This window comes from Aureivirga marina, assembly GCF_015767265.1.
GTDB lineage: Bacteria > Bacteroidota > Bacteroidia > Flavobacteriales > Flavobacteriaceae > Aureivirga > Aureivirga marina.
Map to the genome: position 1 here is coordinate 288,358 of NZ_JADPIB010000005.1, position 57,671 is coordinate 346,028.

Below are 57,671 nucleotides of genomic sequence, written 5' to 3' on the forward strand. Positions count from 1 at the left end.
CTTTAATTAATTCTAATTCTTTATCGTTTACTGGACGATATAATGTTATTGTATTCATTTTCTATTTTTTTAAAATTAAAAGCAATGAAGATTTTATTAGAAGTAAAAATCATTCCTAGCAATTCGCTCAAAAATAGAAGAAACTTAAGAATCCTCAAAAATAATTTTAAAACAATTCTTCGTATCTTCGCAACATGATTAAAATAGTTATTCTTGGCGCTGGAAATGTAGCTTCTCATCTAATTCAAAAATTTCATAAGATCGCAGAAGTTCAAATTATACAACTTTACAATAGAACCATTGAAAAATTGGAAGAATTCAATCATGTTGCTCCAATTACAAATAATTCAGAAGAAATTTTAGATGCTGATGTTTATATTATTTCTGTAAGTGATGATTTTATTGAAGAAGTTGCTCAAAATTTAATTTCTAAAAAAGGAATTGTGGTACATACTTCAGGAAGTGCAAGTATAAAACGACTTTTACCAAATGAAAATATTGGTGTTTTTTATCCTTTGCAAACATTTTCTAAGAATAAAGAAATTGATTTTTCAAGAATTCCTTTTTGTTTAGAAGCAAAAGAAACTAGTTCTTATCAAGTTTTAGAAAAATTGGCTAATTATATCACAGATTCTGTATATCCAATTGATTCTGAACAAAGAAAAATATTACATGTTGCAGCAGTTTTTGTAAATAATTTCACGAATTATATTTACCAAATGGGAAGTGAAATTTGTGAAACTTATGACATTCCTTTTGAGATTTTAATTCCATTAATTCAAGAAACTTCTAATAAAATAGAATCTTTACACCCAAAAGAAGCACAAACTGGACCAGCAAAAAGAAATGATAAAACAACTATTGCAAATCATTTAAAATTATTAAACGAAAAACAACAACATATATATAGTTTACTAACGAAAGCTATTCAAGAATCACATGGAGAAAAGTTATAAAGAATTAATGCCATATATCGATACATTTATTTTTGATGTAGATGGTGTTTTAACGGATGGAATTGTAAATGTTTTTACAAATGGAGAATTGGTAAGAAACATGAACATTAAAGATGGTTATGCTTTAAAAACAGCTGTGGATGCTGGATATAGAGTTTGTATCATTTCTGGAGGAAAAAACGAAGGAGTTCGTGAACGCTTGAAAGGTTTAGGCGTAACCGATATATATTTAGGAGCGCATAATAAAATTGAGCAATTTGAAGAATATTGTGATATTTATGACATCAACAAACAAGGAATTCTTTATATGGGAGATGATATTCCTGATTATTGGGTAATGAAAGAAGTTGGACTTCCAGCTTGTCCGAAAGATGCAGCTCCTGAAATTCAAGATGTTTCAAAATATATTTCACAGAAAAAAGGAGGAAAAGGTTGTGTTCGTGATGTTATTGAACAAGTGATGAAAGTCCAAGGAAAATGGCATCAAAATTACAGTGCAAAATTTGACTAAAAAATAAATGAAAATCCAAGTAATAAATACTTGGATTTTTTGTTTTTAGTAATAGTTTAATTCATATAGAAATTAGCTTAAAAATAATTTATAACATTAACCAAATTACTATGAATTTTAAAAAAATTACTATTGGAGCTTTATTGGTTTCTACGACTTTTTATGCACAAGAACCAGAGAAAAAAACAGAAAATGAAGAAGAAATTGAAATAGAATTTAACCAAGAAGATCTTTTAAAATCATCTGGAGATTCTGCTTGTGAATGTGTAGAAGAAATAATTACGATTAACAAAAATCAGAAAGAAATCAAAGAAAACATCAATTACTGTATTGATAAACAAGTTTCAGCATATCAATTGATGGCTGAATTATCAAATGCAATGAATCAATCAGAAAATTCAGAAAAAAACAGTGATGATAAAAAAAATGTTGAAGTCAATATTTCTACGGATAAAGATTCTCAACAGTATAAAAATTATTATTATGATATTGAAAGTTATTTGATGCAAAATTGCCAAGCTGCGAGGGATTTAATTGCTAGAAATACAGAAAGTACTACACAACTTAGTTCAGATCCTTTAGCTTTGGAATTATACTATGAAGCACTAGATTTTACAAAAGAAGAAAAATATGAAAAGGCAATCGAAAATTATAAAAAGGCTGTAACATTAGATCCAAAATTTACTTGGGCTTGGGATAATATGGGAATTTGCTACAGAAGATTAAAAGAGTATAAAAAAGCAATTAATGCTTATAAGCAATCTTTAAAAGTAAATCCAAATGGAAAATTACCGCTTCAAAATATGGGTGTTGCATATACATATTTAGGAAAATATAAAAAAGCAATTAAAGCCTATGAAAAATTAGCAAAGATTGATGATACAAATCCAGAAGTTTTTTATGGATTAGGACACGTATATTATAGTTTTTTAAAAGAAGATGAAAAAGCTTTAGACAATATGTGCAAAGCATATAAGTTGTATATTGCTCAAAATTCACCTTATCGTTCGGATGCTGAAAAAATGATAGGCTTCATATATCAAAGTATGAAGAAAGAAAATAATTTATCAAAATTTGATGAAATACTAAAAAAGAATAAAATTCAAATGCAATAACAAATCAGCTCCATTTTTATAATGGAGCTTTTTTTAAACAATAATTTAAAACTATGCTCCAATATTTTAAAATAAATAATAAAGAAATTCAAGATTTAGTTATAAAACCATTTGCGCCAAGGCAAAGAAATTATCATGAAATCATGTGGATTCAAGAAGGAGCAGCAAAATTTATTATCGATGGAGAGATTAGTTATATAGAATCGAATTCATTTTTTGTTTTACCTAAAGGAAGATTACATCAATTTTTACCAAACAAACTTGTCGAAGGACAAGTAATTCGTTTTACTGAAGATTTATTAGATTGCTTCCCTAGATTACTTTTTAGTAAATTTAACAGTATTTCTCATGTAAAAATTTCAATGGAAGATAATCAAAGTTTAGATTTTTTATACAAAGCGTTCACAATTGAATATCAAGAACAAAATGAGTTCTCTCCTATCATTACAAATCTATTAAAAACAATTATTCATAAATTAAATGATATCAAGCAAAGTCAATTTCCAAATAATACAATTTTATTGGAAAATATCGATTTATTTGATCAGTTTCAACATTTAATGGATAAACATATTACAGAACATAAATTGACTGATTTTTATGCGAGTAAATTAAATATTACTTCTCGAAAACTAAACTCAATTGTAAAAAGTATTTTAAACAAATCTACCATAAATACCATTTCAGAAAGACTTTTAATCGAAGCTAAAAGAAGCCTAATCTACACAGATAAAAACATTAGTAATATCGCTTATTCTCTTGGTTTTGAAGACAATTCTTACTTCACAAAATTCTTTAAAAAACACACCGAACTTACACCAAAACAGTTTCGAAAATTGAATGGTAAGTAATTACAAAAAATACCATTTTTTAGCAGTTTTATACCAAAATATAAAATTCCTTTCCTACATATTTGCAAATGAGGGTATTTCATAAAACGTCCTGTTAAAATGTTCGTATTTGTTTTATGAAATCATTCAGAATATTTTGAGTTTGATTTTCTTTTTAGGATAAATTTAAATGGTGAATAATTAAAAATATTCAAAAATATCCTAAGATAAGTTAGCGTATGGGTTAAAACTACATGATTTCCTGTTTTGTACTTTAACCATACGCTTTTTATAAAAATAGCTAAAAAAACAACGAAACTAAACTTACCAAATAAAAGGTTTTTACCTTATAATTAATCTTTTAAAATTAAACAATGAATAAAATTATTTATATCATGGATCCACATTGTGGTTGGTGTTATGGAAATAGCGAAAATATAACTTCTATTTTTACAGAACTTCAAAACGATTTTGAATTTGAATTTCTTGTTGGAGGAATGTGGTTAGGAGAAAATGCACCAAAAGGTGGAGAAAGTTTGCATAAATTCATCGAAGCAAATGCGCCAAGAATGTGTGAATATACAGGTGTGGAAGTTTCAGATAAATTTTATAATCTAACAAAAGATATTTCTTATTCATTTAGTAGTTTAGAACCTTGTGCTGCAATTGTTGTAATTAAAAAAATTGCACCAACATTTACTTTTCAAGCTGCGAAAGAAATTCAAAAAGCTATTTTTATTGATGGAAAAAAATTGGACGAATTAGAAACTTATATTCCAATTCTTGAAACTTTTTCTATTAAAATTTCTGATTTTGAAAATGAATGGCTTTCAGAAGAAAATATTACTGAAACTTTAAAAGAATTTGAAACTGCAAAATCTTTTGCAAACGGATTTCCTACTATGATTTTAAAAGATGAAAAAGATGCTTATTATTTGTTAGCAAATGGTTATTTTCATAAGGATGAAATGTTTGAAAAATTAAAGCAATTAAAATGAATTGGGAAAACAAAAAAATTCTGATTACTGGCGGAAGTTCAGGAATTGGAAAACAACTTGTAAAAGATTTTTCTGTAAAAGGTGCTGAAATCGTTTTTTGTGGTTTAGAACAAGAATTAATTTCAGAAGTAGAAAATTCAACGACTGCGACTGGTTTTTTAGTAGATTTAACCAAAGAAAACGAATTACTTTCCTTTTTTTCTAAAGCAATAAAAATTCTTGGAAACATTGATATTTTAATCAACAATGCCGGATTTGTTATTGCAGAACCATTTGAAAGTTTAAAAAGAGCTGATTTTGAAAAAATGTTTGCTTTAAATACGATTGCTCCAGCGCAACTTTCACAACTTGTAATTCCATATTTTAAAAAAAATGGTTTCGGTGATATTGTAAATATTGGAGCAACAGGCGGATATTATGCTTTTAATAAAGGAACAGCTTATTCTTGTAGTAAAGCTGCTTTAAATATTATTTCAAAAAATCTAAGTTTAGAATTTAGAAAAGACAATATTCGTGTTTTTCATGTAGATCCAAGTTGGTGCACAGACACAAATAATAATGCTTATGGAACAGCAATTCCAAAAGACGAAAATCTATTAAATCCTGTAGATATTTCAACAAGTATTATACATTCCTTAGAGATGAATCGCCGTGCTTTTATTCCACAAATGAGTATTTGGGCGACAAATCCATAAAAAAAGAGTGTTTTTCATGAAACACTCTTCCTTTTATTAAAATATAATAAAAACCCCTAAGCCAACTTTGCAGAATCACTGTCAATAGTTGGATTATTTAAAAGTTCAGCATTTGCAATAACTTCCTCATGTGTATAAACATTTTCATACCATAAAGAATTTAAGAATTTTTCTTCATTTTTGGACATATAAGGATTTTGCATTCCTAAATAATATGGCGGAAGTGTTGTTGTAATCGGAACTTTTAATTCTTCAGAAAATATTCTTCCACACCAATAATCTTTTGTAGATTCAATTCTTCTACATTTATCTAAATCTACCATTTTGGAAACTGGAGAAAATTTATCAAATCGCAAGCTATTTTCAGCTCCTAAAATATCTTTTTCAGAAATATATTCTACTATTTTATCTTGTTTTCTGTTTAAATTGCCTCTTTTAAAGTAAGTACTAATCAGCATTGGAATTGCAATTCCTCCGCAATTTCTATAATGATGAATAAAATCAAAACGTTGACGTAATTGTTCTTTTTTATCAAAAGCACTTACAGAAACACGTATTTCAGCTTTAATATTAGCAAATTTTTGCATCATTTCTTCAGAAGGAAATTTGTAAACTTTTGTCATCAAAATTGGAAGTCTTCCAGATTTTCGAATCAATTTTGCCATTTCAAAAGCTTTTTCCCAATTCCAAGAAGGATCACTATTCCATCCATTCGTCAAAAATCCTTGCGTACTTGGAATATTTTTCAAGTCCTTAATAAAAACTTCTTTATCTAATATATTTTCCACTTTAATACCAAAATCAAATCCTGATAAAAAAGACAATTTTGCAGCATTACAATTTCCATAGCAAACACTTGATGCAGGTAAACATCCTAAATATAAATCCGTTGTTATCGATTCAAGAGGATGTCCTCCTATTTTCCCTGCTCTAATTTTTTGTGGATTTGGTACTTTTAAATTTTTGGCTTTTGCGTATTCTTCATAACTTTTTGACACATATTTATCCAATTCAGAAAAATCTGTATCTGTACGATCGAAAATATAATCTATCCAATCGTTTAAATCATTATTTATTACCTTAGTTTTCATGGTTTGTAGTTTTGTTGTGATTTTCAAAGTGTGGTTGTCATCTTTGGCAATAAATTCTAGCAGCAATTTATCATGTCATGTTTCTAGCCATTTTTTTAAAAAGATTCTGAAGTTTGAATCTTTAGTAATCATTAATTGTTGTTTTTTCATTTCCTCTATTTGTTATTTAAATTATTTTTTCAATTAATTAGAACTGAATTATTTAAAAAATTTCTAGAATATGAATGGCTGCTGTATGTAATTTTTAAATTATGACCACAAAGTTACAGATTTTTAAAATGCAATAATTTTTAAGCAAATAATTTAATAAACAATTAACTGTTTATGAAAAATATTATTTTTGACACAAAATTAAAAATACATGAATATAACTGGACTAATTGAAACGATTTTTAAAAAATATTTACCTTCTCCTTTTACAATCGCAATATTTTTAACCTTATTAACAATTGTTTTAGCCTATTTCTTCACACCAATTGTTTCAAAAGAAAATCATTTTATTCAAATTTTATCCTATTGGGAATCTGGAATTTGGTCTAACGGCTTGTTAGTTTTCGCTTATCAAATGATGTTGATTTTAGTTTTAGGTCATGTTTTAGTTTTGACGAAACCTGTCAATAAATTGATTTTAAAATTGACAAGTTTTGCAACTTCTACTTCAAAAGCAGTTATTTTAGTAAGCTTTACAACAATAATTGTTGCATTTTTTAATTGGGGATTAGGATTGATTTTCGGAGCAATTTTAGCAAGAAAAGTAGGAGAATTCGCACAAAAAAATCAGATTCCAATCAATTATCCATTAGTTGGAGCAGCAGGTTATGTTGGATTGATGGTTTGGCACGGAGGATTAAGTGGTTCTGCACCATTGAAAGTTGCAGAAGCTGGGCATTTAGAAAAATTATTAAAAGGAACTTCTTTACAAAGTATTCCTGAATATATTCCAACAAACACAACAATTTTCAGTGTTTCTAATATGGTTATTTTTGCTGCATTATTAATAATTGTTCCTTTATTTCTAAGTTTTTTAGCAAAAAATGTAAAACCCACAAAAATTGATTTACCAACTTACAAAATGGAAGAATCTAACAGATTAAGTAAATTAATTGGAGCCGAAAAATTAGATCATTCAAGAATTTTAGCAACTATTTTTGGTTTTGTTTTATTAGCTGCATTTATTATAAAATATGGAAAACAAGTATTAGAATTGAAATTTACTTTAAATGGAATTAATTTTTTAATGCTTGGATTAGGAATTTTATTACATCAAAATTTCAAAAACTTTTTAAATGCAATTGAAGAAGCAATCAAAGGAACTTCTGGAATTTTGATTCAATTTCCACTTTATTTTGGAATAATGGGAATTATGAAATCAACTGGAATGGTTGCACAAGTTTCTGATTTCTTTGCAGAAATTGCTACACAAACAACATTACCAATTTTTACATTTTTCAGTGCTGGATTGGTGAATATATTTGTTCCAAGTGGCGGTGGACAATGGGCAATTCAAGGACCAATTATTGTTGAAACTGCAATGAAATTGAACGTTCCACTTTCGAAAGCAATTATGGCTTTAGCTTATGGAGATCAAATCACGAACATGTTACAACCTTTTTGGGCTTTACCACTTTTAGGAATTACAAAATTAAAAGCAAAAGAAATTCTCCCATACACACTTTTACTTATGTTGGTTGGAATTGTAATTTATATTGGTGGATTGTTGATTTTTTAAGAAAAATAGATGTAAATGTCGTAAAAATGTCCAATGAATGACGTTATCATAAAATGCTAATTTCTATAATTTTGTCATGAAATAAAATTATAATTTCATGAATAAAGAAAAAGAAAATTCAACATTAAAAATAGTTTTTCAATTAGTAAAAATTCCACTTTTAATTGCAATTTTTATCACACCAATTCGATTTACTTTAGAATATATTGGTATTCCTGAAAAATATATTTTTCTCATTGGATTACTTTGGATTTCCTTGTTTTTCTCAATTTATTGGTCATTTCGAATTTATAAAAGAAAAGATTCTTTTTTGATTCTTTTTTATTTTTTATTAATTCTTTCTCCAATCTCAAGAATTCCTGTTGCAATTTTTTGGTGGATTGATGTAAACTGGAACTTAAAAACACATTATGGTGCTTATTTCAAAACTTTTTATGAAGCATTATTTAACCACATTTTTTATGGTTCTTTAATTCAACTAATTTTAGGTTTTCTTTTGGGATTTTTGGTCATTCTATTTTTAAAATTCAAATCGAAATAACTTCTATTCAACACATTTTTTGACTAAATAAATGTAATTTTTCGTCTAATTTAATTGCATCTAAATGAAATTGTTTTTCAAAATTTTTATATTCTTTAGTTGACTTAAATACATTCATACACATATTTTCACACTTTATTTTTTTCCATTTATTTTGTGCAATTTGAATAGTTTTAGATAATTCATTTAATTCAAAATTTCTTTCTAGAATTAATTTATATTCATTTAATTCATCAAATAAAAAAATAGAAGCCAAATCATATTCATTTTCTATAAATTCCATCTTTTCTATTATTTCAATTGATTTTTCTGTAAATCCTTTTAGTTTAGAAATATCAAAATTCTTTAGTCGATTTTGGTTTTCAAAAAAGGAAAGAGTTTTTACAAAATCATATTTATTTTCTTCATATTTCTGTTGAATAACATTAATTTCAAAGAAAGTTTTCTGAGCTATTTCATTAATTTTTTCTCTTTTAAATTTTTTAATTATTTTTTCAACATCTCCATCAAATTCAATTAGTAATTTCTTTGCTTCAACTATTGGAATTGGAATTCTTCTTCTCAATTTTAACAACTTCTCTTTCATTTAAAAATTTTTAATTATTCTTTTAACTTTTATATTTTACTACAAAATTTCTATTTTCTTAAAACAGCATATTTTATATATAAACATCTCTCTCTTTCCCCACAAATAAAAGCTTTTTTTATGAAATTTTATATTTTTTACAACTTTTAGATCACTCTTAAATTTTCTTAAAATTTTGTTAAAATATTCGTTAACAAAAATCTAGCTGTAAGCATAAAAAAAAATCTCGTTCTAATTAAGCAATGAAATTATTTGCTAACATTTAAAATAATTAACGAAATGAGAAAACTGATTTATGGTTCTTTACTATCACTAGGTCTTGTAGCTGCTTCTTGTAGCAATGATGATGATTCAACTTCTACTCCAATTGTAGAAAAATCAACTCTAAAATTAAACTTATCAGGTTTAGAAGATTTAGGTGATAATTATGTTTACGAAGGATGGATTATTGTAAACGGAAACGCTATTAGCACAGGTGTATTCAATGTAGATGGAACAGGAAATTTATCTAAAGTTGATTTTGAATTAAACAAAACGGATTTAGATGCTGCTACAAAGTTCGTACTTACAATTGAGCCTGCAAACGATACAGATCCAGCACCTTCAAATACAAAATATTTAGTAGGTGATTTCAATGGAAATTCTGCATCAGTGAACACAGGAATTATTGGAGATTTTTCTAATTCTTCAGGACAATTTATTCTAGCTAGTCCTACAGATGATGTGGCTGATAATGATCAATATGGTATTTGGTTCGTAAATCCAACAGGGGCAAATCCAGTTGCTTCTTTAAATTTACCAATGTTAGAAGAAGGTTGGAAATACGAAGGATGGGTTGTTACAGAAGATGGAACTCCATTAACTACAGGAACTTTCAGAAATGTTTCTGCTTCAGATGATGCTGCTCCATACAGTGGACCAGTTGCACTTCCTATGCCAAATGGTGAAGATGGATTCTTCCCAGGAGAAGATTACTTAGTAAACGCTCCTGATGGTGTAACTTTCCCATTAGATGTTAGAGGAAAAACAGTTGTAATTACTGTTGAACCATACCCAGATAATGATGCAAAACCTTTTACTTTAAAACCTTTAGTTGGAACAGCTGGAGATATGTTAGGTGAAGCAAATTTACATGACATGAATTTACAAAACAATTTCCCAATGGGAACTGTAACTAGATAATTAGAAAATTAGATTTTTTTAATTTTATTTGGATTTGAATTTAAAGAGGCTATTGTTTTAGCCTCTTTTTATTTTAAAATATCTTTTTTTATCGAATAACTTGTTTACTTTTGTAAGTATAAATTAATCAAATGGAAAATCAACCAAATAACCCATCACATGGTGTGAAATTAAAGCAAATGATTGTTGAACTTGTAGATTATTACGGTTGGGAACATCTTGGTTATAAAATTCCTATTGGTTGTTTTAAAAATAATCCTTCCATTGGTTCTAGTATCACTTTTTTAAGAAGACATTCTTGGGCTAAAAATCAAGTTCAAAATCTTTATATAGAAATGAAGAGAAAGCAATAATTAAACTTTCACAAACCCATTACGATCAGATACAAATTTAATTAATTGAGAAAAAATCGGGTTTTGGCTTAAAACCTCTTTATTTCCAATCATAATCATCTGTTCTTTCGCTCTTGTCAAAGCAACATTTAATTTTCTATCTACCGTTTTATCATCATTGTAATTTTCAATTGCTTTTAATTGAAATTCTTCATTTACAGTAAAAGAATAAATAATAATATCTCGCTGACTTCCTTGATAGCGTTCTACAGTATCTACTGTAATTTCTTGATAATTTGGAATATTTGCTTGTTCTAATTTTTGTTTAATTGTCGCCAATTGACTTCGAAAAGGTGCAATAATTCCAATCGTTTTCTTAGCGTCTATTTTTTTTCCATTAAAAGCATATAATTCATGAATTTTTTGCACAACTGAAACTACAAAATCAGCTTCTTTTTCATTTTGCTTTCCTGTTTTATTCTTTTCATTTTTACAAGAAAAAAACAACATTCTTTTCGATGCTAAATTTTCCTCTAAAACTGAATTTGTTTTTGTTTTTAAGTCTATAATTACAACTTGTCTTTTTAAATTTTCTTTTGCTTCTTTTGTTAATGTAGAAATATGAAAAGCTTCTTTTAACTTTCCATCATAAAAAACTTTATTTGGAAATTCAGCAATTTCTTCATGCATTCTTCCTTGAAAAGTCAATTGATCAAATGCAAAATCAAATTTATTTTTTTCACAATAAATATATAATCTTTCAAAAAGCGAGTTTTTCTTATTTTTCAAACCAATTTCCTCTAATAAAAGATTTTTAGTTTTCGATTGCTCTTCATTTTGCAAAACAATTGCAGGAAGTTGTTTATGATCACCAATCATGATAAACCTTTCAAATTCTGGCAATAATCCAACAATTTGTGGCTCTAAAATTTGCGATGCTTCATCAATAATTACAGTGTCAAACTTCTTTAATTTGAATAAATCTAATTTTCCAGAAATTGATGCAACTGTTGAAACATAAATTCGATGTGCTTTTAATTTCGATTCAATTTCTTCTCTTTTCTTCGAATTTTCTGTAATATTTTTCAATAAACTTCCACGAAAATTTTCTTGACAAGAAAGTTCATTTCCAATTCGAACAAAAGTATTTTCTAGTTCTCCTAATTCATTTAAAGCTGTATTTATCGTTTCACATAATTCATCGACTGCTCGATTTGTATACGCTAATAACAGAATATTTGAATTCGGTTCTTTATAAAATGCTTCTACTAATTCTTTAATAATTATCGAAGTTTTTCCAGTTCCTGGAGGTCCATTTAACAAGAAATAATCTTTAGAATTTATCGCTTTCTGTAAAATTCTATTTTGTTCTGTTGATAAATATGTTTTATGAAACTTTTTTTCATTCGATTCTTCTGGAGGTGATAAAGTCAAAATTTTTCGACGTTTATTTGTTCTTTTCGCTACTTTTTCCAAAGTATCATCAGAATTTTTATGCAAAAACATATATAAATTTTTATACATATTTTTAAAAGAACTATCCATCGAATCTTTTTCTAAAGCCCATTTTTTATGTGCGTCAAAAAACTTTGTATTATGTTGTGTGTAACGAAATCCTAAAACAACTTTTTCACTTGAAATTGACTTTACATTACATTTAAAAATTTGATTTTCAGTAGCAATTTCATTTTCGTTTCTTGGATATAAAATACAAGTATCTCCTTCTCTAAAATTTGCATATTTATTCTCTGAATTTGTTCTTTTTAAAACAATTTCTTTTTGTGAATTCGCAACATTATTTTCACTAATTTCTAAATCATACAGAATTTCAAATTTGGCATTTTTTTCATCAAAAGAACTTAACCAAACAGAAGCCAAACCTCGATTTGATTCTATTTCTCCATTTCCAATTTTTGCTAAATATTGCTCTTTTGCTATAAAACTTACAAACGAATAAAAATATGCTTTTTCCGTTTCAGAAAGCTTTTCAATTGGTTGTTGAAATTCACGAATTTGAGTAACTAAAATATCTCGAAATCTTGGATTTAAATCTTTCTTTTGAATTAAATTTTTGACATTAATTTTTTTGATTAATTTCTCTGTAAATTCTAAAGAATTATTTGCTAAATAATGTTCATTTACAATAATTTCATTTCGAAGATTAAAAATTCGTTGCATTACATCCAACGTTGGTTCTTCTGAACGAATATTGTTCAAATTCGATTTAGAATATAATATATAACCATTGATTTTTGAAGTAATTTCGTTAAAACGCAACTTATTTAAAACTCCAACAATTTGATAATATAAAAACAATTGTACAACATGATTTCGTTTAATTGTTCTTCCATCATCAGGATAAGGCGTTCCACCAGATTTTAATTCAACAATTTTTGCATTGTTTTTTTCATCCAAATCTAAAAGATCCAAACGTCCTTGAATTCCATATAAATCTGAAAAAAAAGATGGCTCTAATGTTACTCTACTTCTATTGATTTCCAGTTTTTGAAAATCATCTTGAATCACTTTTTTTATCGTATGAAAATGTCGTTTCGCTGTTTCAAAATACGTTTTAAAATCATCTCTTTCCTTAATATCTTCACTTGTCGTATATTCAAATGGATAATTGGTAAAATCTTTATAAAAAATATCATTGAATTTCTTTTCAACTCCATTTTCTGTAATTAATTCATCTACAATTAAATTGGCAAAATTTCCTAATCGAATATGTTTATTATTCGGAATTTCTTCAAATTTCGATTTTAAAAATTGCATTGCAGAAAAGCCATAATCTTGAAAGCATTCAGCAATTGCAGAAATATCTAAAAGATAATCTGGTTCTAAAATCACAAAACGAGGAAAATAATTTTGCTCTTTATCAACACGAATATTTACCAAATAAACTTGCGCTCCTTTCCAAAAATCTTTTGTAGAAAAAATAGCATTTGGAAAAACTTTTACTAATGATTTTTCTTCATTTTCAATTTCGATTTCACACCAAAGAAAATGTTCATTTCGTTCGATAATTATTGCTCTAATTTTAGAAATAAATTCCGAAATATCTTCTTTTTTTGGAGCTTTTTTAAATTCATTTTTCGGAAGAATGGTAATAAGAAAATCTGGAATATCGGCATTAAAAACTTCCGAAATAAATTTTGCAAAATGATGAATATGTGAAATAAATAATTCTTCTGAAGGTTTCTGCTGTTTTCTTGAAATCTGAGAAATTGTATAGCGTACATCATTTATTTCTTTTGAAACTTTATATTTTTTCGTTACAAAAACAAGCTTTGAAAAAAGATTCGAAAATTCTACAGGTTCTTCATGAAGTAACTGATTACAAATTCGCTCTAAAGTTTCTTTTAAACGAAAATATTTTGCTCTTAAACTAATAGAATCTTTAAAAATTGCTTCTAAATGTTTAAAATGAATTTCTGCAAAATGTTTCTTATTTTCTTGTTTCATTTGTGTGATTTATCGGAATTACAAAAGTAGAAAAAAGGAAAGTTTTTCAATTGAAAAAAAACGAATCAATCAAAAATAAATGTTGTATTAAAAACACTTTTATCAATTTCGTTTAAATAATAACAGTTTAAAACCTGTATATCAACTTTTAAGAAATTTCACTTTGTTTTCCATTCTATTAATGAATTTAAATAAAAATATTTAACCTTAATTAACAGAAAATTAAAAGTTTACGGTAAAACCGTAATTCTTATGTAGTTTTTTTCCTTAAAATTGTAAAGTAATGAATTACAAATATTTAATATAATTCAAGATTACGCAAGATAAAGAGTATTCCAAGTTTGCGAAAAAAAGCGAAAGCTTTAATTTCAGGTTAAAATCAAGGCTCTAAGGAAGAAGATTCCTTAGAGTTTTTTTATTATTAAATTTTGAGATTTTTAATAGATATTCACTTCCATTTCTAAGGAAATTGCAAACTTTTCGAAAACAGTTTTTTGGATTTTTTGTGCTAATTCAAAAATCTCTTTTCCAGATGCATTTCCATAATTTACCAGAACTAAAGCTTGTTTTGTATGCACTCCAGCATCTCCAAATCGCTTACCTTTAAATTCAGCTGTTTCAATTAACCATCCAGCAGGAATTTTAGTTTCAGATTCCGAAACTTCATAAAATGGCATTGTTGGAAATTGTTCTTGAATTTTTAAAAACACATCTTTGGAAACAACTGGATTTTTAAAGAAACTACCACTATTTCCAATTTCTTTTGGGTCTGGTAATTTACTTTGACGAATTGCAATTACAGCATCTGAAACATCTTTAATTGATGGATTTTCAGTTTTGTTATTTTTTTCTAATTCTTGCTGAATTGCTCCATAACTTATTTTAGTTTGATGTGTATTTCTAGTAAGTTTAAAAGTTACATTGGTGATAATAAATTGGTTTTTGAATTCATTTTTAAAAACAGAATTTCTGTAGCCAAAATTGCAATCTTCATTTGAAAAAACACGAATTTCTCCATTTTTAATAGCAACAGCTTCCACTTCAGTAATTACATCTTTCACTTCCACACCATAAGCTCCAATATTCTGAATTGGACACGTTCCAACATTTCCAGGAATCAATGAAAGATTTTCAATTCCACCAAAATCATTTTCGATACACCAAAGAACAAATTCATGCCAATTTTCTCCAGCTGCAACTTTTACAAGAACATCTTTTTCATTTTTAGCAATAGTTTCTTTTCCTTTTATGTTTAAATGTATCACCAATTTCTCCACATCTTTTGTCAAAAGCATATTACTTCCTCCACTTAAAATAAATTTTTCATCAAATTCATTTAAAGAAAGAACTTGTTTTAATTCTTCTACATTTTGAACAGAAATATAATTTTTTGCTTTCACATCAATACCAAAAGTATTAAATGCTTTTAAAGAAATGTTTTGTTGAATTTTCATTAAAATTGGTAGATTTAAACTAAAAAAAAGACGTATCAGAAAACGTTCCAATACGTCTATATATTTTCAAAAAAATTATTTTTTATATACTTCTAAAGCATGTTTTAAAACAGTAACAGCAGAAATCAAATCTTCTTTCTTAAGAACATAAGCAATACGAATTTGATTTTTTCCTAAACCTTTAGTAGAATAGAATCCAGCTGCTGGCGCAACCATTACAGTTTGATTATTATGCTCGAATTTCTCTAAAATCCATTGTGCAAAATCATCCGCATCTTCTACAGGTAATTCAGCAATACAATAGAAAGCTCCTTTTGGCGCAGAAACTTTTACACCATCAATTTTATTTAATTCAGTGATTAAAGTATCTCTTCTTTCTTTGTATTCTGCAATAACTTCATCAAAATAAGTTTGTGGCGTATCTAAAGCAGCTTCACTTGCAATTTGTGCTAAAGTTGGTGGACTTAATCTTGCTTGTGCAAATTTCATCGCAGTAGCAATTAAGTTTTTGTTTTTAGAAACTAAACATCCAACTCTTGCTCCACACATGCTATAACGTTTCGAAACAGAATCGATGATAATCGCATGATCGTCTAATCCGAAATCGCTTAACACAGAATAATGTTTTACACCTTCATCATAAATAAATTCTCTATAAACCTCATCAGCAATTAAGAATAAATCGTGTTTCTTTACGATATCAGCTAATTCTTGAATTTCTTCTTTAGAATATAAATAACCTGTTGGATTTCCAGGATTACAAATTAAAATTGCTTTTGTTTTTGGAGTAATTAATTTTTCAAACTCTTCAATTTTTGGTAAAGCAAAACCATCTTCAATTGTCGAAACGATTGGACGAATTGTAACTCCAGAAGCTACTGAAAATCCATTATAATTTGCATAAAATGGCTCTGGAATAATAATTTCATCACCTGGGTCTGTAATACTTCCAATCGCAAATAATAATGCTTCTGAACCACCTTTAGTTACAATAATATCTTCTGCTCCAACGTGAATATCATTTTGTTTATAATAATTCGCAATTTTTCTTCTATATTCATCAGAACCTTCCGATTTACTATAAGAAATAATATCCATTGAAATATTTCTAATTGCATCCAGTGCAACTTCTGGTGTTTTAATATCTGGTTGCCCGATATTCAAGTGAAAAACTGTTCTACCTAATTTCTTAGCATTGTCAGCATAAGGAACCAATTTACGAATCGGAGATTCTGGCATATTTGTTCCTTTTAATGATATTTTTGGCATTTGTATTTACTTTTTAATTGATAAGCAAAATTGCAAAAAAAATTAAAATAAATCGACGTTTTTGTAAATCTTTTCTATTGAGTTAAAGTTTTATTAATCATTGTGAAAAGAACGTAAGCTTTAGTAACTTGTATGAAAATCCCATTCCTTTGAAACAGAATTACTTACATATCATTTTAACTTGTGTTTTTTTGGTTATTTACAACACTTCTTTCGCTCAAAATGAGTTCGAATTGTCGTATCCTAAAGAAAAACAAAAAGTTAGTTTTGAAATGTATGAAAATTTAATCATCATTCCAGTAAAAGTAAATGGTCATAAACTTCATTTTTTATTAGATTCAGATTTAAATTACACTACAGTTTTTCATTCAAAAAAGACAAAATTTCTTATAAATAATATTAAGAATAAAAACCATCTTTCTTCAGCAACACCAACAAATTTCGTTTCAAAAAACAATCAAATTGAATTGAAGAAAATTGTTGCAAATAATCAAAATATTTTAGTCGTTGAAAAGAATAAAGAGAATCCGATTTTATCGAAAATTGACGGAATTATTGGTTATGATTTATTGAAAAATTTTGTGATTGAAATAAATTATACAACACAAAAAATGGTGTTTTACAATCCAGATTATTATCGGTACAAATTCTGTCGAAAATGTAGTTCTTTTAAGTTGAATTTTATCGATAAAAAACCATATATGGCTGGAAATATTAAATCGTATGAAATGACTCGAAATTCTAGTATTGAATTGAGTTTATTAGTAGATATTGGAAATAATTCTTCGCTTTGGTTGCATGAGAATGAAAACAATTATCTTTTTAATCGAAAAATAGCTTATGAAGATAAAAATTTCACTATTGATCATTTATTAATTGGGGATATTAAAATTAAACATCCGACAACTGTAATTCATCATTCTGTAAATCAATTAAAGCAAAAAAATGGGCGAATTGGTGGAAAAATGTTACGGCAATTTCATATAATTTTAGATTATCCAAATAAGATGATTACATTACGAAAAAACAATGTTTCTTTACCAGAAAATGATTTAGTCATTTCCAATAAAAATCAATTACATTTTAAAAATCAAATGAATGAAATTGTAGTTCTTGCAAACGAAAATGAAGAAATCATTGATGAAAAAGAAACCATTTCTAATTTTGAAGAAAAGTTTTATTATCCAAATGAAATTCAACAATTAAAATCTTCTAAAAAGAATAAAAAAATCAAACTAATCGTTGAAAAAGACGGAAAACAACAAGAAATTGAAGTTACTTTAAAAGATATTCGATAATTTTTTTATTCAGTTTCTGATTGTCCTTTTTTAATTTCATTCAAAATTTCATATTCTTTTTCGATTTCATTTTGCAATTTATTCACCATTGAAATTCTACTGTTACTAGAAGAATCTTTTCTATATTTTTGAACAGCTTGCTCTAATTCTTCTAGAACTGATAATCTCTTATCTAAATCAGATGTTTTATGGTATTTTTCAATTGCATTATCCACCGGAATAATTGTTTTTCTCTTATTCATTGTGAAAACACCTTTTGTTGTAGAATATTTCTCCCATTCAGCTCTCGTCATAATTAAAGATGATGTTCCATTATATTTACTTCTGCTTTGCATGAATTGCAGCTTTTCATGTATAGTTTGTTTTACATAATCAGGTTTTTTAGCAATTTGTATAATTTTAGTATAAAAACCTGATTGTTTTTCTTCAGAAATTCCATTTCCAATATCTGCAATATCATAAACTAAACGCAATAATAATCTTTGATCACTTATCTTATCTCCTTTTGTTGCTGCATTTTCTATTAACTCAACAGCGGAAATTTCTTTATAACTAGCTATAGGTAATCTAGGTTTGTCCTTACCATTAAAAGTAGTTTTCTTTGGTTTTATTTTCGAATCACCTGAGTCAGATGAATATAAAACTCCTGTTGATTTCCACTCTCCTAGTTTCCATTGTTTAAATTTATATTCATATAATTTCTTCTCAAAGAAATAAAATGCTCTAGCTTTTATTCGAGCTCCTACTTCCGAAGTTAATTGCGCTTTAACTTCATAATCTGCTTTTGTTTCATGTTCTGGATTATCACTTCTTTTAATATGATACGAATCTTCATTGTAAAGAATAAATCCTTCTAAATTTGCTAGGAAACTTAAATCCGCCTGTGCTTTTCCATAAAGTTCTGCTCCGAGGGAAGCAATAAAACTTGAACCAACTGCTGCTCCAACATTTGCTTCTACACCTCCACTTCCTGTTATACTTACATTTCCGCCAAGTTTCCAAGGAACAATATTCGAATCTTCTTTAGATTTTGGCATTTTAGCAACACTTCCTTCAAGTCCTGCATCAATATCTAAGAAAGAAGCAATTCCTAATGAAACTTCAATTCCCGGAACAGGTACATAAATCAATTTTAACGAAGGCATTGGAGGACTAATTTTTTTATGTCCTTGAATAGATCCTTTTCCTTTTTCACCATCAAAACTTGCTTTTACACCAAATAATTTAGCAGAGAATTTATCTAAACTTTTCGTAACATCTTTTTTCGCAAAACCATCAGAACCAATTCGAACAGAAGAAACAGTTCCTGAGATAACTAAAGTTTCTAATCCTGTATTTTTAATCCATCCTAAATTAAATCCAGGAAGTAAACTGGTAATTTGACTTTTTTCTAAAGTATTTTTTCCTGGTTTTGGTTCTTCTTTATCTGATTGTTCTTCTTCAGAAACTGGTTCATATGCATAAATAAGTTTAATCAATCCTGCTTCAAAACCTTTTTTATCAACTTTTCCATCATGTATTTCAAACACTACTTTAGAATCTTTGCTTAAATCAAAAACTGTTCGAAGTAAAGCAACAGAACCTACAAATCCTTCTTCTGAATAGTTAATACTAACTTTTTCAGAATCTATCGTTAAATTATCTAAAATCTTAAGTTGAAGATCTCCTGTTAAATTTAAATTTGGTGTTTTTCCTTTTATAAAAGTTCCTGAAAATTGAGGATTTACAATTTTCAATCTATTATTGAACATATTTATAGTTCCAACTTTTGTGACTTCTAAAGAACCATTTGTAAATTGTCCTCCTGTTGTCATTCCAATTCCCATTTTAGATTGGAAGGATGTTGAAAAAATATTTATCGTTGCATTTGTATTTAGTTTTAATAAATCATTTCCTTTTGACCAATAAAAAGTGGTAGTCGACGCATCAATTATATCATTTCCAAACTTGATACTATCTACCTCTATTCCAACGAACTGTAATCCTTGTTTATTAAATCGTATTTTAGTTAATCTAATTCCTTGCCCTGTTAATCCTCCATTTATTCCAATTTTTTTATCTGTTAAAGTAATATTATGTAGAATTGTTTCCCAATCTCCATCATAAGGTATTCTGAATTTTAAATTATCTGTTCCCATTACATTTCCAAACAATTTAAATCCAAATCTAGCATTCATTTCCATTCCTGCTCTTTCTTCTTTATCTCGAACACCTTTCCATTTTTTCAATTCAGGATTTTCGGCAGTTATCCAAAAGAATCCTAAATTTTTATCAATCATTGGTTTTTTAGTTGGTTCAGAATCTACTGAAGTTTCATCTTGTGTATAGGTTGAAGATTCTTCTTTCTTTTCATCTCCAAATAAATAAGAAGAAACTGTATTATAAGTCGACCCTAAAGCTCCTGATTCGTACAATTTGTATAAAGCTCCCGAAGGACTAACAATAACTTTGTCCATAAACTGGACAATATTTGCTAAAGTTCTTACAAAATTACTTCCTCCAGCTAAAAGTGTATGAATATGTGATTCTGTGATTGCTCCTTTTAAACAAGTAGTACTAAATTTTCTTATTCCAAATCCTGTTACATATAAAATAGTAGTTCTAACCGATTCTGGAATGGAATCTACAATTTCAATTGCTGTATTTACAATTTTAATCCAAGGTGCAATTTTATTTAAATAATCTTTAATACTAACAGGAATAACTACTTGATCAACTAGATACAAACAAAGTTCTCTAACAATTTTTTGAACTGTTTTTGTTACTTCAAATTTTTGTAATTGTTTATAAATAAAATCCCAGGTTAAATCACCTCCTACTTTTTTTAAAGCATCTAAAGCAACATTTCCTCCTTGTAACTGAGCAATATTATTATTTGGAGAAGCAGCTAAAAAACTATAATCAAAATTTCCTCCGCTAAATTGCATCGCTTTAGCTCCCATCACATCTGCTTCTTTTTCTAAAGAGCTATCATCATTTATATGTATGCTTTTATATTGTTTTGTTGGCTGAACTCTTCCTTGTTTTTGCTGAACAACATGCCAAGCTTCATGTGGTAAGTGTTTTTCTTGACCAGATGCAACATGAATTTGATTTCCTTGTGCGTATGCATGTGCTTTTAATTGCGCTGGTTTATCAGAATTATAATGAACTTTTACATCATCCATAGAATAACCTGACAAATTTTCAATTCCAGATTTTAAATTATCTGGTAAACCTGTTTTATTAGCTTTTTTTTGAATTGGAAGTAAAGAAGTGTTTGTAGAATTTTGTTGAAATTGAAATGGATTTTTAGTTCCAGAATTTATCAAATCTTGTTTTTTCTTTTGTAAAACTGTTTCTGGTCTATTATCCTTAAATTGAAAAGTTGAATCCGAAGTACTTGTAGAAGAAATAGTATTAATGGAATTTTTACTTTCTTTTTTATTTTTAAGTTGTGTCTTCATTTTTCAATTTGCTTTTTTTCAATTTGCTTCCAACTTTCTGAAATGCTACAATTTAAAACTCAAAGTACAAATAATTCTTGATAACGTTATATAATCTTATTATTTTTTCATAAAATAATAATATAAAATAAAAAAATCCTCATAAAAATGAGGATTTACGAATATTATATGTTAATTTTTTTATTCTAAAATCTTAGCGTCGTCCATCGAAACTTGAGAATCTCCTTCAAAAATCCCAACAGTAGCTGGTGCTGTTTCATTACTTCTTAAAACATTAATTGAGCATTCATAAGTCCAATATGTATCATTATCATAAAACAAATAATAATGATTTCCACCACTTCCATCAAAATTTTTACTTCCATTTTCTAAAACAACCGAAGGTTTATCTGTCATTTTTGAATGAATAGGCCAAGAAGCATATCTATACTTTCCATTTGGCATTTGATCAATTCGAATACGCAATTCTTTTGTTTCTAATACCAAAATATGTTTTTTAAATTCTTTCAAACTTTTATAAACTCCTTTAGCACTTTTTTTATTGATTTCTTTAATCATTTCAACTTCTTTCAACGATTTATAATTCACAGAAATCAAATTTCCATTTAAATCTAGCCAGAGAGCTCCATTGTTGAACATAATTCCATCTGAACCAACTTTATCCCAATCTTTCTGGATATCAGAATTTACAATATCATGAATTAAACTATTATCAAAAACTTGCTTAAAACGTTTTACAAACTCTCTTTCTGATTTGATACTTGGAATTGTTTTTTTTCTTCTTAAAGGATATCTAACAATTTTTTTTAATCCATCAATATCTTCTTTTTCAAAATACTGAATAAATTTTTGAACTAATTTTTCTTGTTCTTTATTTAAATTTTGGGCGTTAATTTTAAAGCTTAAAAGCAATAATAAGATAACTAAGTAGCTTTTTTTCATGAATAAATTTTTAATTATTTTAATTTAGTTTTGAAAGCAAATATACTATTCTTAAGAAATATTATATTTCATTCGTAATAAAAAAGCCGTTTCTGTTCTTTTTCTAAATTTTAAAATAAAAGATAAAATTGCTATTAAGATTAAAACACTAAATAATTTTATCACATTTTCTGAGCCTATTGATGCAATCGTATAAATTAAAGATGTAATTTTTCTTTTTGAATGAAGAACTTCACCAGATTCTAATTTAATTGCAGCAGTATAGCTTAAAAAGAAAAATCCTATAGAAAATAAAATTGCAAATAATTGTGCTTTTGTATAAGAAATTAAGGAAGGAATTTTTAATTCATATTCAAAATCAGTCATTTCATTTTTTAAATATTCAAAAATTTCATCTCTTATTTTCTCTTCTAAAACAATGATTTCCTCTTCAGAACTTTCATTAAATTTAAATAAAATTTTATTGGAATTTGAAGCCAATTCTACAGATTTAATATATGAAAAAGGTAAGCTAAAAAGTTTTTTTGGAATAATTCCTTTATTCAAATTATTTATAATTTCTATTTCGTTTGAAGTATCAATTTTACCAAAATAGATTATCTCATCTTTAACAAATACTATTTTTTTTTCTTTTTTCATTTAAAATCCAAAACTTTTTCATGCTTTTTGTTTCAATTTATTAATGTGCCGACAAATATAAAAATTCACTTAAAATCATAAAAATTAATTATAATTCTATTTTTTGACTTATGTCAAAAGATTGCCCACTTCCTCACCATACTTTTGCTTCATAACAATTAGAAAAAAGAAAAATGACAGGAGTAAAATATTTTATTATAAGTTTTTTCATTGTAGGAACACTTGCTGGAATTCCACATTATTTTGCAAAAGATACCACTACAGAAACAGAAATTTTAAACCCATATGAAAATTTGGAGGGAAAATGGTCTGCAACTTTTAAAAGCACTTTTTTTAAAGGAATAATCCATTATAAATTCAATAAAGAAAATAATAGTTTTTATATCACAAGAGTGATTGAAGAAAATGGAACAGATTATCGTGATAATTCACTTTCTCTAGAATTAAAAGAGTATAACGGAACTTCTGGAAAAGGAATTTATCATTATCAAGATGAAAAAGTCAAAGAGAAAATTAAGTGTGAGGTAACTTTTAAATCGCCAAACAAATTAAAAGTTATTTATAATTATAAAGGTTACCCAATTACAGAAACTTGGACAAAATTAAAGCAATAAAACATGGAAAATTTAACAAAATTATTAAACTGGGAGGATGTCAAAGGTTGGTTTTATGTACTTAATGATTTGAGTATTTTCTATGTAATTCTTCCTTTTTTCATCGTAGAATTAGTTCGTTATACTTTTTTAAAACAAATGAGTTGGGATATCATAAAAGATTCCATTGCGAACATGATTACATTCGGAGCTTTTGTTTTTATCGAATATGCTTTAGGAATTTTATTCATTACAAAATTATATTTCTGGGTTTATGAACATATTAGTTTAACGCATTTGCCAATTACATGGATTACAATTATTTGTTGTATTCTCTTAGCAGACTTTGCATATTATTGGGATCACAGAATGATGCATCGAATCGGAATTGGCTGGGTAACACATACTGTTCATCATAGTTCGCCGCATTTCAATATGTCTGTTGCCTACCGTTTTGGTCCATTAGATGCTGTGTTCCCTTTACTTTTTTCATTACCAATTGTAATGTTAGGTTTTAATCCAATTTTAGTTCTTTTCTGTGAAGCTTTTGTACAAGTTTTTCAAACACTTTTACATACAGAAGCAGTCGGAAAATTAATAAAACCTATAGAAGCTATTTTTAATACACCTTCACATCACCGCGTACATCATGGTTCTAATAGACAATATTGGGATAAAAATTATGCTGGAATTTTAATTATTTGGGATAAAATTTTCGGAACATTTGAACCAGAAGTAGAAAAAGTTGTTTTTGGAGTAAGTGAACCAATTAATTCTAATAATCCAATTACTGTTTTCTTTCATGGATTTACAAGATTTGCTGATAAACTTAAAAATATAAAAGGATTTTCAAACAAATTAAAGGCTTTTGTTAAACCTCCCGATTGGGAACCTTCCGATGAGTAGAAGGGTAAGAATCTTTTGATTTTTCTCTTTTCCATAAAAGCATTTTCACCTAGATGAAAATGCTTTTTTTTATTTTATTTAGATTTATTGATTTCCAATTATAAAACACAAGTTTTAAGCTTTAAAAGAACATCTAATAAATCATGATTTTTAGAATAATCTACTTTTAAATCAATTAAATGAACACCTTTTTCATTTAAACTTTTCTTTAAAATTTTTTCAAAATCACTTACACTTTCTGGTCGATGTCCTTTGATATTTTCATAACTATTTGCATATTCCACAAAATCTGGATTTGTAAAATCTAAATCGTGTGTTTTAAATCCTCGTGCTTCTTGCTTCCATTTAATCATTCCTAAAGCATTGTCACGAAGAATTAAGATTACTAAGTTTAGATTTAAACGACTAGCAGTTTCTAATTCTTGTGAATTCATCATAAATCCACCATCTCCACAAATTGCCATTACTTTTCGTTGTGGATATAACATTTTTGTTGCAATTGCAGAAGGTAATCCAGCTCCCATTGTTGCCAAAGCATTATCTAAAAGCAATGTATTCGGATAATGACATTTATAATTTCTAGCAAACCATATTTTATACATTCCATTATCTAAACAAATTATCCCATCACTTGGCATTATACTGCGAACAACTTTTACAATATGTTGTGGAAACATCGGAAATTTATGATCTTCTAACATACAACTTGTATGTTTTTCAATTTCTACTTTTACTTTTTCAAAATAAGAAAAATCCCAATTTCTAGATTGTTTTATTAATAAATGAATTTCTTGAATACTGTGTGCTATATCACCAATTACTTCTAAATGTGGAAAATAAACCTCATCTAAATCAGCAGGAAAAAAATTGATATGAATTACTTTTTGATTTTTCTCTCTTGTCATCATAAATGGTGGTTTTTCAATCGTATCATGACCAACATTTATAATTAAATCTGCTCTTTCTAAAGCACAATGTAAAAAATCGGAATCTGACAATGCAGCACAACCTAAATAATGTTCATTTCTTTCATCAACAACACCTTTTCCCATTTGTGTAGTTGCAAACGGAATTTTAGTTTTATTGATAAAATCTGTCAAAGCTTTTGAAGTGCGTTTTCTATTTGCTCCACTTCCAATCACAATAATTGGCATTTTTGCTTCTTCAATTAATGCAATTGCTCTCTGAATAATATTCGCAGAAGCAAAAGGTCTTCGAATACTATTTTCTGTCAAAACAAAGCTATTTGCAACTTCTTCTTCTGCAACATCTTCGGGAAGTTCAAGATGAACACAACCAGGACGTTCGTGTCTTGCAATCCGAAAAACATTTCGAATTGTGGTCGCTAAATTGTTTCCATCCACAATTTGTTTGGTAAATTTTGTCACGGGTCTCATAATGTCAACAATATCTAATAACTGAAATAATCCTTGATGTCTTTCTTTGATTGGTTTCTGACCTGTTATCATCAACATTGGCATTCCACCTAATTGTGCATAAGCTGCTGCTGTGATTAAATTTGTTGCTCCAGGTCCTAAAGTCGATAAACAAACTCCTGGTTTTCCTGTTAATCTTCCAAAAGTTGCTGCCATAAAACCTGCTGCTTGTTCATGTCTTGTGAGAATTAATTTAATGGAAGAAGATTTTAAAGCTTCGATAAAATCAATATTTTCTTCACCTGGAATTCCAAAAATGTATTCCACTCCTTCGTTCTCTAAATTTTTCACAAAATATTCTGCAACTGTCATCTTTCATCATTTTAAAACATCTATTAAAAGGTACAAAATTTATTTCAATATTCTTATTTTCAAAACTTTAAAGAATCTTCTAATTTTTAGATTTATATTGTAAGTTTTACAGAAAAAATCGACCAACACGAATAAAAAATGAATTTATACCAAAAATGGTGTTTAAAGAAAGCACAAATCAAATACGATAGGCTTTTTAGTTTATACAATCCCAAGCAAAAAATTCTTGATATTGGAATTGGAAATGGTGCATTAAATTTTCTTTTTCAACAAAATGGATTAAATATCACAGGACTTGATATTAAAAACAAATCTGCGTTTACAGAAGTAAATCCTGTTTTATATTCTGGTAAAAAACTTCCTTTTAAAGACAAATCATTTGATGTTGTACAAATTATCACCGTTTTACATCATATTGATGATCCAGAATTAACTGTTCGTGAAGCGATGCGAGTTGGAAAAAAAGTAGTTATTATGGAAGATATTTATGAATCTACTTCGCAAAAATATCTAACACATATTACAGATAGTTTTGTGAATTGGGAATTTAAAGGTCATCCACATACAAATAAAACAGATCAAGGTTGGAGGGATTTATTTAAGGAGTATAAACTTGAACTTTCTTCAGCTGAATATTATAATTTTCTAGCATTTTTTAAGCAAGTTACTTATGTTTTAGAAACAGAAAATTTAAAATGAAAATCTGAATTTCGATAGATTTTCATTTTAAATTAAATATTTTATCATTTTATTTTACAGTATCTTCTGCTTGCATTATATGACGAATATTATGATAAATTAAAACTCTAAAAGTATCTCCTAATCTTAGTTTTATCAATTCAGAAATCGAAATTGCTGTTTTAATTTTTGTCAAATCTTTACTTTTTGCTTTTGCTAAAAGTTGTAATAATTTAGATTGTTGATTTAAAAAAACCGTAATAACAGAAGCATCCAAATCTTTATGTAAAGGATTTGTAGCTTGTAACGTTTTCATTTTATTTAATTTCTTTTTTGGCAGGAGACTTTTTGTAAAATAATTACCAATCATTCCACTTTTAAAAATCTCATTTTTTGGATACGAAGCACTTTCCATTCGTGAAGTAATTTCTGGCAAATAAAAAGCACCATACATATTTAAATGTTCAAAACATTCTAAAGCATTCCAACTTTCTGTGTCTTTTCTTTTTTGCAATACAGAAAGATCTAACTTCTGTAATTCCTTTGCTTTTTTAATGTTTTCTTTTGTCTGATTAATTAATTCTGCTAATAATTCTTCCGATTTGAATTTCATTGTTCTTTATTTTCTACAAAAATCGAATTTTATTTTTTATTAAAGATTGATTCAAATCAAGATTTTTTTAATCGAGACAATGTTTCTGGACTCATTCGAAGGTAATTTGCAATGAATTTATGTGGAATTTCTTGAAAAAGTTGTGGACTTCTTTTTAAAACTCGTTGGTATCTTTCTAAAGGAGAAGCAATCAACAAATCTTTTTCTCGTTCCATTTGTTGTAAAATATGATAAAGTAAAATGGAACCCCAAAAGGATTTATTCTCTTCTGATTTTTGAATAAAATTCATAAAAGTTTTTTTATATATTCTTTTCAAAGTTGTTTTCTTCAAAGCTTGTATGCAATAAACTGATTTTCCTTCATGAATAAACGAATCTAAAGCAGCTATAATATTTTTTTCATAACCAAATCGAATTGTTTTTTCTTCTGAATTATCTCTAATAAAAATTCGTAAACTTCCAGATATTATATAATACAAATTGGAATCTGTAGTATTTTCTTCTTTTAAAAATTCATTTCTTTTTAAGTAAATCTCTTCTTCCCAAAGTTTCTCTTTTTCTAATTTTTCAACTAAAATTTCAACCAAATTCATGAATCTTCCTCACATTTTTCTTTTAAAGCAATATTCATCAAATCAAAGCCTTGTTTTGTCTTTTCAATTGCTTTTCCTGCTGTTGCTACTAAAATTCCTGTAAATTTTTCTCCGTGAATAAATCTAGTTTTATTTTCATCTTCTGAAATCAACTCAAAATAATGCTCTCCATCAAAAACACCTTTTACACCCAATCGACCAATCCAACGAAAAACTTTCTCTTTTTCTAATTTAATAATTACAGGTCGGAATGTCATTTTTTTTCCATTTGGAGGCTGAATATTTACTTTTAATCGCTTTCCTTCTTTTTTTACGCCATTAATTTTAAGAATAAAAGGATTCCATTTTCCATAGTTTTTAAAATCCATTAAAACGTTCCAGATTTTCTCTGAACTCGCTTCAATAATGATTTCAGTTTTAATATGTTTCATTTATTAATGTAGATTATTTCCCTCCTAAATTACAAAAAGTTCTCTTTAAAAAAACATTAAAAATTCCTAAAACCTTCTATTTTCTTATTCTAAACAAAGCTCATTCAAATATCTCGGCTTCACCCATGAACTGATTATTTTTCGACTTCCATTAGAGATATCTGAACCTTCAATCAAAGACAAACAATTATTTTGCAATTCGTTATATTTATCTTGTGTAATGGAATTTCGAAAATCCTTTATCCAATTTGGATTTTTAAAACAAGTATACGTCATTCCTGATTCATATTTTACAATTAATTTACTAGGAACAGAATTATAAAAACCGATGGAAGGAATTTGTTGTGAAGCAGATTCTAAAAGTGTCATATTTAATGTATCTGTAGCACTTGGAATTATATTAAAATCCAATCGTTGAATCTGTTTAAATAACGCTTCATTTTTTAAATAACCTGTTACTTCTAAACTTGAATTTTCTTTGATATAATCAGTCATTGGACCATCTCCAATGAATACAAATTTGATATTATTTTTCACAAAATAAGGTTCCAAACGCACAATTGCTTCTATATTCTTTTCCTTTGCTAATCTTCCTATATATCCAAAAACAATTGGCTTTTCTTTAGAGATTACTTTTTTCTGTTCTTTCCGATAAGAAACAATTTTTTTAAGTGGAATTAAAGCAGTAATTGAGGTGTATTTTTTATTTGAAAAAAGGTTTTCAAGATAGGTTTTAGAATCTTCTGTATGATAGAAAATTTCAGAGCAATTTCGATAAACCATTTTATCAAATTTTCGTAAAACTTGATAAGACAGTTTTTTTAAAAAAGGAAATCTTTTTGGCATATATTTTTGTGCAAACAAAGGCATAAAAGTATGATAAAATCCTGTTGAATAAATATTATATCTTTTGGAAACTTTTGAAAAATAATAGCCTAAAACACCTTGAGTCGTAATGTGAATTAAATCCATATCTCCAAATTTATTTTGAAGCGTCTCATACCAATTAAAATTTGGAATTCCTTGTGTGATTTCTTTATAAAAAGGTAATTTTATTTTCACTTTTAAAGGCAATCCACATTCAATAATATTCTGATCTAAATAATTTACTTCAAAACTTGTAGATGGATATACAAAAATAAAATTCAAATCATGTTGCTTTTTAAACTCTTCTAACATATTTTGATAAATTGTTGTAATTCCATTTACTAAATTCCATGTATCATTTACAATTAGAATATTTTTCATCAGATTTCGTTTAGTTTTAATAATTAGTTCACCATTTTAAAACTTCAAAAAACATCTTTAAATAATTGTTTTTCAAAATTTTGAACCTATTATTAATTTACTACTTTTTTACGAATCTTAGAAAAAAACTAGCAATTTCACTTTTTCATTACAATAAGAAAATCATTATTTTAAAATGCCGCTTTTCTGTAAAACTTCACTAGGTTTCATCAAATAAATATCTCTCCAAGAATCTTCTCCATGTTTTTTCACATATTCTTCTACAATTCTAAATCCTATATAATATCCAAGAGCTCCAGGATAAATATTCATATATTTGTGTTTTCTATTAATCAACTTAATCGCAATTTCTTCATCGTTTAATTGATAAGTATTCTTTAAAATCTGAAGAATTCCTTTCTCATATTTTTTACAGAACAAATATTCTTTTTCTGTATAATTTAATTCTTCATAAATCTCTTTCTTTTTTTCATGAAATAAATAAGAAACATAACAAGCAAAACCTTCTCCAATAATTCGATGTAAAACTTTAGAACTTCCTTCTTTATCTTTTAATGTATTTGCATAAATTAAATGATTAATTTCATGAGGAAGCATATTAGAAATATAATCCAAATTATTTGTTGCTTTATTCACTAAATCTATAAGCATTGTTCCATCATCAAATCCTCCTAAATCAACACTTCCTGAACCATATAATAAAACCCATTTTCCTTTTGTTGAATAACCTGTAAACTCTTGCATTTTTTTGGATTTTCGATGTAATTCTTTTTTTAATCTTTCCATGAAAAGCTTATTTTTTTTATCTATAGATTTTTGTAGTAATATTTTTTTTTCAAAATGCATAGAAGTTAAAAATTGACGTTCATTCCCAATATATGGATTCCAAATATTGAAAAACGGTTTATATAAAGAATCTAACATCATTATTCCCCAAGTATCTCGATTCAACTCTAAATATTGACTTGCTAGTCGTAATTGTGTTTCTGAAATATCCAATATTTCAATAGGAGTTTTTGATTTTGAAAATTCACAAACTCTACAACCTGTGATACTTATAAAGAAAATTAATAATATAAACTTTTTCATAAACGCTTTATTTAAACTGTATTTTATTTTCAAAAATTAATTTTGAAATATATTTATTTTTCAAAAATAAACAAATGTTAATAAAACGTTAATTATTATGTTTTTTTTGATTTATGTCAAGATTATTACCTTAATTTGCAGAAAAATTTAAGAAAAACAAAAAAATTACTAAAAAAATGAAAAAATTAGTTACATCAATTGCATGTGCAACAGCCTTATTCTTTTCTGTAAATTCTAATGCTCAAGAAGTTGAATTCGGAGCAAAAGCTGGAATGAATATCTCAAGCGTTTCTGGTGACATTAAAGGAGCAAAGTCTAAAATAGGATTTTACATTGGAGGTTTAGCTGAGATTGGATTAACAGATAATTTCTCTGTACAACCTGAATTAGCATATTCTTCTCAAGGATATAAAGCAGAGGTTTCTAACACTTCTTTTACAGGAACTGAAGAAATCCCAGTTAACTTATCTTATTTAAATTTAGATATTTTAGCTAAATATTATTTTATTGAAGATGCATTCAGTATTGAAGCTGGTCCACAAATTGGATATTTATTAGGAGCTTCTCGTGATGGAGAAAGTGAAATTGAAATTTTCAACACAACTTATAAAGTAAAAGATCAATTTAAATCAATCAACTTTGGTTTCAATGTTGGTGCTAATTATGAATTAGAAAATGGATTAGGATTTAATGCAAGATATACAGTAGGATTTTCGAATATAGTAGATTCAGAAGATGCTGATGATGATTTCAAAATTAATACAGGAAATTTATCTGTAGGTTTATTCTACAAGTTTAATAAATAAAAGAAAATACCAGTAACAAATAAAACGCTTTAATCAAAAAGGCTATTTCGTTTGAAATAGCCTTTTATATATTATTTTATTTTAGAACCAAATTTCTTCAATAATTTATCCATTTTGGGATCAATAATCAATTGACAATATTTTACTTCTGGATTTAATTCATAAAAATTCTGATGCATTTCTTCTGCATTAAAAAAGTTTTTAAAAGGCGACACTTCTGTTACTATCGAATTTTCAAATACTTTTTCTTTTTCTAAAAATTGAATATAATTTTCTGCTTCTTGTTTCTGTTCTTCATTATGATAGAAAATTACAGAACGATATTGAGTTCCTTTATCATATCCTTGTTGGTTTAAAGTTGTTGGATCATGCATTGTAAAAAAAATCTCCAACAAATCTTTGTATGAAATTAAAGAAGTATCAAAAGTCAGTTGCACAACTTCTGCATGTCCAGTAGTTCCTTGACAAACTTCACGATATGCAGGATTTATAATATCACCTCCAGCATAACCAGAAACTACAGATTCAATTCCATTAATCTTTCTAAAAAAAGCATCTAAACACCAAAAACATCCACCACCGAATGTTGCAATATCTTTTCTCATAAATATTATTTTAGATTTTCTAAGATAGAAATTAATCTGTTAAACATTTCTTCAGAAATATCTAAATGTGTTACAATTCTTAACTTTCCTTCTCCCATTGAAACAATTAAAATTCCTTCTTTTTCCAATTTCTTTACAAAATCAGTATCTGAAATAGAATCATTCACATAGAAAATTACAATATTCGTTTCAACTGGTTCTACTTTTTTAATCAAAGAATTCTTTGCTAAAACTTCCCCAATTTTCTTTGCTCTTTCATGATCAATTTTTAATCTTTCTACATGATTATCTAAAGCGTAAATTGCAGCAGCAGCCAAATATCCAACTTGACGCATTCCTCCTCCGAAAAGTTTACGATAACGTAATGCTTTTTGAATATCTTTTTTTGTTCCTAATAATAAAGATCCGATTGGTGCTCCTAATCCTTTTGATAAACAAACAGAAATAGTATCAAATAATTTTCCAAATGTTTTAGGAGAATCTTTTGTTGCAACAATTGCATTGAATAATCTTGCTCCATCTAAGTGTAGAGGTAAATTATTTTCATCACAAAAAGCTTTAATTTTCTCAATTTCTTTTACATCCCAACAAGCTCCTCCTCCTTTATTTGTTGTATTTTCAATAGCAACTAAAGCAGTTTGTGGTAAATGAATATTTCCATCATTATGAAGTTTTTCTGCAACTTGTTCTACAGTAAACATTCCTCTTTCTCCATCAATTAATGCACAAGTTACACCTGAATTAAATGCAACTCCTCCACCTTCAAAGTTGTAAATATGTGCCCATTTATCACAAATTACTTGATCTCCAGGTTGCGTATGAAGTTTGATTACAGCTTGATTAGCCATTGTTCCTGAAGGAAAAAATAAAGCTGCTTCCATTCCAAACATTTCCGCAATTTTCGCTTCTAATTTATTTACTGTTGGATCGGCTTTAAATACATCATCTCCTACTTCTGCTTGCATCATTACTTGCAACATTTCAGAAGTTGGTTTTGTGACTGTGTCACTTATTAAATTTATTTGCATAATATCGTTATGAAAAGTTATTTTTGTAGTTCTATATTATTCTTATGATTACAAACGAAAACATACAGAAATTACAAGAACGTGTTGGCAAGTTAAAAACTTACCTTGAAATTGACAAAAAATTAATTGAAATATCAAACGACGAAGAACGAACTGCAAATCCGGATTTTTGGAATAATCCTAAAGAAGCGGAAACGTTTATGAAAGATCTTCGTGGAAAGAAAAAATGGGTACAAGATTATAATGCTGTAAAATCTGCTTCAGAAGATTTAGCGGTTTTATATGATTTTTATAAAGAAGGAGATGTCGAAGAAGAAGAATTACAAGCGCAATATGATGAAGCTTTAAAAATTTTAGAAGATTTAGAATTCCGAAATATGCTTTCTGAAGAAGGAGACAATTTAAGTGCTGTATTACAGATTACTGCTGGAGCTGGAGGAACCGAAAGTTGTGATTGGGCTTCGATGTTGATGCGTATGTATATTATGTGGGGAGAGAAAAATGGCTATAAAGTAAAAGAATTAAACTATCAAGAAGGTGATACAGCAGGTGTAAAAACTGTGACTTTAGAATTTGATGGTGATTTTGCTTTTGGTTATTTAAAAGGAGAAAACGGTGTACATCGTTTAGTTAGAATTTCGCCATTTGATTCCAATGCAAAAAGACATACTTCATTTGCTTCGGTTTATGTGTATCCTTTAGCTGATGAAAGTATTGAAATTGATATTAATCCAGCAGATATTTCTTGGCAATTTGCTCGTTCTAGTGGAGCTGGAGGTCAGGGAGTAAATAAAATTGAAACAAAAGCAATTTTAACGCACCATCCTACAGGAATTATCATTCATAATTCAGAAACTCGTTCACAATTAGAAAACCGTGAAAAAGCGATGAAACTTCTGAAATCGCAACTTTATGAAATCGAGCTTCAAAAACAAAGGGAAATGCGAAATGAAATTGAAGCTGGAAAAATGAAAATTGATTTTGGATCGCAAATTCGAAATTATGTGATGCATCCTTATAAATTGGTAAAAGATGTTCGAACAGCATATGAAACCGCAAATGTTGATGCTGTAATGAATGGAGATATTGATGGATTTTTAAAGTCTTATTTAATGCAAAATGGACAAAAAGAAGATTCAAACGAATTATAAAAAATAAATTTGTTTTTAAAATATATAAGCGTAATTGAAATTCAGATAATTATTTTTTGAATTTTAGTTACGCTTCGTCTTTTTTAGAAATAAAGAAATGTGTGATTATTTTTTTCGCAGATTTATATTCTGTATTCATTATAAAAAGTCCTCCAAGAATAATAATTCCACTGATAAAATGATAATGATATAATTTTTCATGAAAGAAAATCCCGAAAAAAGCTGTGGAAAGAGGAATGAAATTTAGAAAAATTCCTGCTTTCGGAGCTCCTGCCATTTCGATTCCATAATTCCATAAAAAATAAGCAATTGAAGTTCCGATTACTCCGATTCCTATTGCAGACAACCAAAATGCTTCCGAATAAGGAAAAGTAAAATTTTCGCCATAAAAAGGAAGAATAACAATAAAAGTCAGTAAACAAGAAAAATTCGTTAATAATGTAAAATGTTTATTCGGAATATTAATTGCAAATTTTTTCACAGCCACATTATACATTGCAAAAATGATACAAGCAGCTGAAATATATAAATCGCTTTTCGAAAAATGTACAATATCTAAATTGGAAAAATTTCCTTTTAGAATTAAATAAAATGCTCCAAAAAAAGCGATGATTACACCTAGAATATGATTAAAATGTAATTTAGTTTTTAGAAAAATTGTGGCGAGTAAAAGTGTTATTGCAGGATTTAAACTAATAATTAAAGCTGCATTAATTGCTGTTCCTTTGATTAAACTTAGAAAAAAGAATAAATTATATCCAAAAATACCAAAGAATCCGATAATAAAAATTCGTGGAGCTTCTTTTTTTAAAGCTTTAATTTTTGGTAGATTTTTAATTGTAAAAAGAAATAAAGCGAGAACACCAAAAACATATCTCCAAAATCCAGCTTCCAGAAAATTTACGTCATTCAGCATAATTTTGGCAAAATGAAAATTGAGCCCCCAAAGTAATACAACAAAAAATAGAATTAGATAAGCTTTCATTTTAGTTTGGTTTGTTACTTAAATTTAAAACTTAATCTATTCTTAATAAAACATTTAACTTTCTATTTTAAAAAATCAAAAGAAATTGTAATTTTAGAAAATGATTCAAAACCTCATCATAATGAAAGAGCAATTTTTCCAATGTCCTTATTGTTGGGAACAAGTTTCTATACTTGTAGATTTATCTGTTACTGAACAAAATTATATTGAAGATTGCGAAAACTGTTGTAATCCAATTCAATTTAAAATAAGAGTAAAAAATCAAGAAATTGTATCTTTTGATATCTTGGAGATTGATTGAATTTCAAATTCTTTATAATTATGCTAAACAACTTCAACTTCTCTTCTTTTTAAGAGTATTTAATTTTCCATTTTTATTTCTTTCTATTATTATCATATGATAAAAATTGCTTTTAATTCCTTACTTTAGCACCAAAAATGTCAACATATTCAAGAAATAGAAAAAAGAGAATTAAAGAATTTGAACTACGAAAAAAATGGAATTTTGGAATTGATCGAAAGATAAAACAATGGGATTTCATAGATATACATCAAATTCCTGAAAAATGGGAATCTTATCATGAAGTTGATTTTTATTGTTTTAATCAAAAAGATATTTATCTCTTTCGATTTCGGAAAACCAAAAAAACAAACTTCAATATCCATAAAAATGAAGGGATTGATTCACTTATTTATTTAATTGCAGAAGTTAATTTTGAAGATTTTTCAGATAACATAATTTTATTTGCAATTGAACAAATAGAAGAAATCGGAATCCCAAAATATTCAAAAAAAGCAATAAATATAAATGACAGAAAAAGAAAAATATTTATGGAAAAAAATTACAGATTTTGAATTAGATGATCCTGAATCAGATTATAATTTTACAGATAGACTTTGCAGAGAAAATGAATGGAATTATGAATATGGAATTCGTGCAGTTTTAGAATATAAAAAATTTATTTTTCTAATTTGTATTTCTGAAATTCCACTTACTCCATCTGACCAAGTAGATCAAGTTTGGCATTTACATCTTTTGTATACACAATCTTATTGGAAAGAAATGTGTCAGGAAATTTTGAACACAGAAATTCATCATGGTCCAACAAAAGGGAAAAGCGAACGACAAACTTTTTCTAATCAATATGAAATTACAAAAGAGCGTTATCGTCAAGTATTTAAAACAGAACCTCCATTAGATATTTGGCCAACTTCTGAAAACAGGTTCCATTATATTCACTTTGTTCGCATCAATAAGCAAAAAAATTGGATAGTTCCAAAAACTATTTTTGAAAAGAAATGAAATTATTACAAAAATTAAACAGTACAGAAACATTATTTCTGTTAAAACCAAATAGTGTCCATGTAAAAGAATTGCTCAGGCATACTATTATTGATTTGGTATTTAAAAATGTTTTAGAAATTAAAATTGAGGAGAAATTAAGTCATCCAAAAGATAAATATTTACGAACATATACTTATATCAAAAGAGGTGAAAAATTTAATACTTATACTCCTCTTTCCTATGAAAAAAGGTTTTTAAAAATTTTTGAGGATGATTTTTTTGAAAAAATTCAACTTCGAAGTTTTGTAAAAACTATTTACCAACAAATCTTTAGTTATTCCGAATTTAAATGTGAAATTAAAAAATCTATTTCTTTAAAAAAACTTTTTCTAAACTTTAAGGTTGATTTCTTAGGCTATTTTAATTATCACATTAGAAGTGGTGAAGGTTTTAAAGTTTCAGAAAAAATAGAATCTTATTTAGATGTTTTAAATTATACAATTAAAAATCAAAAAGATAAAAAAACAGAAAAATTAGAAGATTGTATTTTAATTGGAGCCAATATCTTTCTATTGGCTGATTTTCATCACGATTTATTAAATCAATTACAACAAAATATAGATATTCAATATGTTACACAAAATTATGAGGTTGAATATGATTTTGTCTTCGATACTATTGATTTAATTACATTTGATAGTATTGGAGATTCTGTAGATTCTGGTTGTTCAGGTTGTAGTGCTGGAAGTGGATGTATGAGTAGTGGATGTAGCGGCTGTGGAGGATGTGGCGGTTGCGGTGGATGCGGTGGTTGTGGAGGTTAAAATCTTCATTGAATTAAAGCAAATATAAGCGTAACTTTGTAGGAATTTAATAAACCAAATCATGATTAAAAAAATCAGTATTGCATTACTTTTTATTATAAGTTTTGCATTTTATAAAATTGATACAACTGATAAAACAAAACCTATAAAATTAGAAAGAGAGCCTTATTTACAAACTATTTTTGCTGATAGTGCGACAATTTCTTGGAAAACAAATAAAGTTTCAAAAGTTTCTTTAAAATATGGAGAAAATAAAGAAAATATGCAATTGGTCACAGGTAAAATTATAGATCAACATTTGAATGTTTTAAATGAAGTTGTTGTAAAAAACCTAAAACCAAGTACGAAATATTATTATGAAATTTATAATAATGATACCTTGATGGCTGGTGGTGATTCTTATTATTTTATTTCTTCTGCAAAGGAAAATACAAGTCCAAAATTTTCTTTTTATGCTATGGGAGATATTGGACAACCTAGAGCAAAAGGTGGTTTTCCTGATATTACAGCAAATCAAATAAATAAATTAGAAAATCGTCCTGATTTTGGAATTGGTCTTGGTGATATTGTTTATCCTGTGGGTGAAAGTAAAAAATATGATGCTTATTTCTACGAACCAATGGCACCAATTTTAAGAAATATTCCTTTTTATCCAGCTTTAGGAAATCATGATTGGTATTCAGATCCTGATGAAAATTTTAAAAGAGAATGGAAACTTCCAAATAATGAACATTTTTATACTTTTTCTTATGGAAATGCTCTTTTTATTGCCTTAGATTCAAGAGAAGGTGGATTTTATAAATTCAAAAAACAAAGGACTTGGTTGAAGAAAACTTTAAAAGAAAACCAAGGAAAATTCGATTGGATTTTTGTGTATTTACATCATAATGGAAAAACTTGTACTTATAAGAAAGACTATAAACATGTTATGAAATTATATGAAATTTTCGCTACAAATAATGTAGATTTTATTTTAAATGGTCATGCACATACATACGAAAGATTACGTCCATATGATAAAAATGGAAATATTTTGACACAATATTCTGATGATTTAAAATATCCTGAAATTTCGAATGGTTTTATCTCAATTACTGCTGGAGCTGGAGGAAAATTAAAAACTAGTTGGAATCCAGACCCAAATAATCCAGAAAATTGTAAAACTCCTTCTATTGTTTCAAAATTTTATCATAAAGGACATTTTACAACTTTTGAAATTGAAGGAAAAAAATTGATTTTTAAAGGAATTGATTCACATTCAGGTGAAGTTTTCGATACATTTACAATGGAAAAATAATGAACTCAAAAAAAGAAAAAAATAAAGGATTACATTCAAAAAATCTTCATAAAAATGGATATGATTTTGAATTGTTGATGAAAGAAAATGAAGAATTAAAACCTTTTGTTTCTTTAAATAAGTTTGGAAATTTATCAATTGATTTCTCTAATTCAGATGCAGTTTTTCAGTTGAATAAAGCACTTTTAAATTCGCATTATTCTATATCATTTTATCAAATTCCGAAAGAAAACCTTTGTCCACCAATTCCAGGAAGAGTTGATTATATTCATCATTTAAATGATTTAATTTCTACAAAAAAAAATGAAAATATAATTGGATTAGATATTGGAACAGGTGCAAATTGTATTTATCCAATCTTAGGATGTTCGGTTTATAATTGGAATTTTATTGGATCTGACATTTCTAAAAAATCAATTTTCAACGCAGAAAAAATAGTTAAAAGAAATAACGTTTTAAAAAATAAAATCAAATTTAGATTACAAAAAGACAGCAATTTTATTTTTAAGAATATTATTAAAAAAGATGATTATTTCGATTTTACTATGTGTAATCCTCCTTTTCACGATTCCAAAGAAGCTGCATTAGCTGGAACACAGAGAAAATGGAAAAATTTAAAGCAAGAAACAGGAAAATCAGATTTAAATTTTGGTGGAATTGATAATGAACTTTGGTATGAAGGAGGTGAAAAATCGTTTTTACATAAAATGATTAAGGAAAGTACTTTTTACAAAAAACAAGTTGGTTGGTTTACAACATTGGTTTCTAAAAAAGAAAATGTAAAAAGCATGAAAAAATCTTTGGAAAAAATGCAAGTAAAAGAAATTAAAGTAATTGAAATGCAGCAAGGAAACAAAATTACAAGAATTGTTACATGGAGATTTTAGAATCAAAAAATTAAGATTTTATATTATTTAAAAAAGAAAAACTTCCTAAAATCCTAGGAAGTTTTTTTAAACACACTAAATAATCATATTTTACTTTTCAATCATAATTTTTGTTTGAAAAGTCTTTATTTTGTTTGAAACTTTCAACATATAAATTCCTCTTTCTAAATTTGAGAAATCAAAATCGTCTTTATTTTTCAAAGAAATTGATTTAATTTTTCTTCCCGAAATATCAAATAGTTCTAAAGTTTCAAAATTTTCATTTCCTGTAATTTGAAATTGTCCGTTAGTTGGATTTGGATAAATTGCAAAAGCTTCTATATTTTCTTCTGAAATATTTAATCCACAAGAGTCAATAATTTCCTGTTTTGTATTACAACCTGGCGCATTTCCATCTATTGTGATAGAATTTACATCATTTATTAATAAAGGACAAAAAGCTTCGCACATTTCTAGTAATGGATTGTCTTCAATTTCTATAAAAGCTCCTACTTCATTTAAATTCAAAAACCCAGAAACTTCTGGTAAAATATCATTGAAATGAATTGTCAAATATCCATTAATCATTTCTATTCCATTAAATCCAGAAATATCTTCTAAAGCATCATTATCTCCAATCTGAATTCCACCCATAACTGTTGTTACACTTGCAAACCCTGAGATATCAATCAAATTTGCATTTTGTCCAACAAAAATATTTCTTCCAGCAGAAATTAAATTATTAAATCCTGATAAATCAGTAATTGCATCATTTTCATGAAAGTTTACATCTAATCCTACTTCTTCTAATGTATCAAAACCAGAAATATCAGTTAACATGTCGTTATCTTGAATTTGTAATTCTTCATCAATATAAGTTAAATTAGAAAATCCCGTAATACTAGTCAAACTCTCATTTCCAGTAATTCTAATTTCCCCATCATAACTTACGAGATTATTAAAATTTGAAATTGATGTAAGATTATTATTTTTTAAAATTTGAATAAATCTTCCAACACTTTCAAGATTATCAAATCCGTCTGTTGTAGTTAAACTTGCATTTAAAGTGATATTATAATATCCACCAATTTCTGTAAGAATAGTATTTGCAGGTAAAGCAATTAGAGCATCATTTCCATAGAAATTTACATCTCCACCAATATATTCCAGATTATCAAATTGTTCTACAGTTTGAAGAAATTCATTGTTTTCAATTATCAAATTATTTCCAACATAAACTAAATTTTCCAAACCTGTCAAATTATCTGTCAATCCAGAAGTTGCAATCCTCAGAATACCATTTATTTTTGTAATATTCTGTAGTGGCGTTAAATCTGTTATTCCTCCTCCAAGAAGCTGAATATTTCCTGTAATTTCCGTACAATCTTGTGGGAAATTATCTAATAAATTCTGATTTGTAAAACTATAATTCGTATCAGGACAAGCCTGAGAAAAAGAATAATTTATTCCAATCATTAAAAAAATAAAAAAAGTAATTTTTCGCATAGTCAACATATTTTAATCATTTCTCAATTACTATTTTTGTTTGAAAAGTTTTCGAATTATTCGAAACTTTCAACATATAAATTCCTTTGTCAATATTGGAAAAATCGATTGGAGTTGTAGCATTAAAACTAATTGATTTCACAATTCTTCCAGAAATATCAAAAAGTTCTAAAGTTTCAAATTGTTCTTTAGTATTAATGTAGAATTTCCCATTATTTGGATTTGGAAAAACAGTAAAAATATCGTTTTCTTCGTCTATAATTTCTAGAGTACAATTATCTAAAATAATTTGTTTTGAATCACATCCTGTTGCATTTCCTTCAATTAAAACTGTAGAAACTTGATTATGAAGAACTGCACAAAAAGCCTCACAATTTGTAAGAATCGGATTATCTTCTAATTCAAATTCTTGTTGAATTTCTTCTAAATTTTGAAAACCAGTAATATTTGTAAGAAGTGGATTATGAAGAATAAACATATGGCCTTCAAGAATTTCAAGATTATTAAATCCTGAAATATCATCTAAAGCTTGATTTCCTCCAATTGCAATTCCACCTTCAACTGAACTTAAACTATCAAAACCAGAAATATCAATCATATAATAATTAGAAGTAAAAATCACCTGATTTCCAACAAAAGTTAAATTATTAAAATCCGTAAAATCTGTTATTCCATTGTTTTGACTAAAATAAAAATCGCCTAAGACTCCTTGTAAATTATCAAATCCAGAATAATCAATTAAATCAAAATTTATAGCAATAGACAAATCACCATCGATTCCAATCAAATTTGAAAATCCAGTAACAGAAACAAGCGAAGCGTTATACCAAATTCGAAAATCTCCATCTAAATAATTTATATTATTAAAATTTGGAATTTCTTCCATAGCATGATTTTCATAGAAATAAATATTTCCTCCAATATTAGTAAGATTATTAAAACCATCTGAAGTAATCAAACTAGAATTATAACTCAATTCGAAAGAGCCTCCAATTTCATTTAAAACTGTATTATTTGGTAAATTAATAAGTAAATCATTTCCATAAATTTTTAAATCTCCCCCAATTGTGTGAACATTTTCTAGCTGTTCCATTGTCAATAAAGCATCATTTTCTTCAATGATTAAATTATTTCCAATTGTATTTAAATTTTCCAAACCATTTAGATTATTATCTAAACCAGTATTTGCAATTCGTAAAATTCCACCAACTTTTGTAATATTTACTAAAGGAGATAAATCTGTAATATCAGATCCAATTAACTGAATATTTCCTTCTATCTCTGTACAGTTTTGTGGAAAATTGTTTAATACATTTTGATCTGAAAAACTATAATTTGTATCAGGACAACTTTGTGAAAAAGAGAAATTTAGACTTAAAAAAAAAGTAATAAGCAAAAAAGCAATTTTATTCATAATTATCTCATTTACAGTTAATTATATAAATTTAAACTATAAATAAATGAGTAATTTGAAAAAAATGTTAATTAACTAAAAAAGCATTTTCAACACAGAATTGAAAATGCTTTTACACAAAAATTATTTGGTTTTTAGTATTCATTTTGGTTATTTATTCCTCAGATAAATTTGAATCATATCTTCAAAATTATCTACAAATGATTCTGGGCTTTTCTTTTCTAAAAATAATTTATCCCTTGAGTTATATTTGGAATAAATTCCTTTGTCACGATCATACTGCAATTTTCCTTGCACAAAAATTCTTTCTTCAAATTCTCTTAATGAGCTTTTTGATAAAAAATCTAATTTCTTTAAAGTGTTGGTGTCTTTGTCCAAGCGAAGCCAAAAATCATCTTGTAATTCTTTTGATTTTCTCACTGGTGTCGTGTCTTTGATCTCAAGGAAAGAGTGTCTTTCAGAGTCTAAAAAAGATAGCACATTGTAGTTGTTTTTCATAATCTTTCGTGTTTTAATTGTTTCAAATTTATATAATTATAAATATGAAGTTCCTTTTAAAACAACTTTAACATTATAAAAAGAGATATTTTATTTTTTTAACAATTTTATAAATTTTAATTAATAATTTATTAACAAAACAATCGTATTTAAGTATAGATTTATTCTAAATAATTAAACTTCAATATCTTTATCGTAAGGAATTGATTTTAAAATATGTTGAATTGCTTCGGTTCTTGCAGATGTTTTTTTATTTGCTTTTATAATCTTCCAAGGTAAGTTCGTGTTTTTGGTATTTTCGAACATTTTCCTTTTATATTCTGTATACACATCCCATAATTCTTGTGCTCTTTCATCCACAGGAGTCATCTTCCACTGTTTCAATGGATTATTCATAATTTCCACAAAACGTTTTTCCTGTTCCTTTTTAGAAATTGACATGTAAATCTTTACCAAACGAATTCCAGATTGAACAATCATTCGTTCAAAATCATTTACTTGAGACATGAAAACTTTATACTCTTCTTGTGTACAAAATCCATTTACAGGTTCAACAACAGCACGATTATACCAACTTCTATCAAAGAAAACAATTTCTCCAGCTTTTGGAAATTTATTTACATATCTCTGAAAATACCATTGTGATCTTTCGTCTTCTGTAGGTTTTGGTAAAGCGACAATTCGTAAATGTCTTGGATTCATTCTTTCTGTCGCTCTTCGAATTGCTCCACCTTTTCCAGCAGCATCTCTTCCTTCAAAAATGATGATAATTCGTTCTTCATTTTGAATTGCCCAAGTTTGAAGCTTGATCAATTCAACCTGTAATTTTTTCAATTGCTTTTCGTAATCATAATAACGAATTGCTTTTTGTAAATTATAAGAATTTCCATTATAAAGAGCTAATAATCCTCTTTTTGAATTTAATTTTTTTAAATCCGAATCTGAAATATGATTTTTTTCCATGGTAATTTAGTCTAATTGTTGAGATGAACGGAAATAACGCATTACAACGTTTGGATCTGGAGAAATATTGATGTTAGCATCTCTTTTTCCATCGTAATCAAATAGAGAAAGTACGTAACGAATACTTTCCAATCTTGCAGTTTGCTTATCATTTGTTTTCACAATAATCCAAGGACTATAAGTAGTATGTGTTTTACTAAACATTTGATTTTTATAGAATGTATAGTCATTCCATAATTCTTGTCCTCTTTGATCAACTGGACTAAATTTCCATCTTTTTAAAGGATTTTTTAATCTAGATAAAAATCTTGCTTGCTGTTCTTCTTTTGAAATGGAAAACCAGAATTTTACAATTGTTACGCCATCTTCATAAAGCATGTGTTCAAATTCTGGAACTTGCACCATGAATTTTTTATATTGTTCCGAAGTACAAAAACCCATCACAGGCTCTACAACAGCACGATTATACCAACTTCTATCAAAAAAAACAATTTCTCCTGGATTTGGTAATTCTTTAATATATCTTCTAAAATACCACTGTCCTTGCTCTTCTTCTGTAGGTTTTGTCAAGGCAACTAAACGCATTGAACGTGGATTTAAATGCTCGGAAAAACGACGGATAGAACCTCCTTTTCCGGCAGCATCTCTTCCTTCAAAAATAACGACTACACGCTTTTTGTTTTTAGAAATCCATTGTTGAAGTTTTACCAATTCAATTTGAAGAAGTTGTAATTCTTGTTGATATTCATATTTCTTTTTCACATAAGAAATATCAATTTCCTTTTCTTTAATAACTGCATCTAATTCTTCTAGTGATGTAGCTTTTAAAAAATCTTCTTTAGTAAGTTTGAATTGTTTTGTTTCTTCTGATACTGATTGTTTGTTATCGTCCATTGTTGTTGCTTGCATCTTCTACAATTACACATGTATTTGAATTATTAGAGATATTTAACTGTGCATCAGATGGAGAAATGTAATCAATTCCCAATCCTAGCCCCCTTAATATAAATAATAATCCTACAATAGCAACAAATATAGGGATAGATTTTTGAATTTTATTTCTTAAAGATACTTTTACAAAGTTTCCAACATAGATAGCTGTAGTCATTAAAGGTAATGTTCCCAATCCAAATAACAACATATAAAGTGCTCCTTCAAGTGTTGACCCCATTGAAATAGAACCGAATACAGCTCCATAAACAAGTCCACAAGGTAAAAATCCATTAAAGAAACCTATCAAAAATATCTTTTTTGCAGATCTTTTTTGTAAGTAAAAACCTAACCTTTCCTTAACTTTTGAGATTAGAAAATAAATTGGTTTAGAAAAATTGTATTTATTAAAAATTTTTACTGGAGTAACAGCGATGATAATCATAATAACTCCAATTAAAATAGTTAATCTTTGTTGGAATCCGGCTAAATATAAACCTTTTCCAATTGCTCCAAATAATAATCCAATGATACTATAAGCTGTAAATCTTCCAATGTGATAAGACAACGTTTGAAAAATTCCTTTCCATTTGTTTTTCTTATCAATTGGTAACATAAATGCAATTGGTCCGCACATTCCAATACAATGAAAACTTCCTAAAAAACCAAGTATAAGTGCAGAATATAGCATATTAGTATCTTATTTTTTTCTTGAATAAATATCCTTTTCCGTTATAAGTCCAATCAATTTTCACATCATATCTTCCTTCTAAAAGTTTTTCTTTAGGAATAATTAAAACGTTTGACATTAATTCTATTGGAACATTTATATCTAATTCTTTTTTAGAAAGTCTTTGTAAATAAATAGTTCCTTGAATTTTATTTGTATCAAATTCTTTTGGAAAAACAACTTCTAAACCTTTTTCTGTTTGTAGTATTTTTAGGTTTTCTTCTAAGTTGTTTGCATTATTCATTTTATCAATTTGTTCTTGATAATGCAATTCTTCTTTATAATATTCATCAGAAACCAAATGATGATTGTATTCATCGTTGAACATAACACGATAAACGAAAGAGAGTATAAAAATAATGAATGCAGCTAAAGCTAGTGCAATCCCAGTTCCCCAGTTAAATTTCATAATTAGTAGTTTTAGTTTTGTTTTCTACAATTTGTAGAATTAGTTAGTAATTTATTATGGAGTAAAATTAATACAAACAAAGCTCTGAAAACATAAGATTTATCATGTTTTAATCAGAAGTTTTATTTATTAAATTATGGAATTTTTTTGGAATAGTTAGAGAGTTTTTTTGAGAAAAATCTTGATTCGAGAGATTAATTAAAACCTCCCAAACCAAGAAAAAAACATCTATTAAACATTATCGTAAATATAGTAACGTAATAATATCTAAAGTTACAGAAAAGTTTATTATTTAACAAACTATTTGCGTTCTTTTGAATAAAATCATTACTATCATTTATTTATTTTTTTTGGTCCTAAGAAATTAGTTTTTGTTGTATTGATTAATTCTCCTTTCGAATAAACTCCTAACTCAATTTTTTCTTTGGACTTTTTAAGATCGTCTTTAGCGATTTTGATGAATAACGTTCCTTCTTTTAACTCTTGCTTTGGAACATTATATGTTCCTCCAACCATCGTTACAGATCCTTCTGGAGAAATCAAACGAATCGTTACATCTTCAATCTCGTTTACTGTTTTATTAATGAATTTAAATGTATAAATATTACTAATTGTGTCACCTTTTGTTTCATATAATTGCCCTGGTAAACGTAATATATTGGTTTCTACATCATTTCTTAAGAACAGTAACACAACAAAAATACTTAATAAAAGTGAAAGTACCGCAGAATATGCAATAATTCTTGGTGTAAATTTAAATTTTTCTCCTTTTGCGATATTATCTTCTGATGCATAGCGAATTAAACCTGGTTCAAACCCTGTTTTTATCATTACTTCGTCACAAGCATCAATACATGCAGTACAGTTTACACATTCTAATTGTGTTCCATTTCTAATATCAATTCCTGTAGGACAAACGTTCACACATTGCATACAATCGATACAATCTCCGTTTCCTAATTCTTGTCGATTTTCTTTTTTACGGAATTTCTTCCTACCATTTTCTCCTTCTCCTCTCTTATAATCGTAAGCAACATTAATCGATTTATTATCTAAAAGAACACCTTGTAATCGACCATAAGGACATACTACAATACAAACTTGTTCTCTAAACCAAGCGAAAACAAAATAAAATACAAGCGTAAATAAAACTAAATTTATAAATGTGCTCAAATTTGCAGCAGGTCCTTCTAAAATATCACTTATCAAAACATCTCCTCCTATCAAATATGCTAGGAATACGTTTGCTATAATAAATGAAATCAAGAAAAATATCGACCATTTTAATCCTTTCTTACGAATTTTCTCAGCATTCCATTTTTGTTTACTTAGTTTTATTTGCTTATTTCTATCTCCCTCAATCCAATATTCTATTTTACGAAATACCATTTCCATAAAAATAGTTTGCGGACAAATCCATCCACAAAAAATTCTTCCAAAAACTACGGTAAAAAGTGTGATAAAAACGATTCCTGTTAGTATAGAAATTACCAACAAATAAAAATCTTGTGGCCAGAATGGAAATCCGAAAATATTAAATTTTCTTTCTAAAACATTAAAAAGTAAAAATTGGTTTCCATTTATTTTTATAAAAGGTGCAGCAAATAAAAATGCAACTAAAAGCCAAGAAACATAGGTTCTATATTTATATAGTTTTCCTTTTGGCTTTTTTGGATGAATATAATTTCTTTTTCCTTCTTCAGTTATTGTTCCAATTGAATCCCTGAATGATTCTTTATCTTGTGCCATAATACATTAATATATTATGTTAATTAAAAGTATTTGTTCTAAGATTTTTTTTAATAATAAGTAACACGCAAAATCTTACCATCAAAAATTCTCTTTACTTTTATGATTAATACATAGACTTTGATTTCTCAAATTTTTCATCAAATTCAATACCAATTCAAATTAAATCCTTCACTTTCAATCTAAAAAGACATCTATTTGTAACCGTCATGTTAGCTTAAAAAAGGCTGCTTTTTGAAAGGAACTACTAAATCCTTTATTTCAAAAACAGCCTCTTTACTACTACTAACTAAAAATATCTTAGTTTCCTAAAAACTAACTAATATTATTATTCTTCACCTCCAGTCCAAACATCACCTTCGGCTTCTTTTGGATTTGCAGGTTTCGTTCCTTGCAATGTTAAAACATAACTAGCAACTTGTTGTCTTTGTTCTTGGTCTAAAGAGTTTTTCCATGCAATCATTCCTTTTCCAGGTCTTCCTCCATTTGTTACAGTGTTATACACATTTGTAAATCCACCACCTAAAATCCAATGATTGTCTGTTAAATTTGGTCCAATTCCACCACCACCATCAACAGCATGACAAGCAGCACAGTTTGCATTAAAAATTTTCTTTCCAGCTTCTAAATCCTTTGCATCTGTAAGTCTTTTAACTTTAAATAAGTCAGGATTTGCAGCTTTATAGGCAGCAACTTCTTCTTCAGCTTTTGCCATTTCATCTTCAAATTCTTTATGTTGGTTATAAGCTCCGAAGAAAATAATATTTCCAACATAAAAAATACAAATGATTATCGTGATATAGAATCCCCAAAGCCACCAAGGTGGAAGAACATTATCTAGCTCTTTGATTCCATCATAATCATGATCCATTAAAATTTCATCCTCACGATCTAAATCGTTTGCTCTAGTCATGGCTTTTAAAAACCTTTTCCAAGCAGATGTATTATTCGAGTTATTCATATATATCGTTAATTTTTAATTGTCGTCTTCTAAAGGTAAATTACTTAATTCTTCTGTACGCTTTTTAGGCATTTTATACACCCAAATAAACATTCCAACAAACACGGTAAAGAAAATTACTAATGAAATTATCGGATAAATTTCAATACCGTCAATGGATGTCAAATTATGCTTGATAAATTTTAACATACTATTCGTTGTTTGCTTTAATATCTGTTCCTAATCTCTGTAAATATGCAATAAGAGCGATAATTTCTTTGTTCTCCATATTTGCATCTCCATATACTTTTACATATTCAGGATCTTGTCTAAGATTTTCTTCGATTTTCTTCGCTTGATCTTTTAATAAGTAAATAGCATTTTCTACTTCAAACTTCGTATAAGGTACACCTAAATTCACCATTGTTTGCATTTTGTTATCTGTTGAATAGATATCCATGTCATTTTCTGCTAACCATGGGTAACGTGGCATAATCGATCCAGGTGAAGTTGAAGTTGGGTCAATCATGTGATTAAAGTGCCAGTTATCATTATACTTTTCTCCTTCTCTATGTAAATCTGGACCTGTTCTTTTAGATCCCCATAAGAATGGATAATCATAAATGAATTCACCTGCTTTAGAGTATTCTCCATACCTTTCTACTTCAGAACGGAATGGACGAATCATTTGAGAGTGACAATTATTACATCCTTCTCTGATATATATATCTCTACCTTGTAATTCTAATGCTGTATAAGGTTTTACATTTTCAATTGTAGGAATATTTGTTTTCACCAATAACATTGGAACAATCTCAACTAAACCTCCAATTAAAATCGCTACAGTAGTTAATACTGTAAATAAAACCGTTTTTCTTTCTAGCCAAGAGTGAACTTTCTCTCCTTTTGCTCTTCTTCCATTTACTGGTTCTAAAGCTGGAGCTTCTGCTAATTCATCCTCTACTGCTGATCCTTGTCTTACAGTTGCAACAACATTAATTACTAATAAAATAAATCCTAATAAGTAAAGTGTTCCTCCGATTGCACGCATCGCATACATTGGAATAATTTGTGTAACTGTTTCTAAGAAGTTTCCATAAACTAACGTTCCATCTGGATTAAATTGCTTCCACATTGAAGCTTGTGTAAATCCTGCAACATATAAAGGAATTGCATAGAATAAAATCCCTAATGTTCCAATCCAGAAGTGTGTATTCGCTAATTTTTTAGAATATAAATTTGTTTTAAATAATTTCTCTACTAAGTAGTAAACAATCGCTGAAACCATAAATCCATTCCAAGCTAATGCTCCTACGTGTACGTGACCTACAATCCAATCTGTGTAGTGTCCAATTGCATTTAAGTTTTTGAATGATAACATCGGTCCTTCAAACGTTGCCATACCATAACCTGTAATCGCAACTACGAAGAATTTTAACATTGGGCTATCTTTTACTTTATCCCAAGCTCCTCTCAATGTTAATAATCCGTTTATCATACCTCCCCAAGATGGGAAAATCAACATTACTGAAAATACAGTTCCTAAATTCTGAGACCATTCAGGTAATGCTGTATATAATAAATGGTGTGGTCCTGCCCAAATATAAATGAAAATCAATGACCAGAAGTGAACAATTGATAATCTATAAGAATATACTGGTCTGTTTGCAGCTTTTGGCACGAAATAATACATTAATCCTAAGAAAGGTGTTGTTAAGAAGAATGCTACCGCATTGTGTCCATACCACCATTGTACTAATGCATCTTGAACTCCTGCATAAACAGAATAACTCTTAAATGCTGAAGCTGGTAAAGCTAAGTTATTGAAAATATAAAGAACAGCTACTGTTACTAAAGTTGCGATATAAAACCAAATTGCTACATAAATATGTCTTTGTCTTCTTTTTAAGATAGTACCAATCATATTGATTCCCATTACTACCCAAATTAAAACAACTGCAATATCAATTGGCCATTCTAATTCCGCATATTCTTTAGAAGAAGTTAGCCCTAAAGGAAGCGTAATCGCCGCAGCAACAATAATTAATTGCCATCCCCAGAAATGAATTTTACTCAAGGCATCACTAAACATCCTCGTTTTCAGTAGTCTTTGCATTGAATAATACATTCCTAAAAAGAAACCATTACCAACAAAGGCAAAAATTACCGCATTTGTGTGTAAAGGTCTTAATCTTCCAAAACTTAACCACGAAATTCCACCCGTGATTTCTGGAAAGATAAACATAAGAGCAACAATTAGCCCTACTAACATTCCTACAACTCCCCATAAAACGGTAGCATATAGGAACATCTTAACAATTTTGTTGTCATAATAAAATTGTTCTTTTTCCATATATAAATAATTATTAGTTAGTTTTCGTTATTGATTTGTTCATTTGTTTGGTCATCCTTTTCAAGAACAAGCTCATCATCGAATAGCATTCTTACGGCAGGCGTATAAGTATCATCATATTGACCTGACTTAACGGTTTTTATAAAAGCTATGAAAAATCCGACAGCTACTATAATACTCACTCCTATTGTAATGTATACTACTTCCATGATTTCACTTTTTTCTTTACTTGTTACAAATGTAGGCTATCACTGTGGGGTAAAACATGACTTAAATCATGTAATTTATTATTTTAAAAAAATCTCAATTACCTTTTTATCGAATAAATAAAATACACTAAACATTCTATTAATTTCTCAATCTTTCAATGAAAGTCAAGAATTAATAGAATATAATAAGGTCTCTTATATTTAGACTTTTTATAAATAATACATTTTCAATCAGCTGTTTTATTTCCTTTTTATTCGATTACACACAAACATCTGATTATCAAATGATTTCTAATTTACACATTTTTTGCGAAAAAATTGGTCAAAACAGTTACAAAAACCACAATTGTAATAGAACTTAAAGGCATTAAAATTGCAGCAACTACAGGAATCAGATTTCCTGTTAAAGCGAAGTACATTCCTACAAAATTATATAAAAAGGAAACCGTAAAACTCGCTACAATAATAGACATTGTCTGTTTGGACAACTTAAAAAAGTTAGGTAATTTAGAAAATAATGAAGCATCTAAAATCGCATCACAAGCTGGTGAAAACACATTAATATTTTCTGAAATCGAAATTCCAACATTACTTTGAGCTAAAGCTCCAGCATCGTTTAATCCATCACCAATCATCATTACTTTTTTACCTTCTTTTTGAAGTGATTTGATAAACTCTAATTTATCTTCTGGTTTTTGATTAAAAATCAATTTTGTATTTTGTGGCAAAACAGTTTCTAAATAATTCTTTTCTCCTTCATTATCTCCAGACAAAATCACTAATTCATAATGATTATTCAATGTTTTAAAAACATTTTCTACATCTTCTCTATACGTGTTTTTGAAAACAAATTTTCCTTTGATCTCTTTATTAATTGCGATATAAATCGAAGTATTAAATGATGTATCTTTTTCAGCATTTACAAACGAAGCAGAACCAATTTTAAAGAAATTTCCATTGATTTCTCCTTGAATTCCTTTTCCTACAATTTCCTGAAAATCATATGTCGTTTCTTCACTTGTATTTTCTTCTATAAAATCATATAAAGCTCTACTTAAAGGGTGATTTGAAGAACGAACTAAAAGCTTAATTCTTGCTTTTTCTTCTTTGGTCAATGGTTCTCCTCTATATTCTAATTTAGATTCATCATTAGAAGTAATCGTTCCTGTTTTATCAAAAACTAGAGTATTTATTTTAGCTATTTTTTCAATGACTTCGGCATTTTTTAAATAGAATTTTTTCTTTCCAAAAATTCGAAGCATATTTCCTAAAGCAAAAGGCGCAGATAATGCCAATGCACATGGACAAGCGATAATTAAAATAGATGTCACTACATTAATTGCAATAATCGGGTCTTTCAAATACCAAAATATTCCAGCTGAAGTTGAGATAATTAAAATCGCTAAAGTGAAATATTTACTTATCGAATCTGTAATATTTTTAATATTTTTTCCTTCATTTTTATTAAATACATCATTACTCCAAAGCTGCGTCAAATAACTTTGAGAAACGGTTTCTAAAACTTCCATTTCTATCGCACCAGAAGTTTGCTTTCCTCCTGCAAAAACTTTATCACCAGATTTTTTCCCAACAGGTAAAGATTCTCCAGTAACAAAACTATAATCCAACATTGCTTCTCCATTAATTAAAATCCCATCCACTGGAATTAATTCTTCATTTCGAATCAAAAGTCGATCTCCAATTTCAATATCTTGGACTAAAATATTTTCTTCTTTTTCTTTATTTAATTTCGTTACAGCAATTGGAAAATACGATTTATAATCACGTTCAAAAGAAAGAAAAGAATACGTTTTTTGTTGGAAAAATTTCCCTAATAATAAAAAGAAAACCAAACCTGTTAAACTGTCAAAAAAACCAGTTCCTAAATCGAAAATAATCTCCACAGAACTTCGTACAAAAAGTACAAAAATCCCTAATGCAATAGGAACATCAATATTTAAAATTTTGTGTGAAAGTCCTTTATAAGCAGAAATAAAATAATCTTTAGCAGAATAAAAAACAACCGGAACAGACATAAAGAACATAATCCAACGGAAAAGCACTTTATATTTATCTAACCAAAATTCTTCTACTTCAAAATATTCAGGAAAGGAAAGCAACATTACATTTCCAAAAGCAAAAGCTGCAACTGCAATTTGATAGATTAAAGTTTTATCTACTTTTCTTTTATTATTATCAGCGTCTTCTAAACTAATATATGGTTCATAACCGATAGACGTTATAAGTTCAACGATTTCTTTTAAAGAAGTTTCTTCATTTTTAAAAGTAACTCGAACTGTTTTTTTCGGGAAATTTACAATTGAAGTTTTTATACCTTCATTTAATTTATGTAAATTTTCTAAAATCCAAATACAAGAACTACAATGAATTACAGGAACATAAAGTGTTACAACTGTCGTATCTCCATCATCAAATTCTACTAATTTAGATATGATTTCTGGTTCGTCAAGATAGTTGTATTTTCCTTTGATTTCCGTAGGAATTGTACCAGGAGCAGCTTCTAAATCGTAATAACAATTTAAGTTATTTACATTCAGAATTTCATATACCGTTTTACACCCATTACAACAAAATTCCTTTTCATCAAATGGTATTATTTCCGTGGTAAAATCCGTACCACAGTGATAACAATTCCCTTTACTCATAATTTATTCACTTAATTCTTGACAAATTTCCTGTAATATTTTTGCCTAAAATATGATATTTATCATTATAATTAGTAATTTTGCGATATGAATTACATCTTTTAATACCCCCAAGGAAATGAGTGAATGCGAATTATGTGTAATCAAATCAATGAATGCACTAAAAACTTTGACACCAGATCAACTAAAAAAGATTTCGGAATTAAAGACTTCTGTAAAAGTTAAAAAAGGTGATAACTTATTAAAAGAAGGGAACACTGTAAATGGTTTATTTTGTGTCAAAGATGGAAAATGTAAAATGACAAAATTAAACTCCAATGGAAAGGATCAAATTATCAAATATTCTAAAGGAGGAGACATTTTGGGACACCGATCACTTTTAAGTGAAGAACCAGCAGGACTTACTGTAACTGCTTTGGAAGATTTAAGGGCTTGTTACATCCCTAAAGAGGAAATATTGAATACTATTCGTGATAATAATAATTTCTCTTTACATTTAATGAAAAATATCTCCCATCAACTTAATGAAGCAAACAGCTCCATTTCTGAGATGGCACAAAAACCAGTTAAAGAAAGATTAGCAATTACACTTCTACGTTTAGAAGAAATTTTTGGAGTGGACAAAGATGGATTTATTGATGTTCTTCTAACTCGTGAGGAAATTGCAAATACAATCGGAACTGCAACAGAGTCAGCAATTAGACTTATTTCTAATTTCAAAAAAGAACAACTTATCGAATTAAAAGGTAAGTACATTAGAATTCTTTCTAAAAATAAATTGAGAAATATTTCTGAGGGATATTAAAATTAAAAAGGTTGTAAAAACTCATTTTAAATTATATAAAACGGATGTTTGATTTTAAAAATCAAACATCCGTTTTTGTATTTTCTTTTATAAAAAATCAATGTCTCCTTTTCCTTCACGAATTACTTCTGGATATCCTTCAGAAACATCTATCACGGTTGAGGCTACATTGTCACCATATCCACCATCAATTACCAAATCCACAATATTTCCCCATTTCTCGAAAATTAATTCTGGATCTGTCGTATATTCAATCAATGAATCTTCATCATAAATAGATGTAGAAACAATTGGGTTTCCAAGTTGACTTACAATTTCTCTTGCAATATTATTATCTGGAATACGAATACCAACTGTTTTTTTCTTCTTAAATACCTTTGGCAAATTATTATTTCCTGGTAAAATAAATGTATATGGACCAGGTAAAGCTCTTTTCAAAATTTTGTATGTTGATGTATCAATTTGTCTTACATAATCAGATAAATTGCTCAAATCACTACATATAAATGAAAAATTCGCTTTCTCTAATTTCACACCTTTTAATTGTGCAATCTTCTCCAAAGCTTTGGTTTTCGTAATATCACAACCCAATCCATAAACTGTATCAGTTGGATAAATAACTAATCCTCCTTTCCTTAGAACTTCTACCACTTTATTTATCTCTTTCGGATTAGGATTATCTTCGTAAATTTTAATAATTTTAGACATGAATACTACTTATTTAAACTAAAAACAAATTTACATGAAAGTTCTATCTAAAAAAATTAAACATTTCACAATTTTATTATTGTTACTTTTCACAGTTGCTTGTTCTTCCGATGATGATACAACAACTGTAGTTGATAATACAATTGATACAGCTGAACCGTATTCTAAAAAAAACATCACCTATGGAGAACATTCTAGACAAAAATTCGACCTATATCTTCCTGCAAATAGAACAAAAGAAAGTACTAAAACATTGATTTTAGTTCATGGAGGAACTTGGTTAAGTGGAAATAAAGAAGATTTAAATGATTTGGTTCCTGCAATTCAATCGCTTTTACCAAATTATGCAATAGCAACAATCAATTATAGATATCTTTCACATGCCGAATTTTCTTTTGACAATATGGTTCAAGACATTGATTCTGTTGTTAATTTTCTAATTGAAGAAGATGATTTATATAATATTTCCCAAAATTTTGGCCTAATAGGAATCAGTGCTGGTGGACATTTATCAATGCTTTATAGCTTTGATTCTAAATACAATGAAAATGTTGGTTTTGTTGCAAGTATCGTTGGTCCAACTAACTTTTTGGATGAAAATTATACAAATTCTGAAGATTCTGCAATTACGAATCTTTTCACTTTAGTAGAAATTGCTACAGGAAATACTCCTGCTTCTAATCCTGAATATTTCCAACTTTCAAGTCCTTTTTATGTAGTTGATAATGCTGCACCTCCAACAATTTTATTTTATGGAGATAGCGATGAATTAGTTCCTACTTCGCAAAGTTTAGATTTAAAAGATAAATTGGAAGATTTAAATATTACGCACCAACATTATCTTTATGAAGGTCAAGATCACTCAAACTGGAGTGAAGAAAATCTCCAAGATGTTTACACAAAATTAGTTGCTTTTATTAATGCAAACTTCTAATTTTATTGAAAATATTTTAAGTTAAAACTCATTTTAATTCATTTTGAAATGAGTTTTTTTGTGTAAAAAAAGAATTTCTTTTCTTTATTTTTATACATTTGTAAAAAATTAAGAACACTTTTAAGACTCAAAAAATGTAATCTTCTACATTTCTTCAATGATTGTATAGTGAAAACTATATTCTAATTTACTTTTCTTTTTAGAAAAGCAGTTTTCTATTTCTATACTTCAACTATACAATCCTAATTCAAAAAATTTAGTATTAATTCACATTTTAGAATAAAATAATCGTGATTTTCACATATTCTAAAATGTATTTTATTAAAAAGAAATGTCAATTTCAAAAAAATATTGTAGAAGTTTACATGCACAAATCAGTCAAGGAACAACTTCTGATGATCGATTTATGCCGAATGGCTATGTAAAAATATTTAGCCAATTCAAAAACTTAATTCTTACAGAAAAGTTAGATGGACAAAATAATTGTTTGAACAAATATGGTGTTTTCGCTCGTTCTCACGCTGCTCCTAGCGAACTTCCTTGGGATAAACCTTTAAAAGATCGTTGGAATTTATTGAAAAATGATCTAGGAAATTTAGAAGTTTTTGGCGAAAATATGTATGGAATTCATTCTATTGCTTATGCAAATTTAGAATCGTTTTTCTATGTTTTTGCTGTTCGAGAAAATGGTGTTTGGCTTTCTTGGGAAGAAGTAAAATTCTATGCTTCTATGCTTGATTTCCCAACAGTTCCTGAGATTAAAATTAAGTCAACTTTAAAAGATTTTTATCAAAAATTTAAAAATGAAAATGAAATTTTTGATGCTTGGCTAACAAAAAATCTTGGTATGTCTTGGCTTGAATATACAAATACTTCAGGAAAACTTGGTGGATTCCATCCTGAAAATAAAAAACCATGTTCGGAAGGGTTTGTTATTAGAAATAATGAAGCTTTTCAAACAAATAATGGAATATTACCCGTTGCATCCAATGAATTTGATAGTTTATGCAAATTGGTTCGTCCTTCACATGT

Annotated in this window: 57 protein-coding genes (2 of these 57 only partly in view); 25 read left to right on the plus strand and 32 right to left on the minus strand. The window is 27.7% G+C overall.

Annotated features, from left to right (window positions below):
• A protein-coding gene (locus tag I1A51_RS12480; RefSeq protein WP_196894377.1) for an ADP-ribosylation/crystallin J1 crosses the window boundary here: on the minus strand, positions 1-58 show its 5' portion. 284 nt of this gene lie to the left of the window's left edge; only the first 58 of its 342 coding nucleotides appear in the window; it begins with the start codon at positions 56-58; its stop codon lies beyond the left edge, outside the window.
• Positions 59-194: 136 nt separating this feature from the next.
• Here I1A51_RS12480 and I1A51_RS12485 point away from each other — a divergent pair, with 136 nt between their 5' ends.
• From I1A51_RS12485 to I1A51_RS12510, 6 genes are all read left to right on the plus strand, one after another.
• The gene (locus tag I1A51_RS12485; protein ID WP_196894379.1) at positions 195-956 is read left to right on the plus strand and encodes a Rossmann-like and DUF2520 domain-containing protein; all 762 of its coding nucleotides are present in this window, start codon (positions 195-197) and stop codon (positions 954-956) included.
• Positions 940-1,467 carry a KdsC family phosphatase gene (locus I1A51_RS12490; protein ID WP_196894381.1) on the plus strand — a complete coding sequence of 176 codons (528 nt, stop codon included), beginning with the start codon at positions 940-942 and terminating at the stop codon, positions 1,465-1,467. The genes I1A51_RS12485 and I1A51_RS12490 overlap by 17 nt, the downstream gene beginning before the upstream one ends.
• A gap of 110 nt (positions 1,468-1,577) precedes the next feature.
• The gene (locus I1A51_RS12495; RefSeq protein WP_196894383.1) at positions 1,578-2,582 is read left to right on the plus strand and encodes a tetratricopeptide repeat protein; all 1,005 of its coding nucleotides are present in this window, start codon (positions 1,578-1,580) and stop codon (positions 2,580-2,582) included.
• A gap of 53 nt (positions 2,583-2,635) precedes the next feature.
• On the plus strand, positions 2,636-3,433 hold the full coding sequence (locus I1A51_RS12500; RefSeq protein ID WP_196894385.1) for an AraC family transcriptional regulator: 798 nt from the start codon (positions 2,636-2,638) through the stop codon (positions 3,431-3,433).
• 353 nt (positions 3,434-3,786) lie between these two features.
• Positions 3,787-4,410 carry a DsbA family protein gene (locus tag I1A51_RS12505; RefSeq protein WP_196894387.1) on the plus strand — a complete coding sequence of 208 codons (624 nt, stop codon included), beginning with the start codon at positions 3,787-3,789 and terminating at the stop codon, positions 4,408-4,410.
• Positions 4,407-5,105 (plus strand): SDR family oxidoreductase, encoded by a 699-nt coding sequence (locus tag I1A51_RS12510; protein ID WP_196894389.1) that lies wholly within the window; start codon positions 4,407-4,409, stop codon positions 5,103-5,105. The genes I1A51_RS12505 and I1A51_RS12510 overlap by 4 nt, the downstream gene beginning before the upstream one ends.
• Before the next feature lie 56 nt (positions 5,106-5,161).
• On the opposite strand, the gene I1A51_RS12515 is transcribed toward I1A51_RS12510, so the two are convergent.
• Complete coding sequence (locus I1A51_RS12515; RefSeq protein WP_196894391.1) at positions 5,162-6,196, minus strand: hypothetical protein; 1,035 nt, start codon at positions 6,194-6,196, stop codon at positions 5,162-5,164.
• 361 nt (positions 6,197-6,557) lie between these two features.
• On the opposite strand from I1A51_RS12515, the gene I1A51_RS12520 reads away from it, so the two are divergent.
• Both I1A51_RS12520 and I1A51_RS12525 read left to right on the plus strand, forming a co-directional pair.
• Complete coding sequence (locus tag I1A51_RS12520; protein ID WP_196894393.1) at positions 6,558-7,925, plus strand: short-chain fatty acid transporter; 1,368 nt, start codon at positions 6,558-6,560, stop codon at positions 7,923-7,925.
• 97 nt (positions 7,926-8,022) lie between these two features.
• Positions 8,023-8,466, plus strand: a complete 444-nt coding sequence (locus I1A51_RS12525) for a hypothetical protein (RefSeq protein ID WP_196894395.1) — start codon at positions 8,023-8,025, stop codon at positions 8,464-8,466.
• 7 nt (positions 8,467-8,473) lie between these two features.
• On the opposite strand, the gene I1A51_RS12530 is transcribed toward I1A51_RS12525, so the two are convergent.
• Positions 8,474-9,052 carry a hypothetical protein gene (locus tag I1A51_RS12530; RefSeq protein ID WP_196894397.1) on the minus strand — a complete coding sequence of 193 codons (579 nt, stop codon included), beginning with the start codon at positions 9,050-9,052 and terminating at the stop codon, positions 8,474-8,476.
• A gap of 279 nt (positions 9,053-9,331) precedes the next feature.
• Between I1A51_RS12530 and I1A51_RS12535 the strand changes: the two genes are divergently transcribed.
• Both I1A51_RS12535 and I1A51_RS12540 read left to right on the plus strand, forming a co-directional pair.
• Positions 9,332-10,234 carry an anti-sigma factor gene (locus tag I1A51_RS12535; RefSeq protein WP_196894399.1) on the plus strand — a complete coding sequence of 301 codons (903 nt, stop codon included), beginning with the start codon at positions 9,332-9,334 and terminating at the stop codon, positions 10,232-10,234.
• 131 nt (positions 10,235-10,365) lie between these two features.
• The gene (locus I1A51_RS12540; protein ID WP_196894401.1) at positions 10,366-10,587 is read left to right on the plus strand and encodes a VF530 family protein; all 222 of its coding nucleotides are present in this window, start codon (positions 10,366-10,368) and stop codon (positions 10,585-10,587) included.
• On the opposite strand, the gene I1A51_RS12545 is transcribed toward I1A51_RS12540, so the two are convergent.
• The 3 genes from I1A51_RS12545 to I1A51_RS12555 all read right to left on the minus strand — a co-directional run bounded on the left by I1A51_RS12545 (position 10,588) and on the right by I1A51_RS12555 (position 16,754).
• Entirely contained in the window at positions 10,588-14,031 is a 3,444-nt protein-coding gene (locus tag I1A51_RS12545) for an ATP-dependent helicase (protein WP_196894402.1), read from the minus strand.
• Between the two features lie 437 nt (positions 14,032-14,468).
• Complete coding sequence (gene murB, locus I1A51_RS12550; RefSeq protein ID WP_196894404.1) at positions 14,469-15,485, minus strand: UDP-N-acetylmuramate dehydrogenase; 1,017 nt, start codon at positions 15,483-15,485, stop codon at positions 14,469-14,471.
• A gap of 75 nt (positions 15,486-15,560) precedes the next feature.
• A complete protein-coding gene (locus I1A51_RS12555; RefSeq protein ID WP_196894406.1) occupies positions 15,561-16,754 on the minus strand; it encodes a pyridoxal phosphate-dependent aminotransferase in 1,194 nt (397 codons plus the stop codon).
• A 149-nt stretch (positions 16,755-16,903) separates the two neighbouring features.
• Here I1A51_RS12555 and I1A51_RS12560 point away from each other — a divergent pair, with 149 nt between their 5' ends.
• Positions 16,904-18,052 (plus strand): retropepsin-like aspartic protease, encoded by a 1,149-nt coding sequence (locus I1A51_RS12560; protein ID WP_196894408.1) that lies wholly within the window; start codon positions 16,904-16,906, stop codon positions 18,050-18,052.
• A gap of 5 nt (positions 18,053-18,057) precedes the next feature.
• Here I1A51_RS12560 and I1A51_RS12565 read toward each other — a convergent pair whose 3' ends face one another.
• From I1A51_RS12565 to I1A51_RS12575, 3 genes are all read right to left on the minus strand, one after another.
• Positions 18,058-21,498 carry an eCIS core domain-containing protein gene (locus tag I1A51_RS12565; protein WP_196894410.1) on the minus strand — a complete coding sequence of 1,147 codons (3,441 nt, stop codon included), beginning with the start codon at positions 21,496-21,498 and terminating at the stop codon, positions 18,058-18,060.
• A gap of 180 nt (positions 21,499-21,678) precedes the next feature.
• A complete protein-coding gene (locus tag I1A51_RS12570; RefSeq protein ID WP_196894412.1) occupies positions 21,679-22,440 on the minus strand; it encodes a hypothetical protein in 762 nt (253 codons plus the stop codon).
• Positions 22,441-22,491: 51 nt separating this feature from the next.
• On the minus strand, positions 22,492-23,079 hold the full coding sequence (locus tag I1A51_RS12575) for a hypothetical protein (protein WP_196894413.1): 588 nt from the start codon (positions 23,077-23,079) through the stop codon (positions 22,492-22,494).
• Positions 23,080-23,252: 173 nt separating this feature from the next.
• Between I1A51_RS12575 and I1A51_RS12580 the strand changes: the two genes are divergently transcribed.
• A complete protein-coding gene (locus I1A51_RS12580; RefSeq protein WP_196894415.1) occupies positions 23,253-23,693 on the plus strand; it encodes a hypothetical protein in 441 nt (146 codons plus the stop codon).
• Between the two features lie 3 nt (positions 23,694-23,696).
• Positions 23,697-24,578 (plus strand): sterol desaturase family protein, encoded by an 882-nt coding sequence (locus tag I1A51_RS12585; protein WP_196894417.1) that lies wholly within the window; start codon positions 23,697-23,699, stop codon positions 24,576-24,578.
• A 98-nt stretch (positions 24,579-24,676) separates the two neighbouring features.
• Here the strand turns inward: I1A51_RS12585 and I1A51_RS12590 are convergent, their stop codons facing one another.
• The gene (locus I1A51_RS12590) at positions 24,677-26,326 is read right to left on the minus strand and encodes an acetolactate synthase large subunit (protein WP_196894419.1); all 1,650 of its coding nucleotides are present in this window, start codon (positions 26,324-26,326) and stop codon (positions 24,677-24,679) included.
• Positions 26,327-26,464: 138 nt separating this feature from the next.
• On the opposite strand from I1A51_RS12590, the gene I1A51_RS12595 reads away from it, so the two are divergent.
• Positions 26,465-27,025 carry a class I SAM-dependent methyltransferase gene (locus I1A51_RS12595; protein WP_196894420.1) on the plus strand — a complete coding sequence of 187 codons (561 nt, stop codon included), beginning with the start codon at positions 26,465-26,467 and terminating at the stop codon, positions 27,023-27,025.
• A 49-nt stretch (positions 27,026-27,074) separates the two neighbouring features.
• Here the strand turns inward: I1A51_RS12595 and I1A51_RS12600 are convergent, their stop codons facing one another.
• The 5 genes from I1A51_RS12600 to I1A51_RS12620 all read right to left on the minus strand — a co-directional run bounded on the left by I1A51_RS12600 (position 27,075) and on the right by I1A51_RS12620 (position 30,978).
• Complete coding sequence (locus I1A51_RS12600) at positions 27,075-27,617, minus strand: DinB family protein (RefSeq protein ID WP_196894422.1); 543 nt, start codon at positions 27,615-27,617, stop codon at positions 27,075-27,077.
• 56 nt (positions 27,618-27,673) lie between these two features.
• Complete coding sequence (locus I1A51_RS12605; protein ID WP_196894424.1) at positions 27,674-28,210, minus strand: Crp/Fnr family transcriptional regulator; 537 nt, start codon at positions 28,208-28,210, stop codon at positions 27,674-27,676.
• Positions 28,207-28,641, minus strand: a complete 435-nt coding sequence (locus I1A51_RS12610; RefSeq protein ID WP_196894426.1) for an SRPBCC domain-containing protein — start codon at positions 28,639-28,641, stop codon at positions 28,207-28,209. The genes I1A51_RS12605 and I1A51_RS12610 overlap by 4 nt, the downstream gene beginning before the upstream one ends.
• Before the next feature lie 84 nt (positions 28,642-28,725).
• Positions 28,726-29,889 carry a glycosyltransferase gene (locus I1A51_RS12615; protein ID WP_196894428.1) on the minus strand — a complete coding sequence of 388 codons (1,164 nt, stop codon included), beginning with the start codon at positions 29,887-29,889 and terminating at the stop codon, positions 28,726-28,728.
• 165 nt (positions 29,890-30,054) lie between these two features.
• Entirely contained in the window at positions 30,055-30,978 is a 924-nt protein-coding gene (locus I1A51_RS12620) for a DUF2268 domain-containing putative Zn-dependent protease (RefSeq protein ID WP_196894430.1), read from the minus strand.
• 176 nt (positions 30,979-31,154) lie between these two features.
• Between I1A51_RS12620 and I1A51_RS12625 the strand changes: the two genes are divergently transcribed.
• Positions 31,155-31,784, plus strand: a complete 630-nt coding sequence (locus tag I1A51_RS12625; protein ID WP_196894432.1) for a porin family protein — start codon at positions 31,155-31,157, stop codon at positions 31,782-31,784.
• Between the two features lie 71 nt (positions 31,785-31,855).
• On the opposite strand, the gene msrA is transcribed toward I1A51_RS12625, so the two are convergent.
• Both msrA and I1A51_RS12635 read right to left on the minus strand, forming a co-directional pair.
• Positions 31,856-32,389 (minus strand): peptide-methionine (S)-S-oxide reductase MsrA, encoded by a 534-nt coding sequence (msrA, locus tag I1A51_RS12630; protein ID WP_196894433.1) that lies wholly within the window; start codon positions 32,387-32,389, stop codon positions 31,856-31,858.
• A gap of 5 nt (positions 32,390-32,394) precedes the next feature.
• On the minus strand, positions 32,395-33,417 hold the full coding sequence (locus tag I1A51_RS12635) for a threonine aldolase family protein (RefSeq protein WP_196894435.1): 1,023 nt from the start codon (positions 33,415-33,417) through the stop codon (positions 32,395-32,397).
• Between the two features lie 44 nt (positions 33,418-33,461).
• Between I1A51_RS12635 and prfB the strand changes: the two genes are divergently transcribed.
• Positions 33,462-34,568 carry a peptide chain release factor 2 gene (gene prfB / locus I1A51_RS12640; RefSeq protein ID WP_196894437.1) on the plus strand — a complete coding sequence of 369 codons (1,107 nt, stop codon included), beginning with the start codon at positions 33,462-33,464 and terminating at the stop codon, positions 34,566-34,568.
• A 67-nt stretch (positions 34,569-34,635) separates the two neighbouring features.
• Here the strand turns inward: prfB and I1A51_RS12645 are convergent, their stop codons facing one another.
• The gene (locus tag I1A51_RS12645; RefSeq protein WP_196894439.1) at positions 34,636-35,553 is read right to left on the minus strand and encodes a DMT family transporter; all 918 of its coding nucleotides are present in this window, start codon (positions 35,551-35,553) and stop codon (positions 34,636-34,638) included.
• Positions 35,554-35,674: 121 nt separating this feature from the next.
• Between I1A51_RS12645 and I1A51_RS12650 the strand changes: the two genes are divergently transcribed.
• The 6 genes from I1A51_RS12650 to rlmF all read left to right on the plus strand — a co-directional run bounded on the left by I1A51_RS12650 (position 35,675) and on the right by rlmF (position 39,846).
• A complete protein-coding gene (locus I1A51_RS12650) occupies positions 35,675-35,854 on the plus strand; it encodes a CPXCG motif-containing cysteine-rich protein (protein ID WP_196894441.1) in 180 nt (59 codons plus the stop codon).
• Positions 35,855-35,991: 137 nt separating this feature from the next.
• Positions 35,992-36,408 carry a hypothetical protein gene (locus I1A51_RS12655; protein WP_196894442.1) on the plus strand — a complete coding sequence of 139 codons (417 nt, stop codon included), beginning with the start codon at positions 35,992-35,994 and terminating at the stop codon, positions 36,406-36,408.
• On the plus strand, positions 36,362-36,856 hold the full coding sequence (locus I1A51_RS12660; protein ID WP_196894444.1) for a glycine-rich domain-containing protein: 495 nt from the start codon (positions 36,362-36,364) through the stop codon (positions 36,854-36,856). Before I1A51_RS12655 ends, I1A51_RS12660 begins: the two co-directional genes overlap by 47 nt.
• Positions 36,853-37,662: a hypothetical protein gene (locus I1A51_RS12665; RefSeq protein ID WP_196894446.1), complete on the plus strand. Its 810-nt coding sequence runs from the start codon at positions 36,853-36,855 to the stop codon at positions 37,660-37,662. Before I1A51_RS12660 ends, I1A51_RS12665 begins: the two co-directional genes overlap by 4 nt.
• Before the next feature lie 61 nt (positions 37,663-37,723).
• Positions 37,724-38,959 (plus strand): purple acid phosphatase family protein, encoded by a 1,236-nt coding sequence (locus I1A51_RS12670; protein ID WP_196894448.1) that lies wholly within the window; start codon positions 37,724-37,726, stop codon positions 38,957-38,959.
• Positions 38,959-39,846 (plus strand): 23S rRNA (adenine(1618)-N(6))-methyltransferase RlmF, encoded by an 888-nt coding sequence (gene rlmF, locus I1A51_RS12675; protein ID WP_196894450.1) that lies wholly within the window; start codon positions 38,959-38,961, stop codon positions 39,844-39,846. The genes I1A51_RS12670 and rlmF overlap by 1 nt, the downstream gene beginning before the upstream one ends.
• A gap of 90 nt (positions 39,847-39,936) precedes the next feature.
• On the opposite strand, the gene I1A51_RS12680 is transcribed toward rlmF, so the two are convergent.
• From I1A51_RS12680 to I1A51_RS12740, 13 genes are all read right to left on the minus strand, one after another.
• The gene (locus I1A51_RS12680; RefSeq protein ID WP_196894452.1) at positions 39,937-41,331 is read right to left on the minus strand and encodes a T9SS type A sorting domain-containing protein; all 1,395 of its coding nucleotides are present in this window, start codon (positions 41,329-41,331) and stop codon (positions 39,937-39,939) included.
• Between the two features lie 16 nt (positions 41,332-41,347).
• Complete coding sequence (locus tag I1A51_RS12685) at positions 41,348-42,745, minus strand: T9SS type A sorting domain-containing protein (protein ID WP_196894454.1); 1,398 nt, start codon at positions 42,743-42,745, stop codon at positions 41,348-41,350.
• 150 nt (positions 42,746-42,895) lie between these two features.
• Positions 42,896-43,243: a hypothetical protein gene (locus I1A51_RS12690; protein WP_196894456.1), complete on the minus strand. Its 348-nt coding sequence runs from the start codon at positions 43,241-43,243 to the stop codon at positions 42,896-42,898.
• A gap of 174 nt (positions 43,244-43,417) precedes the next feature.
• Positions 43,418-44,206: a polyphosphate kinase 2 gene (gene ppk2 / locus I1A51_RS12695; protein ID WP_196894458.1), complete on the minus strand. Its 789-nt coding sequence runs from the start codon at positions 44,204-44,206 to the stop codon at positions 43,418-43,420.
• Positions 44,207-44,212: 6 nt separating this feature from the next.
• Positions 44,213-45,115 (minus strand): polyphosphate kinase 2, encoded by a 903-nt coding sequence (gene ppk2 / locus I1A51_RS12700; protein ID WP_394369307.1) that lies wholly within the window; start codon positions 45,113-45,115, stop codon positions 44,213-44,215.
• Entirely contained in the window at positions 45,090-45,827 is a 738-nt protein-coding gene (locus I1A51_RS12705) for a sulfite exporter TauE/SafE family protein (RefSeq protein WP_196894460.1), read from the minus strand. Before I1A51_RS12705 ends, ppk2 (I1A51_RS12700) begins: the two co-directional genes overlap by 26 nt.
• A 1-nt stretch (position 45,828) precedes the next feature.
• Complete coding sequence (locus tag I1A51_RS12710) at positions 45,829-46,275, minus strand: FixH family protein (RefSeq protein WP_196894462.1); 447 nt, start codon at positions 46,273-46,275, stop codon at positions 45,829-45,831.
• A gap of 333 nt (positions 46,276-46,608) precedes the next feature.
• A complete protein-coding gene (ccoG, locus tag I1A51_RS12715; protein WP_196894464.1) occupies positions 46,609-48,024 on the minus strand; it encodes a cytochrome c oxidase accessory protein CcoG in 1,416 nt (471 codons plus the stop codon).
• A 328-nt stretch (positions 48,025-48,352) separates the two neighbouring features.
• Complete coding sequence (locus I1A51_RS12720; RefSeq protein ID WP_196894466.1) at positions 48,353-48,985, minus strand: cbb3-type cytochrome c oxidase N-terminal domain-containing protein; 633 nt, start codon at positions 48,983-48,985, stop codon at positions 48,353-48,355.
• 15 nt (positions 48,986-49,000) lie between these two features.
• Positions 49,001-49,174, minus strand: a complete 174-nt coding sequence (locus I1A51_RS12725; protein ID WP_196894468.1) for a cbb3-type cytochrome oxidase subunit 3 — start codon at positions 49,172-49,174, stop codon at positions 49,001-49,003.
• A 1-nt stretch (position 49,175) separates the two neighbouring features.
• Positions 49,176-51,317 (minus strand): cytochrome-c oxidase, cbb3-type subunit I, encoded by a 2,142-nt coding sequence (ccoN, locus tag I1A51_RS12730; RefSeq protein WP_196894469.1) that lies wholly within the window; start codon positions 51,315-51,317, stop codon positions 49,176-49,178.
• 17 nt (positions 51,318-51,334) lie between these two features.
• Complete coding sequence (ccoS, locus tag I1A51_RS12735; protein ID WP_196894470.1) at positions 51,335-51,526, minus strand: cbb3-type cytochrome oxidase assembly protein CcoS; 192 nt, start codon at positions 51,524-51,526, stop codon at positions 51,335-51,337.
• Between the two features lie 296 nt (positions 51,527-51,822).
• Positions 51,823-54,192, minus strand: a complete 2,370-nt coding sequence (locus tag I1A51_RS12740; protein WP_196894471.1) for a heavy metal translocating P-type ATPase — start codon at positions 54,190-54,192, stop codon at positions 51,823-51,825.
• A gap of 151 nt (positions 54,193-54,343) precedes the next feature.
• Between I1A51_RS12740 and I1A51_RS12745 the strand changes: the two genes are divergently transcribed.
• Positions 54,344-54,997 carry a Crp/Fnr family transcriptional regulator gene (locus tag I1A51_RS12745; protein WP_231374030.1) on the plus strand — a complete coding sequence of 218 codons (654 nt, stop codon included), beginning with the start codon at positions 54,344-54,346 and terminating at the stop codon, positions 54,995-54,997.
• 87 nt (positions 54,998-55,084) lie between these two features.
• On the opposite strand, the gene I1A51_RS12750 is transcribed toward I1A51_RS12745, so the two are convergent.
• Positions 55,085-55,705: an L-threonylcarbamoyladenylate synthase gene (locus I1A51_RS12750; RefSeq protein ID WP_196894473.1), complete on the minus strand. Its 621-nt coding sequence runs from the start codon at positions 55,703-55,705 to the stop codon at positions 55,085-55,087.
• A gap of 34 nt (positions 55,706-55,739) precedes the next feature.
• Here I1A51_RS12750 and I1A51_RS12755 point away from each other — a divergent pair, with 34 nt between their 5' ends.
• A complete protein-coding gene (locus I1A51_RS12755; protein WP_196894475.1) occupies positions 55,740-56,639 on the plus strand; it encodes an alpha/beta hydrolase in 900 nt (299 codons plus the stop codon).
• A gap of 331 nt (positions 56,640-56,970) precedes the next feature.
• Positions 56,971-57,671: the 5' portion of an RNA ligase family protein gene (locus I1A51_RS12760; protein WP_196894477.1), read on the plus strand. It continues 100 nt past the right edge of the window; 701 of the gene's 801 nt are visible here — the first part of the coding sequence; its start codon is at positions 56,971-56,973; the stop codon falls past the right edge of the window.

Bases quoted from the DNA above. Each gene is read 5' to 3' on its own strand.
- I1A51_RS12595 (WP_196894420.1), top strand. From the start codon at position 26,465: ATGAATTTATACCAAAAATGGTGTTTAAAGAAAGCACAAATCAAATAC.
- rlmF (WP_196894450.1), top strand. From the start codon at position 38,959: ATGAACTCAAAAAAAGAAAAAAATAAAGGATTACATTCAAAAAATCTT.
- I1A51_RS12685 (WP_196894454.1), bottom strand. From the start codon at position 42,745: ATGAATAAAATTGCTTTTTTGCTTATTACTTTTTTTTTAAGTCTAAAT.
- ccoG (WP_196894464.1), bottom strand. From the start codon at position 48,024: ATGGCACAAGATAAAGAATCATTCAGGGATTCAATTGGAACAATAACT.
- I1A51_RS12710 (WP_196894462.1), bottom strand. From the start codon at position 46,275: ATGAAATTTAACTGGGGAACTGGGATTGCACTAGCTTTAGCTGCATTC.
- I1A51_RS12750 (WP_196894473.1), bottom strand. From the start codon at position 55,705: ATGTCTAAAATTATTAAAATTTACGAAGATAATCCTAATCCGAAAGAG.
- prfB (WP_196894437.1), top strand. From the start codon at position 33,462: ATGATTACAAACGAAAACATACAGAAATTACAAGAACGTGTTGGCAAG.
- I1A51_RS12570 (WP_196894412.1), bottom strand. From the start codon at position 22,440: ATGAAAAAAAGCTACTTAGTTATCTTATTATTGCTTTTAAGCTTTAAA.
- I1A51_RS12670 (WP_196894448.1), top strand. From the start codon at position 37,724: ATGATTAAAAAAATCAGTATTGCATTACTTTTTATTATAAGTTTTGCA.
- I1A51_RS12515 (WP_196894391.1), bottom strand. From the start codon at position 6,196: ATGAAAACTAAGGTAATAAATAATGATTTAAACGATTGGATAGATTAT.
- I1A51_RS12585 (WP_196894417.1), top strand. From the start codon at position 23,697: ATGGAAAATTTAACAAAATTATTAAACTGGGAGGATGTCAAAGGTTGG.
- I1A51_RS12580 (WP_196894415.1), top strand. From the start codon at position 23,253: ATGACAGGAGTAAAATATTTTATTATAAGTTTTTTCATTGTAGGAACA.
- I1A51_RS12720 (WP_196894466.1), bottom strand. From the start codon at position 48,985: ATGAATAACTCGAATAATACATCTGCTTGGAAAAGGTTTTTAAAAGCC.
- I1A51_RS12500 (WP_196894385.1), top strand. From the start codon at position 2,636: ATGCTCCAATATTTTAAAATAAATAATAAAGAAATTCAAGATTTAGTT.
- I1A51_RS12650 (WP_196894441.1), top strand. From the start codon at position 35,675: ATGAAAGAGCAATTTTTCCAATGTCCTTATTGTTGGGAACAAGTTTCT.
- I1A51_RS12535 (WP_196894399.1), top strand. From the start codon at position 9,332: ATGAGAAAACTGATTTATGGTTCTTTACTATCACTAGGTCTTGTAGCT.
- I1A51_RS12745 (WP_231374030.1), top strand. From the start codon at position 54,344: ATGAATGCACTAAAAACTTTGACACCAGATCAACTAAAAAAGATTTCG.
- I1A51_RS12605 (WP_196894424.1), bottom strand. From the start codon at position 28,210: ATGAATTTGGTTGAAATTTTAGTTGAAAAATTAGAAAAAGAGAAACTT.
- I1A51_RS12680 (WP_196894452.1), bottom strand. From the start codon at position 41,331: ATGCGAAAAATTACTTTTTTTATTTTTTTAATGATTGGAATAAATTAT.
- I1A51_RS12635 (WP_196894435.1), bottom strand. From the start codon at position 33,417: ATGCAAATAAATTTAATAAGTGACACAGTCACAAAACCAACTTCTGAA.
- I1A51_RS12555 (WP_196894406.1), bottom strand. From the start codon at position 16,754: ATGCCAAAAATATCATTAAAAGGAACAAATATGCCAGAATCTCCGATT.
- I1A51_RS12525 (WP_196894395.1), top strand. From the start codon at position 8,023: ATGAATAAAGAAAAAGAAAATTCAACATTAAAAATAGTTTTTCAATTA.
- ccoS (WP_196894470.1), bottom strand. From the start codon at position 51,526: ATGGAAGTAGTATACATTACAATAGGAGTGAGTATTATAGTAGCTGTC.
- I1A51_RS12505 (WP_196894387.1), top strand. From the start codon at position 3,787: ATGAATAAAATTATTTATATCATGGATCCACATTGTGGTTGGTGTTAT.
- I1A51_RS12520 (WP_196894393.1), top strand. From the start codon at position 6,558: ATGAATATAACTGGACTAATTGAAACGATTTTTAAAAAATATTTACCT.
- I1A51_RS12610 (WP_196894426.1), bottom strand. From the start codon at position 28,641: ATGAAACATATTAAAACTGAAATCATTATTGAAGCGAGTTCAGAGAAA.
- I1A51_RS12725 (WP_196894468.1), bottom strand. From the start codon at position 49,174: ATGTTAAAATTTATCAAGCATAATTTGACATCCATTGACGGTATTGAA.
- ppk2 (WP_196894458.1), bottom strand. From the start codon at position 44,206: ATGGAAAAAAATCATATTTCAGATTCGGATTTAAAAAAATTAAATTCA.
- I1A51_RS12600 (WP_196894422.1), bottom strand. From the start codon at position 27,617: ATGAAATTCAAATCGGAAGAATTATTAGCAGAATTAATTAATCAGACA.
- I1A51_RS12645 (WP_196894439.1), bottom strand. From the start codon at position 35,553: ATGAAAGCTTATCTAATTCTATTTTTTGTTGTATTACTTTGGGGGCTC.
- I1A51_RS12655 (WP_196894442.1), top strand. From the start codon at position 35,992: ATGTCAACATATTCAAGAAATAGAAAAAAGAGAATTAAAGAATTTGAA.
- I1A51_RS12565 (WP_196894410.1), bottom strand. From the start codon at position 21,498: ATGAAGACACAACTTAAAAATAAAAAAGAAAGTAAAAATTCCATTAAT.
- I1A51_RS12485 (WP_196894379.1), top strand. From the start codon at position 195: ATGATTAAAATAGTTATTCTTGGCGCTGGAAATGTAGCTTCTCATCTA.
- I1A51_RS12705 (WP_196894460.1), bottom strand. From the start codon at position 45,827: ATGCTATATTCTGCACTTATACTTGGTTTTTTAGGAAGTTTTCATTGT.
- I1A51_RS12540 (WP_196894401.1), top strand. From the start codon at position 10,366: ATGGAAAATCAACCAAATAACCCATCACATGGTGTGAAATTAAAGCAA.
- I1A51_RS12495 (WP_196894383.1), top strand. From the start codon at position 1,578: ATGAATTTTAAAAAAATTACTATTGGAGCTTTATTGGTTTCTACGACT.
- ccoN (WP_196894469.1), bottom strand. From the start codon at position 51,317: ATGGAAAAAGAACAATTTTATTATGACAACAAAATTGTTAAGATGTTC.
- I1A51_RS12590 (WP_196894419.1), bottom strand. From the start codon at position 26,326: ATGACAGTTGCAGAATATTTTGTGAAAAATTTAGAGAACGAAGGAGTG.
- I1A51_RS12530 (WP_196894397.1), bottom strand. From the start codon at position 9,052: ATGAAAGAGAAGTTGTTAAAATTGAGAAGAAGAATTCCAATTCCAATA.
- I1A51_RS12665 (WP_196894446.1), top strand. From the start codon at position 36,853: ATGAAATTATTACAAAAATTAAACAGTACAGAAACATTATTTCTGTTA.
- I1A51_RS12690 (WP_196894456.1), bottom strand. From the start codon at position 43,243: ATGAAAAACAACTACAATGTGCTATCTTTTTTAGACTCTGAAAGACAC.
- I1A51_RS12510 (WP_196894389.1), top strand. From the start codon at position 4,407: ATGAATTGGGAAAACAAAAAAATTCTGATTACTGGCGGAAGTTCAGGA.
- I1A51_RS12740 (WP_196894471.1), bottom strand. From the start codon at position 54,192: ATGAGTAAAGGGAATTGTTATCACTGTGGTACGGATTTTACCACGGAA.
- I1A51_RS12575 (WP_196894413.1), bottom strand. From the start codon at position 23,079: ATGAAAAAAGAAAAAAAAATAGTATTTGTTAAAGATGAGATAATCTAT.
- I1A51_RS12620 (WP_196894430.1), bottom strand. From the start codon at position 30,978: ATGAAAAAGTTTATATTATTAATTTTCTTTATAAGTATCACAGGTTGT.
- murB (WP_196894404.1), bottom strand. From the start codon at position 15,485: ATGAAAATTCAACAAAACATTTCTTTAAAAGCATTTAATACTTTTGGT.
- I1A51_RS12615 (WP_196894428.1), bottom strand. From the start codon at position 29,889: ATGAAAAATATTCTAATTGTAAATGATACATGGAATTTAGTAAATGGA.
- I1A51_RS12755 (WP_196894475.1), top strand. From the start codon at position 55,740: ATGAAAGTTCTATCTAAAAAAATTAAACATTTCACAATTTTATTATTG.
- I1A51_RS12545 (WP_196894402.1), bottom strand. From the start codon at position 14,031: ATGAAACAAGAAAATAAGAAACATTTTGCAGAAATTCATTTTAAACAT.
- I1A51_RS12625 (WP_196894432.1), top strand. From the start codon at position 31,155: ATGAAAAAATTAGTTACATCAATTGCATGTGCAACAGCCTTATTCTTT.
- msrA (WP_196894433.1), bottom strand. From the start codon at position 32,389: ATGAGAAAAGATATTGCAACATTCGGTGGTGGATGTTTTTGGTGTTTA.
- I1A51_RS12660 (WP_196894444.1), top strand. From the start codon at position 36,362: ATGACAGAAAAAGAAAAATATTTATGGAAAAAAATTACAGATTTTGAA.
- I1A51_RS12490 (WP_196894381.1), top strand. From the start codon at position 940: ATGGAGAAAAGTTATAAAGAATTAATGCCATATATCGATACATTTATT.
- ppk2 (WP_394369307.1), bottom strand. From the start codon at position 45,115: ATGCAAGCAACAACAATGGACGATAACAAACAATCAGTATCAGAAGAA.